Annotated in this window: 49 protein-coding genes; 25 read left to right on the top strand and 24 right to left on the bottom strand. The window is 70.5% G+C overall.

Features of this window, described 5'->3' with window-relative positions:
- Nucleotides 1–192: 192 nt before the first annotated feature.
- The 6 genes from cyc2 (at nt 193) to FE633_RS37900 (ending at nt 8,157) form a co-directional block, all read left to right on the top strand.
- Nucleotides 193–2,409, top strand: coding sequence for a germacradienol/geosmin synthase Cyc2 (gene cyc2, locus FE633_RS37925; RefSeq protein ID WP_138049715.1), 2,217 nt, complete (start codon nt 193–195; stop codon nt 2,407–2,409).
- A 144-nt stretch (nt 2,410–2,553) separates the two neighbouring features.
- On the top strand, nt 2,554–4,449 hold the full coding sequence (phsA, locus tag FE633_RS37920; RefSeq protein WP_171060290.1) for an O-aminophenol oxidase PhsA: 1,896 nt from the start codon (nt 2,554–2,556) through the stop codon (nt 4,447–4,449).
- 203 nt (nt 4,450–4,652) lie between these two features.
- The gene (locus FE633_RS37915; protein WP_138049710.1) at nt 4,653–5,252 is read left to right on the top strand and encodes a PDZ domain-containing protein; all 600 of its coding nucleotides are present in this window, start codon (nt 4,653–4,655) and stop codon (nt 5,250–5,252) included.
- Nucleotides 5,253–5,312: 60 nt separating this feature from the next.
- A complete protein-coding gene (locus FE633_RS37910; protein WP_138049709.1) occupies nt 5,313–5,936 on the top strand; it encodes a LysE family translocator in 624 nt (207 codons plus the stop codon).
- Between the two features lie 127 nt (nt 5,937–6,063).
- On the top strand, nt 6,064–7,194 hold the full coding sequence (locus FE633_RS37905; RefSeq protein ID WP_138049708.1) for an aminopeptidase P family protein: 1,131 nt from the start codon (nt 6,064–6,066) through the stop codon (nt 7,192–7,194).
- A gap of 45 nt (nt 7,195–7,239) precedes the next feature.
- Nucleotides 7,240–8,157 carry an aminoglycoside phosphotransferase family protein gene (locus FE633_RS37900; RefSeq protein WP_138049707.1) on the top strand — a complete coding sequence of 306 codons (918 nt, stop codon included), beginning with the start codon at nt 7,240–7,242 and terminating at the stop codon, nt 8,155–8,157.
- Nucleotides 8,158–8,165: 8 nt separating this feature from the next.
- Here FE633_RS37900 and treZ read toward each other — a convergent pair whose 3' ends face one another.
- Entirely contained in the window at nt 8,166–9,911 is a 1,746-nt protein-coding gene (gene treZ / locus FE633_RS37895; protein ID WP_138049706.1) for a malto-oligosyltrehalose trehalohydrolase, read from the bottom strand.
- Between the two features lie 188 nt (nt 9,912–10,099).
- Between treZ and FE633_RS37890 the strand changes: the two genes are divergently transcribed.
- The 3 genes from FE633_RS37890 to FE633_RS37880 all read left to right on the top strand — a co-directional run bounded on the left by FE633_RS37890 (nt 10,100) and on the right by FE633_RS37880 (nt 12,651).
- Nucleotides 10,100–10,651, top strand: a complete 552-nt coding sequence (locus FE633_RS37890) for a DUF1707 and FHA domain-containing protein (protein WP_138049705.1) — start codon at nt 10,100–10,102, stop codon at nt 10,649–10,651.
- A gap of 194 nt (nt 10,652–10,845) precedes the next feature.
- Nucleotides 10,846–12,174 carry a M14 family zinc carboxypeptidase gene (locus FE633_RS37885; RefSeq protein WP_246114014.1) on the top strand — a complete coding sequence of 443 codons (1,329 nt, stop codon included), beginning with the start codon at nt 10,846–10,848 and terminating at the stop codon, nt 12,172–12,174.
- Between the two features lie 42 nt (nt 12,175–12,216).
- The gene (locus FE633_RS37880) at nt 12,217–12,651 is read left to right on the top strand and encodes an SSI family serine proteinase inhibitor (protein WP_138049704.1); all 435 of its coding nucleotides are present in this window, start codon (nt 12,217–12,219) and stop codon (nt 12,649–12,651) included.
- Between the two features lie 41 nt (nt 12,652–12,692).
- Here the strand turns inward: FE633_RS37880 and FE633_RS37875 are convergent, their stop codons facing one another.
- The 3 genes from FE633_RS37875 to glgX form a co-directional block, all read right to left on the bottom strand.
- The gene (locus FE633_RS37875; RefSeq protein ID WP_138049703.1) at nt 12,693–13,937 is read right to left on the bottom strand and encodes a M14 family zinc carboxypeptidase; all 1,245 of its coding nucleotides are present in this window, start codon (nt 13,935–13,937) and stop codon (nt 12,693–12,695) included.
- Between the two features lie 111 nt (nt 13,938–14,048).
- The gene (gene treY / locus FE633_RS37870) at nt 14,049–16,457 is read right to left on the bottom strand and encodes a malto-oligosyltrehalose synthase (protein WP_138049702.1); all 2,409 of its coding nucleotides are present in this window, start codon (nt 16,455–16,457) and stop codon (nt 14,049–14,051) included.
- Between the two features lie 180 nt (nt 16,458–16,637).
- A complete protein-coding gene (gene glgX / locus FE633_RS37865) occupies nt 16,638–18,755 on the bottom strand; it encodes a glycogen debranching protein GlgX (RefSeq protein ID WP_138049701.1) in 2,118 nt (705 codons plus the stop codon).
- A 178-nt stretch (nt 18,756–18,933) separates the two neighbouring features.
- On the opposite strand from glgX, the gene FE633_RS37860 reads away from it, so the two are divergent.
- The 4 genes from FE633_RS37860 (at nt 18,934) to FE633_RS37845 (ending at nt 23,345) form a co-directional block, all read left to right on the top strand.
- A complete protein-coding gene (locus FE633_RS37860; protein ID WP_138049700.1) occupies nt 18,934–19,767 on the top strand; it encodes a Tat pathway signal sequence domain protein in 834 nt (277 codons plus the stop codon).
- 63 nt (nt 19,768–19,830) lie between these two features.
- On the top strand, nt 19,831–21,162 hold the full coding sequence (locus FE633_RS37855) for a copper amine oxidase (protein WP_138049699.1): 1,332 nt from the start codon (nt 19,831–19,833) through the stop codon (nt 21,160–21,162).
- A gap of 102 nt (nt 21,163–21,264) precedes the next feature.
- Entirely contained in the window at nt 21,265–22,497 is a 1,233-nt protein-coding gene (locus FE633_RS37850) for an SAV2148 family HEPN domain-containing protein (protein ID WP_138049698.1), read from the top strand.
- Nucleotides 22,498–22,622: 125 nt separating this feature from the next.
- Nucleotides 22,623–23,345, top strand: a complete 723-nt coding sequence (locus tag FE633_RS37845) for a 3'-5' exonuclease (protein WP_138049697.1) — start codon at nt 22,623–22,625, stop codon at nt 23,343–23,345.
- A 25-nt stretch (nt 23,346–23,370) separates the two neighbouring features.
- Here FE633_RS37845 and FE633_RS37840 read toward each other — a convergent pair whose 3' ends face one another.
- Together FE633_RS37840 and FE633_RS37835 are read right to left on the bottom strand one after the other, a co-directional pair.
- On the bottom strand, nt 23,371–23,892 hold the full coding sequence (locus FE633_RS37840) for a YbaK/EbsC family protein (RefSeq protein WP_138049696.1): 522 nt from the start codon (nt 23,890–23,892) through the stop codon (nt 23,371–23,373).
- Nucleotides 23,841–24,851 (bottom strand): DMT family transporter, encoded by a 1,011-nt coding sequence (locus tag FE633_RS37835; RefSeq protein ID WP_138049695.1) that lies wholly within the window; start codon nt 24,849–24,851, stop codon nt 23,841–23,843. The genes FE633_RS37840 and FE633_RS37835 overlap by 52 nt, the downstream gene beginning before the upstream one ends.
- A gap of 93 nt (nt 24,852–24,944) precedes the next feature.
- On the opposite strand from FE633_RS37835, the gene FE633_RS37830 reads away from it, so the two are divergent.
- Complete coding sequence (locus FE633_RS37830; protein ID WP_138049694.1) at nt 24,945–25,847, top strand: LysR family transcriptional regulator; 903 nt, start codon at nt 24,945–24,947, stop codon at nt 25,845–25,847.
- A 14-nt stretch (nt 25,848–25,861) separates the two neighbouring features.
- On the opposite strand, the gene FE633_RS37825 is transcribed toward FE633_RS37830, so the two are convergent.
- On the bottom strand, nt 25,862–26,716 hold the full coding sequence (locus FE633_RS37825; RefSeq protein WP_138049693.1) for a phosphotransferase enzyme family protein: 855 nt from the start codon (nt 26,714–26,716) through the stop codon (nt 25,862–25,864).
- 291 nt (nt 26,717–27,007) lie between these two features.
- Here FE633_RS37825 and FE633_RS37820 point away from each other — a divergent pair, with 291 nt between their 5' ends.
- The 6 genes from FE633_RS37820 (at nt 27,008) to FE633_RS37795 (ending at nt 33,423) form a co-directional block, all read left to right on the top strand.
- Nucleotides 27,008–27,943, top strand: coding sequence for a carbohydrate ABC transporter permease (locus tag FE633_RS37820; RefSeq protein WP_138049692.1), 936 nt, complete (start codon nt 27,008–27,010; stop codon nt 27,941–27,943).
- Complete coding sequence (locus FE633_RS37815; RefSeq protein WP_138049691.1) at nt 27,940–28,773, top strand: carbohydrate ABC transporter permease; 834 nt, start codon at nt 27,940–27,942, stop codon at nt 28,771–28,773. Before FE633_RS37820 ends, FE633_RS37815 begins: the two co-directional genes overlap by 4 nt.
- Nucleotides 28,773–30,059 carry an ABC transporter substrate-binding protein gene (locus FE633_RS37810; RefSeq protein WP_138049690.1) on the top strand — a complete coding sequence of 429 codons (1,287 nt, stop codon included), beginning with the start codon at nt 28,773–28,775 and terminating at the stop codon, nt 30,057–30,059. The genes FE633_RS37815 and FE633_RS37810 overlap by 1 nt, the downstream gene beginning before the upstream one ends.
- 49 nt (nt 30,060–30,108) lie before the next feature.
- A complete protein-coding gene (gene mgt, locus FE633_RS37805) occupies nt 30,109–31,326 on the top strand; it encodes a macrolide-inactivating glycosyltransferase (RefSeq protein WP_246114013.1) in 1,218 nt (405 codons plus the stop codon).
- Nucleotides 31,323–32,165: a phosphotransferase gene (locus FE633_RS37800; RefSeq protein WP_246114012.1), complete on the top strand. Its 843-nt coding sequence runs from the start codon at nt 31,323–31,325 to the stop codon at nt 32,163–32,165. The genes mgt and FE633_RS37800 overlap by 4 nt, the downstream gene beginning before the upstream one ends.
- 277 nt (nt 32,166–32,442) lie before the next feature.
- Complete coding sequence (locus FE633_RS37795) at nt 32,443–33,423, top strand: CDP-alcohol phosphatidyltransferase family protein (RefSeq protein WP_138049688.1); 981 nt, start codon at nt 32,443–32,445, stop codon at nt 33,421–33,423.
- Nucleotides 33,424–33,506: 83 nt separating this feature from the next.
- Here the strand turns inward: FE633_RS37795 and FE633_RS37790 are convergent, their stop codons facing one another.
- On the bottom strand, nt 33,507–35,816 hold the full coding sequence (locus FE633_RS37790; RefSeq protein ID WP_138049687.1) for an MMPL family transporter: 2,310 nt from the start codon (nt 35,814–35,816) through the stop codon (nt 33,507–33,509).
- 402 nt (nt 35,817–36,218) lie between these two features.
- Between FE633_RS37790 and FE633_RS37785 the strand changes: the two genes are divergently transcribed.
- Entirely contained in the window at nt 36,219–37,427 is a 1,209-nt protein-coding gene (locus FE633_RS37785) for a S8 family peptidase (RefSeq protein WP_138049686.1), read from the top strand.
- 65 nt (nt 37,428–37,492) lie between these two features.
- A complete protein-coding gene (locus FE633_RS37780; protein WP_138049685.1) occupies nt 37,493–38,038 on the top strand; it encodes a DUF1697 domain-containing protein in 546 nt (181 codons plus the stop codon).
- Between the two features lie 48 nt (nt 38,039–38,086).
- Here the strand turns inward: FE633_RS37780 and FE633_RS37775 are convergent, their stop codons facing one another.
- Nucleotides 38,087–38,917 (bottom strand): aldo/keto reductase, encoded by an 831-nt coding sequence (locus tag FE633_RS37775; RefSeq protein ID WP_138049684.1) that lies wholly within the window; start codon nt 38,915–38,917, stop codon nt 38,087–38,089.
- A 37-nt stretch (nt 38,918–38,954) separates the two neighbouring features.
- Here FE633_RS37775 and FE633_RS37770 point away from each other — a divergent pair, with 37 nt between their 5' ends.
- Nucleotides 38,955–39,998 carry a ketopantoate reductase family protein gene (locus FE633_RS37770; RefSeq protein WP_138049683.1) on the top strand — a complete coding sequence of 348 codons (1,044 nt, stop codon included), beginning with the start codon at nt 38,955–38,957 and terminating at the stop codon, nt 39,996–39,998.
- Nucleotides 39,999–40,023: 25 nt separating this feature from the next.
- Nucleotides 40,024–40,626 carry a TIGR03086 family metal-binding protein gene (locus FE633_RS37765; protein ID WP_138049682.1) on the top strand — a complete coding sequence of 201 codons (603 nt, stop codon included), beginning with the start codon at nt 40,024–40,026 and terminating at the stop codon, nt 40,624–40,626.
- 27 nt (nt 40,627–40,653) lie between these two features.
- Here the strand turns inward: FE633_RS37765 and FE633_RS37760 are convergent, their stop codons facing one another.
- From FE633_RS37760 to FE633_RS37690, 15 genes are all read right to left on the bottom strand, one after another.
- A complete protein-coding gene (locus FE633_RS37760; protein ID WP_138049681.1) occupies nt 40,654–41,400 on the bottom strand; it encodes a sirohydrochlorin chelatase in 747 nt (248 codons plus the stop codon).
- Between the two features lie 6 nt (nt 41,401–41,406).
- Nucleotides 41,407–42,321 carry an ABC transporter permease gene (locus tag FE633_RS37755; protein ID WP_138049680.1) on the bottom strand — a complete coding sequence of 305 codons (915 nt, stop codon included), beginning with the start codon at nt 42,319–42,321 and terminating at the stop codon, nt 41,407–41,409.
- Nucleotides 42,308–43,096 carry an ABC transporter ATP-binding protein gene (locus FE633_RS37750; RefSeq protein ID WP_138049679.1) on the bottom strand — a complete coding sequence of 263 codons (789 nt, stop codon included), beginning with the start codon at nt 43,094–43,096 and terminating at the stop codon, nt 42,308–42,310. Before FE633_RS37750 ends, FE633_RS37755 begins: the two co-directional genes overlap by 14 nt.
- Nucleotides 43,097–43,132: 36 nt before the next feature.
- Nucleotides 43,133–44,245 carry an aliphatic sulfonate ABC transporter substrate-binding protein gene (locus tag FE633_RS37745; protein WP_425473283.1) on the bottom strand — a complete coding sequence of 371 codons (1,113 nt, stop codon included), beginning with the start codon at nt 44,243–44,245 and terminating at the stop codon, nt 43,133–43,135.
- Between the two features lie 225 nt (nt 44,246–44,470).
- Nucleotides 44,471–45,826: a sulfate adenylyltransferase subunit 1 gene (locus FE633_RS37735; protein WP_138049677.1), complete on the bottom strand. Its 1,356-nt coding sequence runs from the start codon at nt 45,824–45,826 to the stop codon at nt 44,471–44,473.
- Nucleotides 45,827–45,828: 2 nt separating this feature from the next.
- Complete coding sequence (gene cysD, locus FE633_RS37730; RefSeq protein WP_138049676.1) at nt 45,829–46,764, bottom strand: sulfate adenylyltransferase subunit CysD; 936 nt, start codon at nt 46,762–46,764, stop codon at nt 45,829–45,831.
- The gene (gene cysC / locus FE633_RS37725) at nt 46,761–47,327 is read right to left on the bottom strand and encodes an adenylyl-sulfate kinase (RefSeq protein ID WP_138049675.1); all 567 of its coding nucleotides are present in this window, start codon (nt 47,325–47,327) and stop codon (nt 46,761–46,763) included. Before cysC ends, cysD begins: the two co-directional genes overlap by 4 nt.
- Nucleotides 47,328–47,329: 2 nt before the next feature.
- On the bottom strand, nt 47,330–48,064 hold the full coding sequence (locus FE633_RS37720) for a phosphoadenylyl-sulfate reductase (protein ID WP_138049674.1): 735 nt from the start codon (nt 48,062–48,064) through the stop codon (nt 47,330–47,332).
- On the bottom strand, nt 48,061–48,240 hold the full coding sequence (locus FE633_RS37715; RefSeq protein ID WP_138049673.1) for a hypothetical protein: 180 nt from the start codon (nt 48,238–48,240) through the stop codon (nt 48,061–48,063). Before FE633_RS37715 ends, FE633_RS37720 begins: the two co-directional genes overlap by 4 nt.
- A complete protein-coding gene (locus tag FE633_RS37710) occupies nt 48,237–49,931 on the bottom strand; it encodes a nitrite/sulfite reductase (RefSeq protein ID WP_138049672.1) in 1,695 nt (564 codons plus the stop codon). Before FE633_RS37710 ends, FE633_RS37715 begins: the two co-directional genes overlap by 4 nt.
- A 138-nt stretch (nt 49,932–50,069) precedes the next feature.
- Nucleotides 50,070–50,153, bottom strand: coding sequence for a putative leader peptide (locus FE633_RS49605; RefSeq protein WP_310739661.1), 84 nt, complete (start codon nt 50,151–50,153; stop codon nt 50,070–50,072).
- A 137-nt stretch (nt 50,154–50,290) separates the two neighbouring features.
- On the bottom strand, nt 50,291–50,863 hold the full coding sequence (locus tag FE633_RS37705; protein WP_138049671.1) for a GNAT family N-acetyltransferase: 573 nt from the start codon (nt 50,861–50,863) through the stop codon (nt 50,291–50,293).
- Nucleotides 50,864–50,975: 112 nt separating this feature from the next.
- Nucleotides 50,976–52,355 (bottom strand): hypothetical protein, encoded by a 1,380-nt coding sequence (locus tag FE633_RS37700; RefSeq protein ID WP_138049670.1) that lies wholly within the window; start codon nt 52,353–52,355, stop codon nt 50,976–50,978.
- Between the two features lie 220 nt (nt 52,356–52,575).
- Complete coding sequence (locus FE633_RS37695; RefSeq protein ID WP_138049669.1) at nt 52,576–53,880, bottom strand: GAF domain-containing protein; 1,305 nt, start codon at nt 53,878–53,880, stop codon at nt 52,576–52,578.
- Between the two features lie 247 nt (nt 53,881–54,127).
- The gene (locus FE633_RS37690; RefSeq protein ID WP_138049668.1) at nt 54,128–55,786 is read right to left on the bottom strand and encodes an acyl-CoA dehydrogenase family protein; all 1,659 of its coding nucleotides are present in this window, start codon (nt 55,784–55,786) and stop codon (nt 54,128–54,130) included.
- Nucleotides 55,787–55,872: 86 nt separating this feature from the next.
- Between FE633_RS37690 and FE633_RS37685 the strand changes: the two genes are divergently transcribed.
- The coding region (locus FE633_RS37685; protein WP_138049667.1) for a YihY/virulence factor BrkB family protein at nt 55,873–56,870 on the top strand (998 nt) is incomplete at its 3' end.

Here is a 56,870-nt window from a genome sequence, read left to right as displayed (position 1 = left end):
GGGGCTGCGCCCCCAGACCCCCGGGAAAATCAGCCCCTCCGGCGTTTGAGGAGCGGGGTCTGGGGCGGAGCCCCAGGGATGGGACGGGTAGGGGCGGCGGGGGCGAAACAACCCCAGGTTCACGCGATGGAGCGATCATGGGCCGCCGAATGGGTGTCGGCCGGAGGCCACGGGTAGGGCCCGGCCATGGCCATGACGCAGCCGTTCGAACTGCCGCACTTCTACATGCCGTACCCCGCGCGGCTGAACCCGCATCTCGACGAGGCACGCGCCCACTCCGTCGAGTGGGCGCGGGGGATGGGGATGCTGGAGGGCTCCGGCATCTGGGAGCGGGCCGACCTCGACGCGCACGACTACGGGCTGTTGTGCGCGTACACGCACCCCGAGTGCGACGGTCCCACCCTCTCGCTCATCACCGACTGGTATGTGTGGGTGTTCTTCTTCGACGACCACTTCCTGGAGACCTTCAAGCGCAGCCAGGACCGTGAGGGCGGCAAGGCCCACCTGGACCGCCTGCCGCTCTTCATGCCGCTCGACCTCTCCGCTCCCGTCCCGAAGCCGGAGAACCCCGTCGAGGCGGGGCTCGCCGATCTGTGGGCGCGCACGGTTCCCTCGATGTCCCAGACGTGGCGCAAGCGGTTCGCCGAATCCACCGAGCATCTGCTCAACGAGTCGATGTGGGAGCTGTCCAACATCAACGAGGGGCGGATCGCGAACCCCGTCGAGTACATCGAGATGCGCCGCAAGGTGGGCGGCGCCCCCTGGTCCGCGGGACTCATCGAGTACGCCACCGCCGAGGTCCCCGAGTCCGTGGCGCACTCCCGGCCGCTGCGCGTGCTGATGGAGACCTTCTCCGACGCCGTGCACCTGCGCAACGACCTCTTCTCGTACCAGAGGGAGGTCGAGGACGAGGGTGAGCTCAGCAACGGAGTGCTCGTTCTGGAGACCTTCTTCGGCTGTACGACACAGCAGGCCGCGGACACCGTCAACGACGTCCTCACCTCGCGGCTGCACCAGTTCGAGCACACGGCGCTCACCGAAGTGCCCGCGCTGGCGCCGGCGAAGGGCCTCACACCGGACGAGGTCGCGTCGATCGCCGCGTACGCCCGGGGTTTGCAGGACTGGCAGTCGGGCGGCCACGAGTGGCACATGAGGTCGAGTCGCTACATGAACAGAAACGCCCGCGCGTCATCGCCGTCGAGCGGGCTCAGCGGACTCAGTGGACTCAGCGGGCTCACCGGGCTCACCGGGCTCAACCGGCCCGGCTCCTCCGCCGCCGACGTCGGTGCGCTCCTCGCCGCCGCCGGCGCGGAGCGCCTGCGCGCGTACACCCACGTGCCCTTCCAGAAGGTGGGGCCCTCCCGGATCCCCGACATCCGCATGCCGTTCCAGGTCCGGCTGAACGCAGGGCTGGACGGGGCCCGTCAGCGCATCACCCCGTGGGCCCACCGCATGGGCATCCTGGCGGAGGGCGTCTGGGACGAGGACAAGCTCGCCGCCTACGACCTCCCGTTGTGTTCGGCGGGCCTCGATCCGGACGGCACCCCACAGGCCCTGGACCTCAGCGCCCAGTGGCTCGCCTGGGGGACGTACGGCGACGACTACTACCCCTTGGTCTTCGGGCATCGCCGTGATCTGGCCGCGGCGAAGCTGTGCACCGAGCGGCTCTCCGCCTGCATGCCCGTCGACGGCGAGGAGATCCCGCTCCCGGCCAACGCCATGGAGCGTGCCCTTGCCGACCTGTGGGAGCGCACGACGGCGGCGATGACGCCGGACGCGCGCCGCACCCTGCGGGCCGCGGTGGAGGTGATGACCGAGAGCTGGCTGTGGGAGCTGTCCAACCAGGCGCAGCACCGCATCCCCGACCCGGTCGACTACCTGGAGATGCGCCGTGCCACTTTCGGCTCCGACCTCACCATGAGCCTGTGCCGCCTGGGTCACGGCCCGAACGTGCCGCCCGAGGTCTACCGCAGCGGCCCCGTCCGGTCCTTGGAGAACGCCGCGGCCGACTTCGCGGTGCTCGTCAACGACGTCTTCTCGTACCAGAAGGAGATCGAGTACGAGGGCGAGATCCACAACGCCATCCTCGTCGTGCAGAACTTCTTCGGCTGCGACTATCCGACCGGGCTCGGCGTCATCCACGACCTGATGACCCAGCGCATGCGGCAGTTCGAGCATGTCGCCGCCCATGAATTCCCTGTCCTGTACGAGGATTTCAAACTCTCGGACGACGCCCGCGAAATCATGCGCGGCTATGTGGCCGAATTGCAGAACTGGATGGCCGGAATCCTGCACTGGCACCGTGAATGCCGTCGCTACGGAGCCGCCGACCTGGCCCGACGCACCCACGGCTTCGTACCGGGACAGCTTCCCGGGCTCTCCGTCGCCAGGAGTTGGGCGAGTTGCTGATTCACGGTTCAAAAGGACCTTCACGTTCCATATCCGGTTTCCAAAACTTCTCGTCCGGAACGGGATATTCAGGGAACTTCGGTGAGGTGCCGGGAGTCCTCTGATGTAAGGGAACAGATCACGGAACACGGGGGTGTTCGAACCTTGACCGACATCATTGAGAGGATCGCGGAGGAGTTCACGACCGAGGGGGCCGAGCCCAAGGCGCCGGGCGAACTGGAGCTGTACGTCAGCCCGTTGACGGTGCCGCCGGTGCTGCGGCCCGACTCCGGTGACGTACTCCAGGAGACCGAGATCGCGCTGCGGCCGACCTGGGTGCGGCTGCACCCGCAGCTGCCGCCGACCCTGATGTGGGGTTACGGCGGATCAGTGCCGGGCCCGACCATCGAGGTCCGCCGGGGGCAGCGGGTCCGGATCGCGTGGACGAACCGCATTCCCAAGGAGAGCGAGTACCCGGTCACGGCCGTCGAGGTGCCGAGGCGGCCGCAGGGCACGCCGCCCGCCACCACCGACCCGGGCCGCGAGGGCGTGGAGCCCAACAAGGACGTCGCCGCGCTGCCCGCCTGGTCGGTGACCCATCTGCACGGCGCGCAGACGGGCGGCGGCAACGACGGCTGGGCGGACAACGCCGTGGGGTTCGGCGACGCCCAGCTCTCCGAGTACCCGAACGACCACCAGGCGGTGCAGTGGTGGTACCACGACCACGCCATGAACATCACCCGCTGGAACGTGTACGCGGGGCTGTACGGCACGTACCTCGTCCGTGACGACGAGGAGGACGCGCTTCATCTCCCTTCCGGGGAGCGGGAGATCCCGCTGCTGCTCGCCGACCGGAACCTGGACACGGACGAGGACGGCCGGCTCAACGGACGCCTGCTGCACAAGACCGTGATCGTCCAGGACAAGAACCCGGAGACCGGCAAGCCGGTCTCGATCCCGTTCCAGGGCCCGTACACCACGGTCAACGGCCGTATCTGGCCCTACGCGGACGTGGACGACGCCTGGTACCGCTTCCGCCTGGTCAACGCGTCGAACGCGCGCATCTTCGACCTCGTCCTGGTCGACGAGGACAACAACCCGGTGCCGGGTGTGTTGCACCAGATCGGCAGTGACGGCGGGCTGCTGCCACGCCCCGTGCCGATCGACTTCGACGAGTCGATGCCCACGCTGACCGCGGCCCCGGCCGAGCGGTTCGATCTGCTCGTCGACTTCCGGGGGCTGGCCGGGAAGAAGCTGCGCCTCGTCAACAAGGGGCGTGGTCAGGCGCCCGGCGTGCCCGACCCGGTGAACGACGTGCGGTATCCGGCCGTCATGGAGTTCCGGGTGCGCCAGTGCGGTGCCAACGACGGCTTCGAGCTGCCCGAGGTGCTCTCCGGATCCTTCCGCAGGCTGACGCACGACATGGAGCACGGCCACCGGCTGATCGTGCTCACCCCGCCGTCCACCAAGGGCGGCGGCGGGCATCCGGAGATCTGGGAGATGGCCGAGGCAGAGGACCCGGGCGACATCCAGGTCCCCACGGAGGGCGTCATCCAGCTGACCGGAGAGGACGGTAAGACCAAGACGTACCGGCGTACGGCCAGGACGTTCAACGACGGGCTCGGCTTCACCATCGCCGAGGGCAGCCACGAGCAGTGGAGCTTCCTCAACCTGTCCCCGATCGTCCACCCGATGCACATCCACCTCGCCGACTTCCAACTGCTGGGCCGCGACGCGTACGACGTGTCGGGCTTCGACCCCGCGATCGGCGGCACGCGCGCGCCGATCGCGTTCGACCCCGACACCGAGCTGCCGCTCGCGCCCAACGAGCGTGGCCACAAGGACGTGTTCCGGGTGCCCGGCGGCGAGATACTGCGCGTCATGGGCAGGTTCGACGGGGCGTACGGGCGGTTCATGTACCACTGCCATCTGCTGGAGCACGAGGACATGGGCATGATGCGGCCCTTCGTCGTCATGCCGGAGGAAGCCCTGAAATTCGACCACGGGGGGTCGCACGGCGGCCACGGCGGCCACGGTGGCCACGGCGGCCAAACCGGCTGAGTCCCGGCTTCCGGCCGCCGCGCCTCCACCGCGGTCCACCGCGGCTCGCTCCCGCACCCGCACGAGGGGGTGCGGGAGCGAGCCGCGTTCCATTCGAGCGGGAAAGCGGTGGGCATACCGCTCGAACAGGTATGAACCGCATCACTCTTCCGTGAATCGTCGTCCGCCGGTGCGCAGGGTAGGGCTCTGGCCGGAGGCGATCCATGGAACAGACTGCGTTGCGTCCCAAGCCGATGCCGGGGCAGGAACCCGGCGGTGGCGACCGCAAGCCCGCTGCGGGCCGTCGCCCGCACGCCGCCCGGCGGCGCGGGAGACGACTGATGACCCTGCTCTTCGGCCTGTTCGCCGGGACGGTTCTCGTGCTCTCGGGAGTCGGTCTCGGCGCCGTGGGTGCCACGGTGGTCGGAACGGGCAAACTGGCCGATCTCCAGCAGCGGGCGGGGGTTCCCGGCGGCGTACCCCGGCATACCGCGGTGTCACCGGAGCCCAGCCGCTCCAAGCCGGCCACCGGCGCCGGAATCTCCGCTCCGGCCCAGCGCCGGCCGACCCTGGGCGTGGAGGCCGTCGACGCCACCGGCCCGGGCGCACTCCTGGTGGGCGTCCATGTCCCCGGGCCGGGGCACTCCGCGGGCCTGGTCCGCGGCGACGTTCTGCTCACCTGGGCCGGGACCCGCATCGACTCGGCCGCCGACCTGGCGAAAGTGGTAGCCGCCGCACGCCCCGGCGTGGCGGTCACCCTCACGGTGCGACACATGAGCGGCAGCCACCAGCGACTGTCGGCGACACCCGGCGTCATCACATGACGACCGTCCGCATCGGGAAAAGGAATGGCCGTGCTCCCTCCGCCGGGGCACGATGGGCCCATGCTGAGCACCCTTCTCGCCTTCCTCGGCGCCTGCACGCTGATCGCGGCCTCTCCGGGACCGAGCACGGTCCTGATCATCAAGGAGTCGCTGCGCAGCAAACGCTCCGGGTTCCTGACGGTGCTGGGCAACGAGACCGGTGTCTTCGTCTGGGGAGTCGTCGCGGCCTTCGGCCTGAGCGCGCTGCTGGCCGCTTCGGAGATCGCGTACGACGTGATGCGCATCGCCGGCGCCGTCGTGCTCGTCGTCTTCGGTGTGCAGACGCTGTGGCGGGCCCGGCACGCCAAGGACGCGGCGGACGGCACCGGACGGGAAGCCGACGAGAAGAGCGGCTGGGCCTCCTACCGGGGCGGGCTGCTGCTGAATCTCGCCAATCCCAAGGCGGCGATCTTCGCGATGTCCTTCCTCCCGCAGTTCGTGCCCGAGGGGGCGCCGCATCTGCCCACCATGGTGGGGCTCGCCGCGCTCTGGGCGGTCCACGAAGTCGGCTACTACGGCATGTACGTCTGGTTCGTCGGCCGCATGAAGTCGGTATTGTCCCGGGCCGGGCTGCGGCGCAGGCTGGAACAGGTCTCCGGAGGCGTGCTGCTGCTCCTGGGCGCACGCCTCGCGATGGAGAGCTGATGCCCGCCCCGGGCGCGTCCCCGCGAGCACCCGGCGCCTTCCGGAAAGTAGCGTTGACCGGCTCGCGCCGCCCCCGCTGTCCGGGCAGGATGCTGACCGTAGCCCTTTCTGACCTACGGAGGCCCGGATGACCGCCACGCCCGTGCCCTTCACCGCCGGCGACTACAGGGCCCGGATGCGGCGCGCCGCGCGGGCGGCCGCCGACGCGGGGCTCGCCGGGGTACTGGTCGCGCCGGGGCCGGACCTGATATGGCTCACCGGCTACGCGCCGCCCGCGGACACCGAGCGGCTCACGCTGCTGGTGCTCGCCGCCGGACAGGACCCGGACCCCGTGCTCGTCGTGCCCGCCCTGGAGGCCCCGGACGCCGCGAAGGCCACGGGCGCGCCCGCGCTGACGCTGCGCGAATGGACCGACGGCACGGACCCGTACGCGACGACGGGCCCGCTCCTCGACGCCTCGGGCCGCTTCGCGGTGAGCGACAACACCTGGGCCCTGCACCTGCTGGGCCTGCAGAGGGAACTGCCCGGCACCTCGTACGTGTCGCTCACCGAGGGTCTGCCGATGCTGCGTGCCGTCAAGGACGCCGCCGAACTGGAGCGACTGGCGGCTGCCGGCGCGGCCGCGGACGCGGCGTACGAGGAGATCCTGAACGTTCCCTTCGCGGGCCGTCGCGAGACGGACGTCGCCCGCGATCTCGCCGGACTGCTACGGCGGTTCGACCACTCCCAGGTGGACTTCACGGTCGTCGGCTCGGGCCCCAACGGCGCCAATCCGCACCACGAGGCGGGCGAGCGCGTCATCGAGCACGGCGACATGGTCGTCCTCGACTTCGGCGGCCTGAAGCACGGCTACGGCTCCGACACCTCCCGCACCGTGCACGTCGGCGAGCCGAGCGTCACCGCGCAGCGCGTGCACGACATCGTCCGCGAGGCCCAGGACGCGGCGTTCCGCGCGGTGCGGCCCGGCATCGCCTGCCAGGACATCGACCGGGTGGCCCGGGCATACATCACCGAGGCCGGGTACGGCGACGAGTTCATCCACCGCACGGGACACGGCATCGGTGTCACCACCCACGAACCGCCCTACATGGTCGAGGGCGAGAAACAGCCCCTCGTGCCCGGGATGTGTTTCTCCATAGAGCCCGGCATCTATCTGCGGGGCCGCTTCGGAGTACGCATCGAGGACATCGTGACGGTCACGGAGGACGGCGGACGCCGCCTCAACAACACCTCCCGAGAGATGGCCGTCGTCCACTGACCGCCCTTCCACGAGACCGAGAACCCCGAACGGCAACGGCGCGACATGACCCAGGCAGCGACACCCACCGCGGACACCGTGCGACACCTCGTCCGCTCCCTCCTCCCGGACGGCGGAAGATCCGACATCCGGCCCGCCGGTGAGGGCGGTGAGCACTTCACCTGGTTCGTCGGCACACGCCATGTGCTGCGGCTCGCCCGGGACCGCGACGCGTCCGTACGCCGGCGGCGCGAGCTGCGCCTGCGGGACGTGGTGCGCCCCCACCTCGGGGTCGCCGTCCCGGTGAGCATCGCGCACGGCGAGTGGGCGAGCGGCCGGACCTACACGCTCGACACCCTGATCCCCGGCGAATCCGGCGAGCGGCACGACGTCTCCGCCGTGGGCGAGGCCGACCTGGCCGGGCTGCTCACCGGACTGCGCGAGGTGCCCGTACGCCAGGCCGAGGCGCTCGGTGTGCCCCGCGCCGCGCCCCGGTCCCTGGAGGCGCTGCGGACCACCGCCGCGCGCGCTGCCGAACAGCTCGAAGCGGCCGACGAGTTCGACCCCGACCGGCTCCACCAGCTCACCGCACCCGCCGCCGTCCAACTGGCCGCGCAGCCCCAGGGCGCCGTTCTCGTCCACCACGACCTCAAGGGCGAGCACCTCGTGGTGAGCGCCGACGGCAGGGTACGCGGAGTCCTCGACTGGACCGACGCGGTGGTCGGCGACCCCGCCGAGGACATCGCCGGCCTCGCCCTCGCCGTCGGCGCCCCCGCGGCCGTCCGCGCGGCGACCCTCGCCGGGTACGGGGCCCGCCCCTGCCTGCGCGGCCTGTGGCTGGCCCGCTGCGACGCCCTGATCCGACTCGCCGACCGCCTTGAGGGCCGCGACACAGGCCCCCTGCCGCTGTTGCACGCCCAGCTGGACCGCTCCTGGGAGCCGATCCTGCTGGAACGGGTCACGGAGCTGCGGGAAGACCACTGATCACGTGATCACGGCTGCGTCAGCACCACACACGACTCGCCCGGCAGGCTCAGCAGACCGTCCGTCCCCGGCACGTCGACGGGCTCCCACGCGGCCAGCACGCGTGCGCGGCCGGTGCCGAGAGGGATCGACGCGGGCGCCTTGCCGAGGTTCACGGCGACCTTGACGTCGCCCCGCCGGAACGCGAGCCAGCGGGCCTCCTCGTCGTAGGCGACCTTGACGTCCGCGAGATCGGGGTCGGAGAGGTCGGCCTGGGTGTGCCGGAGGGCGATGAGCTCGCGGTACCAGGCGAGCACGCGCGCGTGCGGCCCGCTCTCCGGCTCGGACCAGTCGAGGCAGGAGCGGTCGCGGGTCGCCGGGTCCTGCGGATCCGGGACGTCCTCCTCGGCCCACCCGTGCGCCGCGAACTCCCGCCGCCTGCCCCGGCGTACGGCCTCGGCCAGCTCGGGATCCGTGTGGTCGGTGAAGAACTGCCAGGGCGTGCCCGCCGCCCACTCCTCGCCCATGAACAGCATCGGCGTGAACGGACCGGTGAGCGTCAGCGCGGCCGCGCAGGCCAGCAGACCGGGGGAGAGGGCGGCCGAGAGCCGGTCGCCCTGGGCGCGGTTGCCGACCTGGTCGTGGGTCTGCCCGTAGCCGAGGAGGCGGTGCGCGGACACCCGCGTACGGTCCAGGGGGCGGCCATGGCGGCGGCCCCGGAAGCTGGAGTACGTGCCGTCGTGGAAGAAACCGCCCGTCAGCGTTTTCGCCAGGGCCGCGAGCGGGGCCCGGGCGAAGTCCTCGTAGTAGCCCTGCGCCTCACCGGTCAGGGCGGTGTGCAGCGCGTGGTGGAAGTCGTCGTTCCACTGCGCGTGCAGCCCGAGCCCGTTCTCCTTGCGGGACGTGATCAGCCGTGGGTCGCACAGGTCCGACTCGGCGACGAGGAAGAGCGGCCGGCCCAGATCCTCGGAGAGCGCGTCCACGGAGGCCGACAGCTCCTCCAGGAAGTGGCACGCGCGCGTGTCGCGCAGCGCGTGCACCGCGTCCAGGCGCAGCCCGTCGAGGTGGTAGTCGCGCAGCCACGCCAGCGCACTGCCCCGGAGGTACGCGCGCACCTCGTCCGAGCCGGGCGCGTCCAGGTTGACGGCCGAGCCCCAGGGCGTGTGGTGCGCGTCCGTCAAGTAGGGCCCGAACGCGGGCAGATGGTTGCCGGACGGGCCGAAATGGTTGTGCACGACATCCAGGACGACACCGAGCCCCAGCTCATGCGCCCGGTCGACGAAGCGCTTCAGGGCCTCGGGACCGCCGTACGGCTCGTGCACCGCCCACAGCGAGACCCCCTCGTACCCCCAGCCGTGCCGCCCGGGGAACGGGCACAGCGGCATCAACTCGACGTGCGTGACGCCCAGTTCCGCGAGATGTCCGAGCCGCTCGGCGGCCGCGTCCAGGGTGCCCTCGCGCGTGTACGTCCCCACGTGCAGCTCGTACAGGACCGCGCCCGGCAGTCCGCGGCCGGCCCACTCGGCGCGCCACGCGTAGCGGTCCTGGTCGACCACCGCGCTCAGCCCGTCGGGACCGTCGGGCTGCCGTCGCGAGCGCGGGTCGGGCAGCACCGGGCCGTCGTCCACCGCGAATCCGTAGCGCGTCCCGTCCCCGGCCTCTGCCTCACCCGTCCACCACCCGGCGCGGTCCGGATCGCGCTCCAGCGCACGCGTGGTGCCCGCGCAGTGAAGCGTCATGCGGTCGGCCTGTGGTGCCCACACCTCGAACTGCACGAACGGTTCTCCCTCGTCTGCTCACGGTGGTCTCGCCGGTCCCATGGTGCGTCAAACACGATCAATTGGCCCTTGAATCCCCCCGATCGAAGGACTGAACCCGGGTCCTGTTCGACCGACCGCCCCAGAGGTGTCACAAGTTCCTTGTTTTCTGGACACTTCCGCCCCGCTGCCCGACAATTTCCAGCGTGACGTCGTCCTTCGAGTTCCAGACCTACCCGGCGCGGCTGTCGGACGCCGAGCGTGACCGGGCGTTGCGGGTGCTCCGAGAGGGCGTCGCTCTGGGCAGGCTCTCGCACGACACGTTCGTCCTGCGGATGGAGCTCGCGCTCGCCGCCCGCACGCCCGACGAACTCGCCGCGCTCACCGCCGACCTGCGCACCGAGAGCCGCTGGTCGCGGCTGTTGTTCGGCGCCGTGGAGGCGGCCTCCGGCTTCACCGTACGGCTGCGCAGGGCCTGGCAGGCCGAGCGGCTTCCCAAGCTGCTGCTGCCGCGCCCCGACAGCCCGTACCCGCTGCGGATCGGCCGCGACCCGGCCAGCGGACTGAGGCTCAGCCACGAGACGGTGTCCCGCGTGCACGCCGAACTCACCCGCCAGGGCGGCCTGTGGGTGCTGCGCGACCTCGGCTCGACCAACGGCACATCCGTGAACGGCCGGCGCGTGATCGGCGCCGCCGTCGTCCAGGACGGCGATCAGGTCAGCTTCGGGCGGATGGCCTTCCGGCTCGCCGTGGACTGACGGGCCCCGGAACCACCGCCTCCGGCGGGCGACCCCCGCGAACGGGGGCTTCGCAATCCCGCAAGGGTGTTGACGTACCCCCCAAGCCGTGACTCACTGTGCTTACATCATGCACACCAAGTGAACCGACGCCACACTCAGACGCCACACTCAGCGGAGGTAAGACCCTGCCGCCACTCCTCCGCTACCCGTCCGTGGACGAACTGGGCATCCGGGCGGCCGCGCTCGTCGAGCGCCGCCCACGGGACACCCGGCTGCGCCGGGTGGGCACGTCACGAGCCGGGCTTCCCCTGTGGCTGCTGTCCGTCGGACACGGCAGCCGTCAGGTCCTCGTCGTGGCCGGCCCGCACGCCAACGAGCCCGTGGGCGGCGCCACCGCCCTCCGCCTCGCCGAACGGGCGCTCGCCGACCCCCGGCTGTGCGACGGCGCCGACGCGACCTGGAACCTGCTCCTGTGCCTCGACCCGGACGGCGCGCGCCGCAACGAGGGCTGGCTGTCGGGCCCGTACACCCTCGGGCACTACTTCCGGAACTTCTTCAGACCCGGCTTCCTGGAGCAACCCGAATGGCTGCCCGACGGCGCGGCCGGGGCCACCCTGCCGGAGACCCGCGCCCTGCTCGACCTCCAGGACGAACTGCGGCCCTTCTTCCAGTGCTCCCTGCACGGCGTCGACGTGGGCGGCGGGTTCGTCGAGCTCACCCGCGAACTGCCCGGCCTCGCGCCGCGCCTCGCCCACACCGCGGCCCGCCTGGGCATCCCGCTCGAACTCGGTCCGTACGACACGCTGTACTGGCCCACCCTAGGCCCCGCCGTCTACCGGATCCCGCCCCCGCGGCACGCGGACCTGGCCGCCGCCATAACGGAGGCGGCGGTCGAGTCCACCTGGTTCCACCCGCACCGGTACGGCACGGTGACCGCGATCGTCGAGGCCCCCATGTGGGGCGTACAGGCCGTGGGAGACGCGTCACCGCCCGCGGACGCCGACGGGGTGCTCCGGGCCGTGAGCCGCACGCTGCGCCGCGACACACGGCTTCTGGAGGGGCTGCTGCTCCGGATCCGCCCGGGGCTCGGCACGACTGGGGACACGGCACGTCTCCTCGCGCCGGTCGACGACTATTTACTGGTCTGCCCCGGCCTCGCCGACTCCTGGGACCCCGACACGGACACCGACGACGGCGCACATCCGCTGCCGCCGCTCGACACGGCCCGTCTGACGGCACTGCGCATCTCCGCCCGGCGGATAGCGCTGCGCACCGCCGGCCTGCTGCACCGGCTGGTGACGGCCGCCGGGCGCGACCCTTCCGGCGCCCTGCCGGACCTCGACCGGCTCATCGACGCGTGGTGCGCGGACTACCACGACGGGCACCAGGCGCGCTGGATCCCGGTTGCGCGGCAGGTCGAGTACCAGGCGCGGGTGGTGCTCCACGCGTTCGAACTGGCAGGCAGGCGCGCACCCGTGGAACGCTCCGGCGCGCGCCGCGTCGGTACGCCAACGGCGCGAGCCGAAGCGCCGTTCGAGTGAGTCGGACTGCGCCCCGGGACCCCAGGTGCCGATGCATGAGCCATGACGAAAACGATGACGGCGGTACGGGCCTGCCTGCTGACCGCCTGCGCTCTCCTCGCCGTGGGGCCGGTCCCGGCCGCCCAGGCGGCGGCACCCCAGAAGCCGGTCCGGGACGGCTGGCTCTATGTCACGGTCACCCAGGGCGAAACCCGCGCCGGCGAAACGCGCGGCACGCTGCTGCTCTGCGATCCGCCCAAGGGACGCACCCAGACGGCACGGGCCTACACGGTACGGGCCTGTCAGGAACTCCGGGCCGTGGACGGTGACATCTCCCGGATCCAGCCCAGGAGCGGCCACTGCCCGATGGTCTACGCGCCGGTGACCGCGTCCGCGCGCGGTACGTGGCACGGCCGCCGGATCGGATACACGAAGACCTTCTCCAACGCCTGTGCGATGAAGGCGGAGACGGGCTCGGTGTTCGCGCTGGCGGACTGAGCCGTCGCTGAGGCGTGAGGCACACGCGTGTGCCTCACGCCTCAGCGCTCGCGCGCGTGTCGTGCCGCCGCCACCACCGTGCGGCTCTGGTGCTCCACCTGGTGCTCCAGTGGCACCCAGCGGGCGCGGAAGCGTTCGGCGAAGGCCTCGCTCCAGGACGCGACAAGGTGTTCCAGGTGCGGTGCCGCCCGGTCGTCGGCCTCATGGAGGACCCGCAGAAGCATCGCGGCGGCCCGAAGGGGTAACCGGCGGCCGAACGCGTCCACACTGCCGACGTACGCCATCGTCGTGTCCGCGGGCGGCGTCCGGGCCCAGTCGCCGGCCAGCCCCGGCACCAGCTCCAGGGCCCACTTCGCGGCACGCAGCAGCGGCCCGTCGGGCCCGGGGAGGCGGGGCAGTGCCTCGGTGAGAACCCCCTCCACCTGCTGCGCGTCCCGCAGGAGCCGTCGCGACAGGCGCCGCATCGCCGCGGCCGGCGCGGGATGCGGCGCAGGGTCGTCCACCAGGTCACTGGCCCACATCGGCACCTCGACGACCGCCGTCAGACCGCCGTACCGGTGGGCGTGGTACCAGGTGCTGTGCCGGGCGTCGTCCGGCATGCTCGGGTACGCCACGTCCGAGCCGGACGCGGGCATCACGTGCACCCCGGGGCCCGAGGCCGGCCAGCCCGCCGCGTCGGTGGCACCCGTCTCGACCGGGATGTGCAGCTCGGCCGCGGATTTGGCGAAGGGTTCCGCCAGCCCCGGGATGTCCTTCGTCAACTGCACCCAGCTGCCGCCCAGATCGGTGCCGTGGAGAGTCACCTGGAGATAGGGGCGGAGCTCGTCGATGACCCGGGTGAGGGCACGCGTCTCGGGCGGCAGGCGGTCGGGCGGCAGCACGGAGGGCGACCACTCCGGCTGCTCCGGGCCCGCCGGGCGGAAGAAACCGAGGTGGTAGTCGAGCAGGGTGCGCGGCGCCGGCGTTTCATGGAGGCTGGCCCCGTCCGGGTCCGCGCAGAGCAGGAAGTGCCAGGACGTGCCGGCCCGCAACCGGCGGTCGCGCAGGGCCCGCTCGGCCAGCGACAGCAGGGTGGAACCGCCGGTGGGTTCATTGGCGTGGGCGCCCGCGACGATCAGTACGGAGCGCTCGGCGTGGCCCATGGACAGCAGGTGCAGGGGCCGCCCCGCGCGAGAGACGCCGACCTGTCTGAGGGAGCACAGGCCGGGCCGGTGAGCGGCCAGAGCCCTGGCGGACGAGACGAGTTCGGTCACAGTGGGGTAGCGCAGCTCCGGCAGGAGACTCACCCCCGTATTGGTCAGCCTGGCGTCGCACTGCGCAGTAGTCCACGGACCGGATGAAGTGTCAAGAAGGTGTCCGCCGGCGTGAAGGCGCGTTCATGGTGGCGCAGTGCGCGTTCACGCCCGCAAGCCGGCTCCGTGGCCGTCGCCCACCCGCTCCAGGAGCACCACCGGCAACCGCTCGAAAAGCTCCTCCACGCGCGTGTGCCCCGTGAATTCCCGCCCCGGAGACAGCAGGTCGGCCCACCGCCCGGCCGGCAACGGCAGCAGGGTGTCGCGCCAGCCGCCCGCGTCCCGAAGACGCAGCGACAGCCGCGTGACGGCCGTGATCACCTCTCCGGAGCGTACGAACGCCACGCAGTGCGCGGCAGCCGGGCCCTCCGCGTTGAGTGGTGCGTACGTCGCCGATTCGCCGAAGACGGCAGGGCGCTCCCGGCGCAGTCGCAGCGCGGTCGAGGTGAGCGTGGCCTTCTCGGCGGACAGGCCGTCCTGGTCCTGGGGCGGGAAGTGGGCCGGGCGCCGGTTGTCCGGGTCCACGAGGGCCCGGTACTCGGCCTCCGTGCCCTGGTAGACGTCCGGCACACCCGGCATCGTCAGATGGACGAGGGCCGCCCCGAGGACGTTCGCCCGCACGTACGGCTCCAGGGAGCGCCTGAACTCGGCCGCGCGCCGTCCGGGAGCCCCGCACGGCCCCGCCGTCAGGAACGCGGCCACAGCGGCCTCGTAGGCGGGGTCCTGTTCGGTCCACGCCGTGACCAGACCGGCCTCCCGGACATGCTTCAACAAGGCACCCTGGAGCCGCTCTTCGGCCGCGGGCCCGAGGCCGACCGCCGTCTGCCAAGCGGCCCACGCCACCTGCGGATCCGGCGCTGCCTCCCCGGCGGCCGCCGTCAGCCCGGTCACCTCGGTCAGCAGGTCGGCCCAGCGCGGGGGGCACTGGGTGAGCACGGAGATCGCCGCCCGTACATCGGAGCTGCGCTTCGTGTCGTGCGTGGACAGCACCGTGCCGGTGCCGGGCCAGTCGCGCTGCACGCGCGCGCAGTACGCGTGGAACACCTCTGTGGACACGGCCGGCGCACCCGGCTCGCCGCCCACCTCCGTCGCCGACAGGAGCGGTGCGTACCGGTAGAACGCCGTGTCCTCCACGGACTTGGCCCGCAGTGCCGACGCGGTCTGTGCGAACCGGGCCCGGAACCCCTCCTGAGCGGGCCCGTCACCGAGCAGGCCGAGCACCAAGTCCCGTACGACGTCCACCGCATGGGACTCCTCGGGCACCGTGAAGGCCTGCCGGGCCTCGTCCGCGGCCGCCTCGGTGACGACCGACGCGGCGTCCGAGGAGGCGTACGGCCGGTAGACCTCCAGGCGCACGAGCAGTTCCCGCAACGCGGTGCGCAGCGCCCAGGGGGCGTGGTCACGCAGCTCCGGGCCCGGGGCGGTGCGGCACAGCCGGTCGGCCTCGCGGGTGAGACGGTCGACCTCGGTGGCCAGCTCGTGATGGACCACCTTGTACGCGGCCCGCCGCACCGTCGCCTCCCAGACGCCGCCACGGTCGGCCTGGGGCGCCGCGAACCGCCGGTACTGGCCGAGGAGCTCCCCCGCGCCCGCGGGGTCCGTGAAGAGGCCGTCGATGTGCCGCAGCGCGTCATAGCCGGTGGTGCCCGCGACCGGCCACGCGGCGGGCAGCGGTTCGCCCTCCGCGAGGATCTTCTCGACCACGGTCCAGCGTCCGCCCGTCGCCTCGTGGAGACGCCGCAGGTAGGTGTCGGGGTCCGCGAGGCCGTCGGGGTGGTCGATCCGCAGACCGTCGACCACCCCGTCGTGCAGCAGCTGGAGGATCTTCGCGTGGGTGGCCTCGAACACCTCCGGGTCCTCGACCCGAACCCCGATCAGCTCCGAAATGCTGAAGAAACGGCGGTAGTTGAGCTCGGTACGGGCCAGGCGCCACCAGCCCAGGCGGTACCACTGCGCGTCCAGGAGCTGGGGCAGCGGCAGTTTCTCCGTGCCGTCGCGCAACGGGAACACGTGATCGTAATAACGCAGCACGTCGCCGTCGACCTCCAGGTGGTGGAGCTCCGTGCCGAGCCGCCCCCCGAGCACCGGCAGCAGCACCTGGCCGTCCTGGGCCTGCCAGTCGATGTCGAACCAGTGCGCGTACGCCGAGCCGGGCCCCTCGCACAGCACGTCCCACAACGGGCGATTGTGACGCGGGGCCATCGCCATGTGGTTCGGCACGATGTCCACCACGAGCCCGAGGCCGTGCTCCCGCGCGGTGCGCGCGAGGGAGCGCAGGCCCTCCTCGCCGCCGAGTTCGTCCCGCACGCGCGCGTGGTCCACCACGTCGTACCCGTGCGCCGACCCCGGCACGGCCTCCAGCACCGGCGACAGATGCAGGTGGGAGACGCCGAGCGAGGCCAGATACGGCACGGCCGCCGCGGCGGCCGCGAACGGGAACTCCGGCTGCAACTGGAGCCGGTACGTGGCGGTCGGAGCGGCGGGCAGCACCGGGTCGGGACGCTCAGGTGTCATGGGAACCTACGTACCCGCCCCGCCGCGTTTCGTGTCATCGACACGCGAGCGGCCGCCGCGTACCGCGGGAAAACGCGCCGCACGCGCGCGTGGCACTCGAGAACGAGCCACGACGAGCCGCACGCGCGCGTGGCGCTCGAAAACGAGCCCCACGCGCGCGTGGGCCACACAGCAGAGCCGTCAGGCCGGCCGCTGCAACACCACCATGCTCCGGTCCACCAGCGTCAGCCGGTCGCCCGCCGGGACCTTCGCGCCCGTCCCGGAGGGCACTCCCTCCGGCCGGGACGTGTCGACGACCACCTGCCACTGCCGGCCGTGGTTGACCGGCACCACGAACTCCGTGGTCTTCGCAGAGGCGTTGAACATCAGCAGGAACGAGTCGTCGCTGATGCGCTCGCCGCGCGGACCCGGCTCGGAGATCGCGTTGCCGTTGAGGAAGACGGACAGCGCCCGCGCCTGCGTGGAGTTCCAGTCGTGCTGGGTCATCTCCTCGCCCGCCGGGGTGAACCAGGCGATGTCGGAGAGCTCGTCGTGAGTCCCCTGCACGGGCCGCCCGTGGAAGAACCGGCGCCTGCGGAACACCGGGTGGTCACGGCGCAGCCACACCATCGCGCGCGTGAACTCGAGCAGTTCGCCGCCGCCCTCGGGGTTCTCGGGCCATGGCACCCAGGCCAGCTCCCCGTCCTGGCAGTACGCGTTGTTGTTGCCGCCCTGCGTGCGCGCGAACTCGTCGCCGTGGCTGAGCATCGGCACGCCCTGGGAGAGCATCAGCGTGGCGATGAAGTTGCGCATCTGGCGCGCCCGCAGCTCGAGGATCTCGGGATCGTCGGTCTCGCCCTCGGCCCCGCAGTTCCACGACCGGTTGTGGCTCTCGCCGTCGCGGTTGTCCTCGCCGTTCGCCTCGTTGTGCTTGTCGTTGTACGACACGAGGTCGTGCATGGTGAACCCGTCGTGGCAGGTCACGAAGTTGATCGAGGCGAGCGGCCGCCGGCCGTCGTCCTGGTAGAGGTCGGACGAGCCGGTGAGCCGGGACGCGAACTCGGCCAGTGTCTGCGGCTCGCCCCGCCACATGTCCCGCACGGTGTCGCGGTACTTGCCGTTCCACTCGGTCCACAGCGGCGGGAAGTTGCCCACCTGGTAGCCGCCCTCGCCGACGTCCCACGGCTCGGCGATCAGCTTCACCTGGGAGACCACCGGGTCCTGCTGCACCAGGTCGAAGAACGACGACAGCCGGTCCACCTCGTGGAACTGCCGGGCCAGCGTGGCCGCGAGGTCGAAGCGGAACCCGTCGACGTGCATTTCGGTGACCCAGTAGCGCAGCGAGTCCATGATCAGCTGGAGCACGTGCGGGGAGCGCATCAGGAGTGAGTTGCCTGTCCCCGTGGTGTCCATGTAGTAGCGGGGATCGTCCGTCAGCCGGTAGTACGAGGCGTTGTCGAGGCCCCTGAACGACAGCGTCGGCCCGAGGTGGTTGCCCTCCGCGGTGTGGTTGTAGACCACGTCCAGGATGACCTCGATGCCGGCCTCGTGCAGTGCCCGCACGGCCGACTTGAACTCCAGGACCTGCTGCCCGCGGTCGCCCCAGGAGGCGTACGCGTTGTGCGGGGCGAAGAAACCGATCGTGTTGTAGCCCCAGTAGTTGTTCAGGCCCATGTCCACCAGACGGTGGTCGTTGACGAACTGGTGCACCGGCATCAGTTCCAGAGCCGTGACACCCAACTCGGTCAGGTGTTCGATGATCGCCGGATGGGCCAGCGCCGCGTAGGTGCCGCGCAGCTCGTCCGGCAGCGCCGGGTGGCGCATCGTCAGGCCCTTCACATGGGCCTCGTAGAGCACCGTGTGGTGGTACTCGGTGCGCGGGGGCCGGTCGTCGCCCCAGTCGAAGTACGGATTGACCACCACCGAGGTCATCGTGCGGGGCGCCGAGTCCAGGTCGTTGCGCCTGTTCGGCGAACCGAAGTGATAGCCGTACACCTCCTCCCCCCAGTCGATGGCGCCGCTGATGGCGCGCGCGTACGGATCGAGCAGCAGCTTCGCGGAGTTGCAGCGCTGCCCGCGCTCGGGTGCGTACGGGCCGTGCACACGGAAGCCGTACCGCTGGCCCGGCATGATGCCGGGCAGGTACGCGTGCCGCACGAACGCGTCCGTCTCCCGTAGCTCTATCGCCGTCTCCGAACCGTCGTCATGGAGCAGACACAGCTCGATTCGGTCGGCGGCCTCCGAGAAGACCGCGAAGTTGGTGCCGGCGCCGTCGTACGTGGCACCGAGTGGGTACGCCTGTCCAGGCCAGACCTGCATGGATATGACTCTTCCAGTTGTGCGACGCCGCTTGGGGCGACTCCGGCCCGAGTCTCCCCGAAAGTGATGGAACCACCTATGACTTACGCCCCTCTTACCGAACGACCAGTGCATACGCGATATGCCAAAGCATCGCGACTCAAAGCACTCCAAGAGATACGGGGGGAGTGGGGGGAAAGTGTTGAAGACAGTGCACCGCCATCTGGGCAAGGTGGTGGCGGGTGCCGCCATCGCGGTCGCCGGAACCGCCGTGATGGTCGGTATCACCCTGCCGGGCTCGGCGGGCGCGGACGACTCGGGCGGCACGGGGGCCGGCCAGAGCGCCCAAGCGGGCCAGAGGCAGGAGCAGGGACAGGGGCAGGACCAGGGGCAGGGAGGAGCCGCCGCGCAGCCGGGCGTCGTCGAGCAGGCCCCGGCGGCGGGCGACACGGGCAAGGGGCGCGACCCGCTGACCGACGACGAGACGGAGCGTGTCGAGAAGCTCGCGCTGGACCGGCGGCTGCTGCGGAGCGGCGAGGACGTCGAGGGGGACAAGGGTCCGCAGCGGATCACCGTCGACCTCGCCGATCCCGAGACGGGCGAACTGGACGACCCGAACGCGCCGCGCCGCGCCGAGGTGTCGTTCTACGACTACAAGGACGACGCGCTCGTCACCAAGACCGTCAACCTCGACACCGGCAAGGTCGAGCAGACGGACACCCAGCACGGAGTACAGCCACCGCTCAGCCGCGACGAGACCGTCGAGGCCGCGCGGCTCCTGATCGCCGACCGGCTCGGCGCCGGCCTGAAGGCGGACTACAAGGACGCCACCGGCAAGGAACTGACCACTCCCGATCAGCTGATGCTCAACAGCATGGTCTTCCGGTCGAGTCCGGGCACACCGGCCGCGCTCGCCGACTGCGGAGAGCACCGGTGCCTCCGCCTGTTCGTGAAGGTCAAGAACGGGCCCTGGATCGACAGCCGTGACCTGGTGATCGACCTCAGCGCCCGCAAGGTCGTCAAGGCCGCCTGAGCCGCGTGAGCGGCATCCCTGAACTTTTCATCTGACGCTCCTCGGTAAGGAAGTCATTTCTTCATGCGCGTGAACAGAATCAGCCGTGCCCACGGCCGGACGGCGGTAGGCCTCTCGGTGGCGGCGCTGGCCGTCGGCGCGACCATGACCGCGGGACCCGCCGTCGCCCAGCCCACAGCGGCTCCCAAGGCCGCCCCCGCGGCGGCCGCCGACTGCAGCGCGGCGTACAAGATCGAGCAGAAACTCGACACCGGCACCACATGGACGATGTGCTGGCACTACGAGAGCGAGGCCGGGCTCGTCCTGGAGAACGTCTCGTACCAGCCCAAGGGCGAAGACCGCCCGATACGTGTCCTGACCAGTGCGAAGCTCGCCCAGATCCATGTCCCCTACGACGACGGCTCGGTCGAGTACGACGACCTCACCGGCGCCGGCTTCGGGCAGGGCCTGATGAACATGGCCCCCGGTGAGTGCCCCGGCGGCACCATCAAGACCGTCAAGGTCCCCGACTCCTGGGACCCGGAGCACCCGAACGTCAAGGGCCTGTGCACCACGACCCGCTCCCGCGGCCACGCCTACCGCATGCAGGGCGACAGCCCGAGCAAGGTCTGGCAGCAGCAGGGCAAGGATCTGCTCGTCTACACCGTCAACCAGGTCGGCTGGTACGAGTACATCACCGAGTGGCGCTTCCAGGACGACGGCACCGTCAACATGAACGTCGGCGCCACCGGCAGCCTCTCACCCGGGGACTACGACGCGGGTGACGGCCACGGCTGGCCGATCGGCAAGGGCGCGAGGTCGTACGCCACCAGCCACAGCCACAACGTCTTCTGGCGGCTCAACTTCGGCCTCGACGGCAGCTCCAAGAACAAGGTCGAGCAGTACGACTCCGTGGTCAGCCCGCCCGCCGCGGGCGGCGAGGCCCCGCGCAACAAGACCACGCGCAAGTCGATCACCAAGGAGCTCGCCGGCAACGCCAAGAACATGCGCTGGTGGCGGGTCGTCAGCACGGTGGGCAAGAACAAGGACGAGCACGCCCGTTCGTACGAGATCGTCCCGGGCGCCTCGTCCAAGTACCCGGGCCGCAGCTACACCAAGCACGACATCTACTTCACCCAGTACAAGAAGTGCGAACAGTTCGCCAGCAACAACCTGCGCAACTGCGGTACCGGAGTCGGCAAGTCCGTCGACAAGTGGGTCAACGGGCAGGCCCTCACCCACCCCGTGGCCTGGGTGAACGTCGGCTTCCACCACATCGCCCGGGACGAGGACCAGCAGCCCATGCCGGTCCACTGGCAGGGCTTCTCCATCGCCCCGCGTGACGTCACCGCTATGAATCCGCTCACTCCGCCGGCACTCGCCGATCAGAACGGGCAAGCCCAAGGCGGTAGTTGAGAAACGACCTGTCCATCCGGCTGCACCGCCCGCCGCTCCCGGAGTACCCTTCCTTGATCGTTGGCTGGGGGAGTGCTCGGGGGAGCGGAAGGCGGTGCGCGGGTGGGCTCGGGAGGGCGGGAGCTGCCCCCTGGTGACAGCGGTCACGAGGGGAGCTCCACGGATGTCCCGCCCGGCGCGGTGTCTCTGGCGCGGCCGATGGAAATCGGAGCGGAACTGGACTGGGGCGCCGAGGCCTGGCGCGAGGTCCGCACGCGTGCTCAGCGCGCGGGGCGGGCCTACATCTGGCTGAACCTGGTCGAGCAGCGGCTGCGCGCGGTCGTGGCCGCTGTTCTGCGCCCCATCTACGAACCGATGCACGGCGAGGACGACTGGGTGGTCGCCGCCGCCGGACCGGCCGGCCAGGAGTGGGTGCAGCGCGCCGTCGCGGTGCGCGAGGTCAGCCGCCGCAAGGGCTATCTGCTCGACCCCGCCGACGACAACGTCCTCAGCTTCCTCACGCTGCCGCAGCTGCGCGAGCTGATGGTGCAGCACTGGCCGTGTTTCGAGCCCTACTTCGACGAGCGCCGGGACGTCGAGCTCGCCCTCGACGAGCTGGAAGTCACCCGGAACGTCGTCTCCCGCAACCGTGCCCTGTCCGAAGCGGTCCTGTCCCAGGCCGAGCGTGCCTCCGAAAAGCTCCTGGCGATACTCGGCGCGGGCAGCGATGTGCCATCCGCGCGGCGGCTGCCCGTCGACGCCGTCGAGAGCCTGGTCGGCGACCGGTACGCGGACGTGGTGGGCGTGCACTCCGACCGGGTGCGGCTGCTGCGGCAGTTCCCCGCCGAGGACCTCTTCGGCGGCGCCCGCCGCCTCGACGCCATCGGGATAGGCCTGAACCTGCTGGTGCAGAACTTCTCCGGGCGGCGACTGGTGCGGCTGGCCGAGTCCGGCTGCCGCGTGCGGCTGCTGTTCCTGAATCCGGCCTCCAGCGCGGTGAAGCGACGTGAGCGCGAACTCGGCATCAAACGGGGCGAGTTGAGCCGCTCCGTCGAGATGAACATCCTGCACATGCGGCGGGTGAGGTCCCGGCTGCGGGATCCCGGAGCCTTCGAGATCCAGGTCTACGACGAAACGCCCCGCTTCACCGCGTACCTCGTCGACGGGGACGGCTCGGACGGCATAGCGGTCGTGCAGTCGTATCTGCGCCGGACGCGCGGGATGGAGGCACCCGTGCTGGTGCTGCGCGGGGGCGGACGCGTGGTCAAGGCGGACGACAGCGGCGAAGAGGGTCTATTCGGGACGTACCGCGAGGAGTTCGAGCTGGCCTGGGCGGACTCGCGGCCGGTGTCCTGAGGGTTCCTGACGGTTCCTGGCGTCGGCGCTCCGGGCGGGAAAGCGGAATGCGGTCCTCTGTTTGTCAGTGGTGCATGGGATCGTGGAGATCACTGGGGGAACGCACCACGAAGAAGGGGACCGGCATGGGCTGGCACGGGGAGCTGATGATCGGCTTCGACCTGGAGACGACCGGGACCGATCCGCGTGAGGCGCGCATCGTGACGGGCGCGGTGATCGAGGTCAGGGACGGGGAGCCGGTCGGGCGCCGCGAGTGGCTTGCCGATCCGGGAGTCGAGATCCCGGCCGACGCGGTGGCGGTGCACGGGATCACCAACGAACGGGCCGCCGCCGAGGGCCGGCCGGCCGACCAGGTGGCTGAAGCGATCGCCTCGGTGCTCGTCTCGTACTGGCAGACGGGAGTGCCGGTCGTCGCGTACAACGCGGCCTTCGACCTGACCCTGCTCTCCGCGGAGCTGCGGCGGTACGGTCTGCCGTCGCTGCGCGACCGCCTCGGCGGCATGGAACCGGCGCCGGTCATCGACCCGTACACGATCGACCGCTCGGTGGACCGCTACCGTCGCGGCAAGCGCAACCTCGAAGCGGTCTGCGGGGAGTACGGGGTCGCGCTCGACGCCGCCCACGACGCCGCCGCGGACGCCCTGGCCGCGGCCCGGCTCGCCCGCGCGATAGCCGGCCGCCACCCCAAGGTCGCGGCCCTCGGCCCGGCCGAGCTGCACCGCCGCCAGATCGAGTGGTACGCGCAGTGGGCGGCCGACTTCCAGAGCTTCCTGCGCCGCAAGGGGGACGAAACCGCGGTCGTGGACGGGACATGGCCGCTGCGGGACCTGGCGGGCGAGCGGGTCTGAGGGCGCGGCCGCGAAGGCCGGTCCGTCACGCCGCCGCGGCCGGACTCGCGATCCGTGCAACCCGTGGCTCGGCGAGCCGGGCGTAGTCCTGGCCGGAGATGACCAGGGAGCGGTCCAGGCGGGCGGCGTTGAAGTACAGGCGCGGCCGGGTGACCACGTCCGGGTCGGCTACGAGTTCGAGCTCGGGATCGAAGCTGAACGGGAGGACGGTGCCGGGGACGGCACGGGCCATTCGTTCGGCGGTGGCCGAGTCGCTGAATCCGGCGTACCGGGCGGTGTAGAGCGCGCGGATGGCGTCGAGATCCACGCGGCGGTCTCCGGGCACAACCGCGAGGACGTGGCGCGTGGTCTTCCGGTCCACCTTCACCCTCAGGACGAGGCACTTCGCGGCCTCGGACTCCGGGTGACCGCGCAGCGCGCTGACGGCCCCGGTGCTGCCTTCGGGTTCGTGGTCGATGAGTTCGTAGGCGATGGAGGAGGTGTCGAGCAGGGTGATCAGACGGTCGTAGGTGTCGTAGTCGTGGGTGGTGGTGCCGTGGTCGGGCATGCGGTGTCCTCTTCGGTGTCGTGCGGATGCGTGGTGTCCGGAAGCTCGGTGTCCGGGAGCTCGGTGTTCGTGAAGTCCGTGGTGCGGTGAGCGCGTTCGACGGCCTGGCCCCAGTACGTTCCCGCGACCATCAGGGCCGCGCCGAGACCGGTGAGCGGGGTGAAGTGTTCGCCGGCGAGGCCGATGCCCGCCGCCGCGGCCCAGATCGGCTCCGTGCCCAGCAGGAGGCTCGCCCGGCTCGCCGAGGTGCGCTGGACGGCCCAGGTCTGGGCGAGGAAGGCGAACACGCTGCAGAACAGGGCGAGATGGAGCAGCTGGGCCCAGCCCGCCGCGCCGATGTGGGCGAGGGCGGGAAGATCGCCGGACGCCGGTACGAGGAACAGGACGGTGCCGACGAGGGTCTGCAGGGTGGTCAGTCGCAGCGGGCGTATCGCGCGGTGCGCGGTGAGCCGGCCGACGAGCGCGACATGAGCCGCCCGGATCAGCGCGGCGGCGAGCATCAGCAGGTCGCCGAGGCGGGGCGCGTGGAAGCCGTTGCCCGACATGAGGAGGCCGACGGCCAGCAGACACACACCGGCCGCCGCATAGAAGGACGGCGGAAGGCCGCCGCCGCGGTGACCCGTGCGGTCGAGGAGCGGAGTGATCACGATGGTGAGGCTGATGATCAGTCCGGCGTTCGCGGCGCTCGTGTGGGCGACGCCGTACGTCTCCACGACCAGCACGGCCGCCTGTGTGACTCCCAGGGGCAGGCCGGCCCGGATCTCCTCTCGAGTCCATCCGCCGGACGTCCGGTCGGCGGCGACCAGACCGAGACAGGCGAGCCCGGACAGCGCGTACCGGGCGAACAGCACCACCAGGACGGGCAGCACCGCGGTCGCCGTCTGGGCGGCGAGGTAGCTGGAACCCCAGACGAGGGCCACGAGGAGAAGTACCGCATCGGTACGGCGGGCGTCAGGCACGCGCCCACCCTGCACTCCCGGCGTCCCTGAAGCCCAGAGCCAACTTCTTAACTGATCCTTCAGTTTCCCTACAGTGATCTCTAGGCTGGGTTCATGGACGAACGGCAGCTGAGGATCCTGCGTGAGCTGGGCGAACTGGGCAGCGTCACGGCGGTCGCCGAGGCGCTGCTGGTGACGCCCTCGGCGATCTCCCAGCAGCTGCGCCTGCTGCAACGCGCGATGCCCGTGCCGCTGACCGAGCGTCAGGGGCGACGGCTGGTGCTCACCGATGCCGGGCAGGCTCTGGCCGGCGCGGCGATCGAGGTGGAGACCGCGCTGGAGCGTGCGCGGCACACCGTCGCGGAGTTCGTCGACCGGCCGGACGGCGAGGTGTCGGTGGCGGCCTTCCACAGCGCGGGTTCGGCGTTCTTCCCCCTGCTGCTACGCGGGCTCGCCGCACCGGGCGGGCCGAAGCTCACCCTCGCCGACGAGGACGTGACACAGGACGAATTCCCGCCGCTGACCCGGGAGTACGACCTTGTGCTCGCCCACCGCCTCGATCACACCCCGGGATGGCCGCGCACCGTGACGGCCACGACGCTGCTGCGGGAGCCGCTCGACGTGGCCATGCCCACCGACCACCCGCTGGCCGTCAAGCAGCGGCTCACCCCGCGTGACGTGGCCGACCAGCCCTGGATCACGGTGCACGACGGCTTCCCGGTCCTGGCCACCATCGACGCCATCGCCACGGCCGCGGGCCGTCGGCTCCATCTCGCCCACCGCATCAACGAGTTCGCGGTGGTGGCCGAGGCCGTCGCCGCCGGCGGAGGCCTCGCCCTGATACCCCGCTGGACCATGCGTCCGCATCCCGCGCTGGTCCTCAAGCCGCTCAGCGGCGTACAGGCCCGGCGGCACATCGACGCGCTCCACCGTCCCGAGCGCATCGCGCGGAAGGCCGTACGCACGGTGCTCGCCGAGCTGCGTCGTGCGGCCGGGACGATCCGCGGCCAGGACTGACCGGCCGAGCGGTCTCAGAACGGATACCAGCGAACCGTCTCGTCCCCGTCCCGCAGTGACGCCACCCGCCGCTCGAACTCCGCCAGCGCCTTCGGGTTGCTCGGCGCGTGCTGGGCGACCCAGGCGCAGCTGGCCGTCTCGCGCGCCCCGCGCAGTACGCCGCAGCCGTCCCACTCGCGCACGTCCCAGCCGTAGGTGTCCGTGAAGGAGTCGTACGCCTCGGCCGGCAGCCCGTAACGGTCCCGGGACAGGGCCATGACCACCAGGTCGTGCTCGCGCAGATCGGCGGAGAAGGTCTCCAGGTCGACCAGCACGGGACCGTCCGGGCCGACATGGACATTGCGGGGCAGCGCGTCGCCGTGGATCGGGCCCGGCGGCAGCCGCGGCGTGAGCGCGGCGGCCGCCGTGGCGAAGCCGTCGCGGCGCTCCCGCAGATACGCGGCGTCCGCCGGGTCGATGGCGTCGCCCGCGAGACGCAGCCAGCGCTCGACGCCGCCCAGCAGCTCGCGGCGCGGCAGGTCGAAGGCGGGGGAGGGCAGGGCATGTACGACCCGCAGCAATTCGGCCAGATCGCGCGGCTCGGCGGGCCGCACGGGTTCGGGCAGCCGGTGCCACAGGGTCACCGGGTGGCCGGCCACGAGCCGTGGGCCGGGCTCGGCGGCCCGCACCGCGCGGACGCCCGCCTCGGCGAGCCAGACGGCGATGGCCAGCTCCCGCCGCGCCCGGTCGAGGAGTTCGGCGTCGCGCCCCACCTTGACGACCAGGTCACCGGCGGCGAACACGGCGTTCTCGCCCAGCGCGAGCAACTGAGCGCCGGACCGGCCGAGACCTGCCTCGGCGAGTACGTCCCGTGCCCGTGCCTCGTCCATCAGTCGCCTCCTGTGCCTCTCATGTCCGCCGACGCACGTCGCCCCGCGTGATCACGCCACGATCACGCCACGATCGCGCCACCTTCACGCCCCCGAGTTGTCCCCGTACGGCGTCGAGATCGCGCCACACCACACCGCCCAGTGTCGCATTCGCACTGGTGAGGGGCCTCGCCGGGGCGTGCGCGCGGCCTTGACGCGCCGTCAGTCCATCAGCACGATGACCGGGGCCGCCAGGGCGGCCCAGGGGGCTGCTGCCTCCTACCGCAGAGCCGCCCGAAGGAGCCGATCGACGTGACCTTGGCGACCGCGACGAAGCGGTCAACGAAGCGCGCGCCACACAGCGGTGGGACGGGACGTGCCGTGGACCACGGCGCCTGGTTCCTGGTGCTGCCCGCACTGATACCGATCCTGATCCTGAGTGTCGGACCGCTCCTGTACGGGATCGCGCTGGCGTTCACCGACTCCCAGTCGGGCCGGACCGAACCCACCCAGTGGATCGGGACCCTCAACTTCCAGGATCTGCTGCACGACACGCTGTTCTGGGACTCGTTCCGGATCGGACTGCTGTGGGCGGTCGGGGTCACCGTGCCGCAGTTCCTGCTCGCGCTCGGCCTGTCCCTGCTGCTGAACCAGAACCTCCGCTTCCGCTGGCTGGCGCGAGCCCTCGCGATCATTCCGTGGGCCATGCCCGAGGTCGTCGTCGGCATCATGTGGCGGCTCGTCTACAACGCGGACGCCGGCATCCTCAACGAGACGATCCGCGACCTGGGCCTCGGCGACGGCCGCGACTGGCTGAGTGGCCTGGCCACCGCCCTGCCCGCGGTGATCGTGGTCGGTGTCTGGGCGGGTATGCCCCAGACGACGGTCGCCCTGCTCGCCGGGCTGCAGAACACGCCCCGCGAACTCCATGAGGCGGCCGCGATGGACGGCGCGGGGGCCTGGCGGCGCTTCCGCACGGTCACCTGGCCCGCCCTCAAACCGGTCGCGCTCGCCATCACCGCGCTCAATTTCATCTGGAACTTCAATTCCTTCGCCCTGGTGTACGTGCTGACCAACGGCGGGCCGGGCGGCCGCACCCGGCTGCCGATGCTGTTCGCCTACGAAGAGGCCTTCCGCTACGGGCAGTTCGGGTACGCGGCGGCGATGGGATGCGTGATGGTCGCGGTGATCTCGGTGGTGCTCGCCGTCTTCCTCGTGGGCCGCCTGAGGGGAGGTGAGGACGCGTGAAGACCGGCAAAGGCGCCCGCGCGGGCCAGTACCTCGCCCTCCTCGCGTATCTCGTCTTCCTCGCCTTCCCCTTCCTCTGGCTGCTGTCCACCGCCTTCAAACCGCCGCGCGAGCTGTCGAGCCTGCACCCCACCTGGATCCCCAAGGACCCGACGTTCGCCAACTTCCGGCAGGCCTTCGACGAGCAGCCGCTGCTGGACGCCGCGCTCAACTCCCTGGTCGCGGCGGTCGGAGCGGCCGTGATCGCCGTACTGATCGCGACCCCGATGGCGTACGTCATGGCCCGGCATCGCACGCGGCTCGCGAAGGCCGCGACCGGCTGGGTGGTGGTCAGTCAGGCGTTCCCGTTCGTGCTGCTGATCATCCCGTTGTTCCTGGTCCTGAAGAACCTGCGGCTGATCAACTCCGTACCGGGTCTGATCATGGTGTATGTGGTGTGGGCGCTGCCGTTCGCGCTGTGGATGCTCGTCGGATACGTACGGGCCGTGCCGGCCGAGCTGGAGGAGGCGGCGGCGGTGGACGGCGCGGGGAAGGCGCGCACCCTGGTGTCGATCATCGCTCCGCTGCTCGCGCCGGGCATCGTGGCCACGGGGCTGTTCGCGTTCATCAGCGCGTGGAACGAGTTCTTCTTCGCGCTGGTGCTGCTCAAGACCCCGGAGAAACAGACCCTGCCGGTCGTCCTCACACACTTCCTCGGCGCGGAGGGCGCCGTGGAGCTGGGCCCGCTGGCGGCAGCCGCGTTCCTCGCGACACTGCCGTCGCTGGTCATCTTCGCGATCATCCAGAAGCGGATCACGGGCGGCATGCTCGCCGGGGCGGTGAAGAGCTGATGCGGACGAGACTGCTGGTGGTCCTGACGGCGGTGCTGGGCCTGGTGATCAGTGGCTGCTCGGGCGGCGACAGCGAGTCGGAAGGCGGCCGTATCACCCTCCGCTTCCAGTCTCTCGCCTGGCAGAAGGAGTCCGTCGACGCCAACAAGGAGCTCGTGAAGGAGTGGAACGCCACCCACCCCGGCGTCAAGGTCGAGTATGTACAGGGGAGTTGGGACAGTGTGCACGACCAGCTGCTCACCTCCTTCGAGGGCGGTGAGGCGCCGGACATCATCCATGACGCCGCGGACGACCTCGCGGACTTCGCGTACGGCGGGTATCTCGCCGATCTGACCGATCTGCTGCCCGAGCGGCTCAAGTCCGACATCCCGCGGCGCAGTTGGGAGACGGCGACCTTCGGGGACGGGATCTACGGGGTGCCCTTCCTGCAGGAGCCGCGCGTCCTGATCGCCAACGCCGAGTGGCTCAGGGAGTCCGGCGTACGCGTCCCTACGCCCGAGAAGCCATGGAGCTGGGGCGAGTTCCGGCGCATCACCGAAGAGCTGAGCGGGGACGGCAAGTACGGCGTGGCCTGGCCGCTCAAGGAACCCGTCTCGGCCACGCTCAATCTGTCGCTGTCGGCCGGCGGGCAGATGTTCCACCGGGACGCCGACGGCAAGGTGAGGATCGGCTTCGGCACGGACGACGAGGTGGTGCCGAAGACCATCCACGATCAGGTGAACACCGATGGCAGCGCGCCGGGTTCGACGCTCGGCAGCGGTGGCTCCGACACGCTGCCCGGCTTCTTCGGCGGCAGGTACGCGATGGTCCCCCTCGGGTTCTCGTACCGGCAGCAGATCGTGCAGCAGGCGCCCAAGGGATTCGACTGGCAGGTGCTGCCCGCGCCGGCGGGCGCCGACGGACTCGCTCAGGGCGTGAGTCCGCAGACGCTGTCCCTCGCACAGGACAGCCCCCACAAGGAGGAGGCCGCCGAGTTCATCGACTTCCTGCTCCGGCCGGAGAACATGGTCCGGCTCGCCCTCGGCGACTGGATGCTGCCCACCGGCACCGAGGCCCTCAAGGACCCCGCCCTGCACACGGACGAGTACGACTGGGCGACAGGCACCGCACTCGCCCGCGATCTGCGCTCGGCCCCCGCCCAGTCCGTACGGGGCTACCCGGAGTGGAAGGACAAGATCGCCACGCCCGCCTTCCAGGAGTACTACAGCGGGGCGATCGACCTGGATGAGCTGCGCCAACGCCTGGTGGAGGACGGGAACTTGGTGCTCGCGCGCTATCAGAGATGAGGCCAAAAATGGATTGCACGAGACGTATCGTCTTGCCTATGGTCGGGGCATGATCACCCCACCCCCCGCCCACATCGCCATGTTCTCCATCGCCGCCCACGGGCACGTGAACCCGAACCTGGAAGTGATCCGGGAACTCGTCGCCCGCGGACACCGCGTGACCTATGCGATCCCGCCCGCCTTGGCCGAGAAGGTCGCCGAGACGGGCGCCGAGCTCAAGCTCTGGAACTCGACACTGCCGTCCCCGGACGACGACCCCGAGGCATGGGGAAGCACTCTCCTGGACAACGTGGAGCCCTTCCTCGACGACGCGATCCAGGCGCTCCCACAGCTCATCGAGGCGTACGAGGGCGACGAGCCGGACCTCGTCCTGCACGACATCTCCTCCTATCCGGCCCGCGTCCTCGCCCACCGCTGGGGCGTCAAGGCGATCTCCCTCTCGCCGAACCTCGTCGCCTGGGAGGGCTACATCGAGGAGGTCCTCGATCCGATGTGGGAGGAGCCGAAGAAGACCGAGCGCGGCAGGGCGTACTACGCCCGCTTCCAGGCCTGGCTGGAGGAGAACGGGATCACGCAGCACCCCGACGTGTTCGCCGGCCGCCCCTCGCGGTCCCTCGCTCTGATCCCGAAGGTCCTGCAGCCGAACGCCGACCGGGTCGACGAGACCGTGCACACCTTCGTCGGCGCCTGTCAGGGCGACCGTGCGGCACAGGGCGACTGGACGCGGCCCGCCGGGGCCGAGAAGGTCCTCCTCGTCTCGCTCGGCTCGGCCTTCACCAAGCTGCCGGCCTTCTACCGCGAGTGCGTCAAGGCCTTCGGTGATCTGCCGGGCTGGCACATGGTGCTCCAGATCGGCAAACACGTGGACCCGGCCGAGCTCGGCGCGATCCCCGGGAACGTGGAAGTGCGGGACTGGGTACCGCAGTTGGCGATCCTGAAGCAGGCCGACGCCTTCATCACGCACGCGGGCGCGGGCGGCAGCCAGGAGGGGCTGGCGACCGCTACGCCGATGGTCTGCGTGCCCCAGGCCGTCGACCAGTTCGGAAACGCCGACATGCTCCAGGCGCTCGGCGTCGCCCGCCACGTACCGACGGAGGAGGCGACCGCGGAGACCCTGCGCGAGGCCGTCCTCGCGCTGACCGACGACCCGGAGGTGGCACGGCGGCTGAAGGAGATCCAGGAACAGATGGCGACCGAGGGCGGCACGCGGCGCGCGGCGGACCTGATCGAGGCGGAACTCGAACAGCGAGTGCGCCTGACGACATGACGGCTGACGGTGCGGCGGAGGACATGCGGGCCGACGGTGCGGCGGAGGAGGGCCGGGCGCTGGCCGGCGGCATGGTGAACGCGGGCGCGGTCTTCCGCAGGGGTGCGCTGGTGGACCGCCCGGCGCCCCGCACCGCGCGCGCCCTCCATGCCCATCTCCTCGCGCTGAAGGAGCACGGCTTCGACGCGGCCCCCACACCGGTCCGCCTCACCGCGGACGGCCGCGAGCAGCTGACCTTCATCCCCGGCGACGTCGCCCTCCCGCCGTTTCCGCGCTGGGCGATGACTCAGGGCGCACTGCGGTCGGTGGGAGTCCTGCTGCGGCGCCTGCACAGGGCCGGCGAGGCCATCGAGGTCGACACCGGCGTCGAGTGGCCCCGGGACCTGGCCGACCCGGAGGGAGGAACGATGCTGTGCCACAACGACGTGTGCCCGGACAACGTCGTCTTCCGTGACGGCCGTGCCGCTGCCCTGATCGATTTCGACCTGGCGGCCCCGGGCCGCCCCCTGTGGGATGTCGCCATGACCGCCCGCTACTGGGTACCCATGCTCGATCCCGTATCCGCGGCCGCTCTCTACCCGGCCGGGCAGGCCGCCCCCGCACGGCTGCGGATCCTCGCCGACAGCTACGGTCTCTCCCCGCGGGAACGCGCCGAACTGCCCGGCGTCATCGAACAGGCCACCGACACCTGCCGCGCCTTCGTCGCCGACCGTGTGGCCGACGGCGACCCCGTCTACATTCAGGCCCTGGCCGAGCGCGGTGGGTGGCAACGCTGGGATCGCATGCACAGCTGGCTGATCGCCCACCGAGAGATGTTCACGGCCGCCCTGCTGGACTGACCGGCTCAGGCGGTGAAGCGCGGTGCGAAGAGCGATGCTCGGAATTCCCGCCCGTCACGGTTGCACGCCAACGGTGAAGCCATGGCGCACGTTGGATAACGGAAAGGTCATTCGGTAACGCTCGGATAACGCGGCGGGTGCCCGGCCGAGCCATGGACCGGGTTACCGAGTGGGACGGTTACCCCCCTGAGAAGGTTGTACCGGTCACTTCTTGTTCCTTGTGCGAACGGCTTCCTAGCGTGAGGTGAACTCAAGTCGAACTCTGGGAAGTTGAGCTATGCGCCGAGACATACCGCCCCTCGCCGAAGTGCGCCGCATCACCGAGAAGAAGCGCGACGCGTGGTGGACCGTACTGCTCGTCGACCCGGTCGCCACACCGCTGGTGCGCATCACCGCGATGCGGACGAAGATCACGCCGAACCAGATCACCTGGGGAGCGTTCCTGCTGGGGCTGGCCTCGGCGGCGTTCTTCGCGCTCGGCGACTGGCGCTGGCTGATCGCCGGCGCGATCGTCTACCACCTGAGCTTCATCCTCGACTGCATGGACGGGAAGGTGGCCAGACTCACCGGACAGGGGTCCGTGTTCGGGGCCTGGCTGGACTTCGTCTTCGACCGCGTCCGCGTGATGGTGTGCGGAATCGCGCTCATGGCCGGGCAGTACCAGCGCACCGACGACACGGTCTACATATGGCTTGCCCTGGCAGTCGTCGGCCTCGACACGCTGCGCTACATCAACTCCCTGGAGATCTTCAAGATCCGCTACTCCATGCGCAAGCAGATCAAGGCGCGTGTGCGGGAGGCGCGGCGCGCGCAGAATTCCAGCGAACTCGCCTTCATGGAAGACCTGCTGCGCAACAACCCCGAGGCCGATGTCGAACAGGATCTCCGCAAGGCGGCGAGCGTGAGTTCCGAAGGCGCGACGGAGACTTCACCACAGGAGACGGAGGACTCGCGGAAACAGCCCCGAGTCATCGACCTTCACCAGGAGTTCCGGCACCGCTTCCCGGTCTATCTGCGCGCACGTTCCTTCCTGCTCCGCCACCGTATTCGTACCCACCTGGTGAGCGGCATCGAATTCCAGATGGGTGTGTTCATCGTCGGCCCGCTTCTCGACGCGGTGATCGAGGCGACCATCGTCTCCGGCGGCCTTCTCCTGGTCTTCGAACTCGCCATCATCTACAAGCTGTTGCTCTCCACCCGCGACTTCACCCGCACGATCGACTCCTTCGAGCGTGAAGCGGTGACCGAGGCGGCCTGAGCACCCACGTACGCGATGTGGCCGGGGCGGCATGCGCCCCGGCCACATCGTCAACCAGGTTCCACCAGATCAAAGCGGAGAGGTCAGACCCCGACCTTCTCGCCCTCGACCGCCGGTGGCTGAGGCGGGGAGGACACCGCGCCCGCGCCCCCGGGCGACTCGTCGTGGGTGAGGTCCGGCAGGCGGTGCAGCCACTTCGGGAAGTACCAGTTGCGCTCGCCGAGGAGGGCCATGACCGCCGGGAGCAGCACGCCCCGGATGATCGTCGCGTCGATGAGGACCGCGGCCGCGAGGCCCACGCCCATCTGCTTCATGGACTGCATGGACAGTGTTCCGAAGATCGCGAAGACGGCGACCATGATGACGGCGGCGCTGGTGATGACACCGGCCGTCGTGACCACACCGTGCTGGATGGCGTCCCGCGTCGTCAGCCCCCGCTGCCGCGCCTCACGGATCCGCGAGACCACGAACACGTGGTAGTCCATCGAGAGGCCGAAGAGGATCACGAAGAGGAACAGCGGCAGCCAGGTGATGATGGCGCCCACGCCCTCCGCGCCCACCAGCGACGCGCCCCAGCCGTGCTGGAAGACGCCGACCAGGATGCCGTAAGCCGCCCCCACCGAGAGGAGGTTGAGCACGATCGAGGTGATCGCGATCGTCAGCGAGCGGAACGACAGCAGCATGAGCAGGAAGGCGAAGACCACGACGAATGCGAAGACCGGGGCCACCGCGCTGACGAGCTGGTCGTTGAAGTCCTTCGAGCCCGCGACCTGTCCGGTCACCGGCGCCTCGACCCCGTCGACCTTGCCGAGCGTCGCCGGACGGACCTCGTCGCGGATGGTCTCCAGGCTCTTCTCGGCCTTGTCCAGGTCCGAGCCGCCCACCAGTGGTACGTACACGAAGGCGAGGTTGCGCGAGTCGTGCACCTTGATCTCGACCGGACCGCGCGAGGCACCCGAACTGACCGCCCGCTCACGGAAGTCGGCGAGCGCGGACTTCACCTCGGCGGAATTGATGTCGTCGGCCTTGACGACCACCTCGGCCGGCTCGGAACCGCCGGGGAAGGCCTCGTTGACCCGCTCGTACGTCGCCACGATCGGCAGCGAGTCGCCGAACTCCTGGTCCAGCGTGAGGTTCTGGGTCTTCATACCGAGCGCGGGGGCCGCGATCGCCAGCAGCGCGCCCGCCGCGACCACCAGCGAGATCGCCGGCTTGGCCAGGACCACCCGCAGCACGCTCGTCCAGAACCGGCTCTCATTGGTCACCGAATGACCGGTCCCCGAATGACCGTTGCCCGTACGGCCGTTGCCCTTGCGCCGCTTGTCCGGGTGCAGGAACGGAATCCGGCCCTTCTCGACCCGCTCACCGAGCAGCGAGAGCAGCGCGGGCAGCACCGTCACCGAGCCGACCATGGCGACCGCCACGACCATCAGTGAGGCCAGACCCATCGCCTTGAACGTGGCGAGACCGGTGAACAGCATGCCCGCCATCGCCACGCACACCGTGACACCGGAGACGATGATGGCGCGGCCGCTGGTCGCCGCGGCGATCCGCAGTGCGGTCTCGCCGTCCCTGCCCGCCATGCGCTCCTCGCGCTCACGCCGCAGATAGAACAGGCAGTAGTCGACGCCGACCGCAAGACCGACCAGCAGCATCACGGAGCTCGATGCGTCGTCCATCGGCTGCAGATGGCTGACGAGCCCCATCAGACCCATCGTCGCCACGATCGCGGTGATCGCGAGCGCCACCGGCACCAGTGCCGCCACCAACGCGCCGAAAGCCACCAGCAGAATGCCGAGCGCCACGGGCACGGCGGAGTACTCCGCCTGCTGGAAGTCGTCACCGAAGGCGTCGTCGAACGTCTTCAGCATGCTGGCGCTGCCGATCTCCTCGATCCGCACCGAGTCGTGATCCTTCTGCACGCCGTCGACGGCCTTCAGGACGGGCTCGACCCGCTCGCCCGCCGTCTCCGCCTCGCCGCGCATGTCGAACTGCACGAGCGCGCTGCGGCCGTCCTTCGAGATCGTGTCCGTGTCGTACGGCGAGGTCACGTCGGTCACCTTGCCGGTGCCCTCGACCGCCTTCATCACGGCGTCGACGGCGGCACGGAACTCGGAGTCCGTCGCCTTGACCCCCGCGCCCTTGGCCTGGACGAGCACGGTCTCCCCGGCCGGCTCGTCGATCCCGGCGTCCTCGATGATGCGCGCGGCCTGGCTCGTCTCGCCGCTGAGCTGATCGCTGTCCTTGAGCTCGGCCGTGCCCGCCGCCGAGCCGAGCCCCATCGCCAGGACGACGAACAGCACCCAGATGCCGACGGCCGCCCAGCGATGCCGGACGCTCCAGCCGCCGGCCCGGGCAGCTATGCCCCGTACCCGCGTATCTCCGTTCCCCATGACGGGCTTGCCCCCTTGATTTCGGTGACGGCCCCCTGCCGTCCCTCATGGCTTCGAAGGTATGGGCCGGATAAAGCCATCTCCTCGTGCTGCCCGGTGAACTGACGGACCGCTCAGTCCTCCCCTCGGTGCTCACGACATCAGCACTAGGGAGGATGTGGGCCCCTTACACGTAAAGGGACTTCTCGGGGTCATGCAGGTCACGGTGACGCGCGTCCGATGTGTCGCCCCTGAACCCCTTTGTTATTGCGAACGCTTGTCGATTGAGTCACAGGTGTACGTAGGTGTTGATCTGCGCGCGTCAATCCGTCAGGGTTTCTTGCCAACCGCCGGGTAACTTCTTCGCTCGGCGGTCAGACCCCCCACAAACCCCCCACATACACCACGAGGAGACCCCTCTTCATGGCAATTCGCATGCGTACCCGCAGGATGAGGCTGACCGCGGCCATCGCCACCACCGCCACCGCGGTGGGCGTGACCGTCATCGCCGGCACCACCGCCGGGGCGGCAGCCCCCGCCGAGGGCAAGGTCTACGGCCTCGACGCCAAGGGCGCCGTCTCCGGCAGCTACATCGTGCTGCTCGACCAGAAGAGCACCAAGGTCGGCAAGAAGGATCTCGCCCAGGAGTACGGCGGTTCGCTGAAGCGCACCTATTCCTCGGCCGTGAACGGCTTCTCCGCCTCCGGGCTCTCCGAGACCGAGGCCAAGCGGCTGGCCGCCGACCCGGCCGTCGACAAGGTGGTCCAGAACAAGAAGTTCCACATCGACGCCACCCAGTCCAACCCGCCGTCGTGGGGCCTGGACCGCATCGACCAGACCGACACCAAGGGCGACGGGAAGTACACCTACCCCGACGGCGCCGGCGAGGGCGTCACCGCGTACGTCATCGACACCGGAGTGCGCGTCAGTCACAGCGACTTCGGCGGTCGCGCCTCGGACGGCTTCGACGCCGTCGACAACGACGACACCGCGCAGGACGGCAACGGCCACGGCACGCACGTCGCGGGCACCATCGCGGGCGAGGCGCACGGCGTCGCGAAGAAGGCGAAGGTCGTCGGCGTCCGCGTCCTCGACGACTCCGGCTCCGGCACCACCGAGCAGGTCGTCGCGGGCATCGACTGGGTCACCAAGAACCACTCCGGCCCGTCCGTCGCCAACATGAGCCTAGGCGGCGGTGCGGACGAAGCCCTCGACGCGGCCGTGCAGAAGGCCATCGCCTCCGGTGTCACCTTCGCCGTCGCGGCCGGCAACGAGTCCGCCGACGCGGGGCAGGGCTCCCCGGCCCGGGTCCCCGAGGCCATCACGGTCGCCTCCTCCACCAAGGACGACAAGCAGTCGGACTTCTCCAACTTCGGTTCCGTGGTGGACATCTACGCCCCCGGCTCGGACATCACCTCCGACTGGAACACCGGCGACGACGCCACCAACACGATCTCCGGTACGTCGATGGCGACGCCGCACGTCGTGGGTGCCGCCGCCGTCTACCTCGCCGGCCACCCCAACTCCACCCCGGCGCAGGTCGCCCAGGCGCTCACCGACGGCGCGACCGCGGACAAGATCTCCAACGCGTCCCCGGGTACCCCGAACAAGCTCCTGAAGATCGTCGAGTAATCTCTACGAGCCGCGGCCGTCGTGCCCACCCCCACGGGGTACGACGGCCGCCTTATGGTGTGCGGGTGACGACGTACGCGGCGCTTCTGCGCGGGATCAATGTGGGCGGCAGCAAGAAGGTGCCGATGGCCGAACTGCGCACGCTTCTGGAAGGCCTCGGCCACACCGGCGTACGCACCTATCTGCAGAGCGGCAACGCCACCTTCACCAGCGACCACGGTGACGAGGAGTCACTCGCGGCGGAGCTGTCGGGGGCCCTCGAGAAGCGCTTCGGCTTCCGGGTCGACGTTCTGGTGCGGGACCACGCGTACCTCCAGGCCGTGCTCGACGCCTGTCCCTTCCCGGCCGCCGAGCTGGAGGCCAAGCAGCTGCACGTCACCTATTTCTCGGCCCCGGTCGGCCCCGAACGCTTCGCGTCCGTCGACCAAGCCGCCTTCCTCCCGGAGGAGTTCCGCCTCGGCGACCGCTGCCTCTACCTCTACGCCCCCGAAGGCCTCGGCCGCTCCAAGCTGGCCGAGATCCTGTCGAGGCCCAGGCTGGTGAAGGACATCATCGCCACCAGCCGCAACTGGAACACCGTCGTCAAGCTCACCGAGATGACCGCCGGCTGACCACGTCCAGCGCCGACCGCGGCCGGAGCGGCGAGCCGCCCGGGACCGTCAGCCCAGGCGAGCCAGGTCCGCCGCCGTGAGGCGGATCGCGCCCGCGTCCAGGTTCTCCTCCAGGTGCGCGAGCGAGCCCGTGCCCGGGGTCGGGCAGAGGACGGGGGAGCGGTGCAGCAGCCAGGACAGGGCGATCTGCCCCGGCGTCGCTCCCTGCGCGGCGGCGATGTCCGAGCACACCGGGTCGGCCGTCAACGAGCCGTTGCCCAGGGGGAACCACGGCAGGAAGGCGATCCCCCGCGCCTCGCACAGCTTCAGCAGTGGCTCGGAGGCTCGGTCGAGGAGGTTGTAGCGGTTCTGCACCGAGGCGATCTCCGTCAACTCCAGGGCCGCTTCGAGCTGTTCTGCCGTCACGGTGTCGAGCCCGATGTGCCGGATCTTGCCCTCACGGCGCAACTCGTCGAGCGCTCCCAGCTGTTCGGCCAGGGGCACCTCGGGGTCCAGCCGGTGCAGTTGGTACACATCGATCCGCTCCACCCGCAACCGCCGCAGGCTCGCCTCGCACATCGCCCGCAGCTGCTCGGGCCGCCCGGCGATGTGCCAGGCGCTGTCACTGGTGCGTACGACCCCGCCTTTGGTGGCGATCACCAGGTCCGCCGGATACGGGTGCAGGGCCTCGGCGACCAGCTCCTCGGCGATCGACGGGCCGTAGTTGTCGGCGGTGTCGATCAGTGTGACCCCGCGCTCCACCGCCCTGCGCAGCACGGCCACCGCGTCCCGCGCGTCGCCGCGCGGCCCCCAGTAACCGGGGCCTGTGAGCTGCGCGGTGCCATATCCCAGGCGGCGTACGGAGAGATCGGAGCCGAGCGTGAGACTTTCCGGAATCATCCCTGGAGGCTACACATATCTGTGCGAGGCTCAGGGCATGCGCTACATCATCATCGGAGCAGGAGCGGTCGGCGGTGTCATCGGCGGCCGGCTCGCGGAGGCGGGGCACGAGGTGGTGCTCGTGGCGCGCGGCGCGCACTACGAGGCGCTGCGTGACGGCGGGCTGAGGGTGGCGACCCCGGACGGGACGCGCACCCACCGGCTGCCCACGGTCCGCGGGCCCGAGCCGCTGGGTGAACTGCGGGCGGACGACGTGCTGTTGCTCGCGGTCAAGACACAGGACAGTGAGGCGGCCCTGGACGCCTGGGGCCCGCGCCCCGTGGTGGGCGGGGGCACCGCCGCGGAGCGGCTGCCGCTGGTCTGCGCCCAGAATGGCGTGGACGGCGAACGTCTCGCGCTGCGCCGCTTCCGGAACGTGTACGGCATGTGCGTATGGCTGCCCGCCACGTTCGTCGAGCCCGGTTCGGTGTCGGCCGGTGGCACCCCGCTCAGCGGCATCCTCCACCTGGGCCGCTATCCCTCCGGCACGGACGAGACGGCCGCCCGCATCGGGGCCGGTCTGGAGAAGACGGACCGCTTCGAGGCACCGGTCGTGCCCGACGTGATGCGCTGGAAGTACGCCAAACTGCTGGCCAACGTGGCCAATGCGATCGAGGCCGTCACCGGCCCGCTGGCCGGCGAGGACGGCCGGGCCGACGAGGAAGGCCTGGCCCTCTTCCGGCGCGCCCGCGCCGAGGGCGAGGCGGTGCTGGCGGCCGCCCAGATCCCCTACGTGGGGGAGGACGAGCAGAAGGAAGCACGCGGCGACAAGATCCGGTTGGAGCCCTTGGCCGGCTCCGCACGCGGCGGCGGCTCCTCCTGGCAGTCCCTTGCCCGTGGCACAGGCACCATCGAGGCCGACTACCTCAACGGCGAGATCGCGTTGCTCGGCCGGCTGCACGGTGTACCGACCCCGGTGAATGACACCCTCCAGCGACTCGCCAACACCTTCGCGCGCGAACGGAGGGCCGTCGGCTCGATGCCGGTGTCCGAACTGACGCGGCTGGTCGACGAGGCTGTCGCGTTTGTTCAAGAGGTCTGAGCGGGCTCTTTCTAGCGTGGTGTCCATGAATCGCGACGACGTGTATCCCTGCATGACCGAGTGCGCGGCCGAGGCCGCCCGCATCGCGCGCGGTGTCGCGCCCCGACAGCTGGACGCTCCCACCTCCTGCGGGGAGTGGGACGTCCGCGCCCTCGCCAACCACTGGATCCTCTACACCTCCCACGGCCTGGAGCACCGCGCCCGGCGCATTCCACTCCCCGAGGAGCTGACCCGCCAGGACTTCACCGCCGACCCCGCCTGGGCCGACGCCTATGCCGGCCAACTCGACCGGGCCGTGGCCGCCTGGGCGGACCCGCAGGTCTGGGAGGGCGACATCGACCTGGGCTTCATGACGATGCCCGCCGTGGAGATCGCCTCCCTGATCGTCAAGGAACTCGCCGTCCACGGCTGGGACATGGCGACGGCCACCGGCCAGGAACTACGTGTCTCCGACGCCACCGCCCGGCTGGTCCTCGACGTGGTCGAAGCCCACGCAGAGGTCTACCGCCAGTACGACGGCTTCGTCGCCCCCGTCACGCTGCCCGACGACGCCCCCGCCTTCGAGCGAGCCCTGGCGTTGAGCGGGCGTGACCCGCGCCGGGCCGAAGCGAGCGCAGCGGGGCACTGAACGCTGAGCAGTTGGCGTCGGTGCGGGTCAGGCGCCCACAGACGTCAGCGCGGGCAGCCGGCCGGCGCGGGCCGTGTCGTAGCGGTTCAGCAGCACCCGCGCCACCTCGGGCGCCGGTCCCAGGACGTCCGCCAGGACGTCCGCTTCGGCGGCCCCGTGGGCGATCCGGTCCGGCAGGAAGCCGGGCGCGAGCACGTACGGAGCGACGGCCACCCGCTCGCAGCCGAGGGCGCGCAGCTCCCGTACCGCGTCCTCCGTGCGGGGGAGTGATGCGGAGGCGAACGCAGGCCGCACGGCGCACCAACCGGTGTGCCGCCACTCCCGCGCGATTTCTGCGATCACTGCGATCGCCTCCGGGTCCGTGGACCCCGCCGAGGCCAGCACGACCCCGGTCGAGGACTTGTCGGCCGGGCTCAGCCCGGCCTCGTACAACCGCCGTTCCAGCGCGGCGGTCAGCAGCGGCGACGGGCCGAGCACCTCGGCCTGCCGGATCCGCAGCCGGGGCGGCGCCTCGCGCAGCACCGCCGGGATGTCAGCCTTCGCATGGAAGGCCCGCGTCATCAGCAAAGGAAGCGCCACGACATCCCGTACGCCCTCCGCCGCCAGGGAATTCAACACCCCTGAGACGGAAGGGACGTTGAAGTCCAGGAAGCCGGTCTCCACGCGTACGCCCGGTCGCAGGGCCCGTACGCGGCGCACCAGGGCGTGCACCGTCGCGGCATGACGCGGGTCGCGGCTGCCGTGGGCGATGACGAGAAGTACCGGACTGTGCATGGGAGTTCAGCTCTTCACGAGGAGACCGCGGTTGCGCAGGACCCACCGCTCCAGCGGGCTGAAGATCAGCAGGTCGATGGCGATGCCGACGATCAGGATGAGGAGGATGGCGAGGAACACCATGGGCATGCTGTTCGCCGTACGGCCGTTCTCCAGCAGCTGGCCGAGCCCGACGCCCAGGTCCGGCGAGGACGCGATGATCTCCGCGGCCATCAGCGAACGCCACGAGAACGCCCATCCCTGCTTCAGGCCCGCGAGGTAGCCGGGGAGAGCGGCGGGCACCACGATGTGCCAGGTGCCGCGCATCCCCGTCGCGCCCAGAGTGCGGCCCGCCCGCAGGAAGAGCGGCGGCACCTGGTCGACACCGGAGACGAGCCCGTTGGCGATCGACGGGACCGCGCCGAGCAGGATCACCGCGTACATCATCGAGTCGTTCAGCCCGAGCCAGAGGACCGCCGGCGGCACCCACGCCACCGACGGCAGCGACTGCAGCCCGGACAGGATCGGTCCGATCGCCGCACGCACGAACTTCACCCGCGCGACCAGCAGACCCAGGGGCGTACCGATCGCCAGGGCCATGAGGAAGCCCAGCAGGCCGCGGGAGACGCTGGTCCAGATGTATTCGAGGAGCGTGCCCTGGAGCCAGGCCTCCTGGACCTCGTCCCAGACCGCTGACGGCGCGGGCAGCTTGTAGCTGTCGGTGACCTTCGCCCACACCAGGACCTGCCAGACCACCAGCACCAGCAGGACGGCGACGGCCGGCGGCAGGATCTTCTCGACGAGGGTCTTCCGCAGCGGCGTACGCGCGGTCTGGACGGTCTCCAGTGCGTCGAGGCCCGCTTCGAGTCCGGCGAGATCATTGCCGTCCTTGACGTTCCCGTCCTTGACGTTCCCGTCGACCGTGGTCTCAGTGCTGGCCATGACGGCGGATCTCCCCACGCAGTTGTTCGGTGATCTCGACGGACAGCTCCGCCACGGCGGCGTCCTCGATACGGCGAGGCTGCGGGATGTCCACCGTCCACTCCCGCGCGATACGCCCCGGGCGCGAGGACAGCAGCACCACGCGCTCGGCGAGCCGCACCGCCTCGCGCACGTTGTGCGTCACGAACAACACCGACAGGTTCGTCTCGCGCCAGATGCGGGTCAGCTCGTCGTGCAGCACATCCCGCGTGATGGCGTCGAGCGCCGCGAACGGCTCGTCCATCAGCAGCAGCTTGCTGTCCTGCGCGAGCGCGCGGGCCAGCGCGACCCGCTGCCGCATACCGCCGGACAGCTCGTGCACGCGCTTCCCGTACGCGCCCTTCAGCCGTACGAGCTCCAGGAGCTCCTCGGCCTTGTCCCGGCGCTCCGACTTCGGCACGCCCCGCAGTTTCAGGGCGAGTTCGACGTTCTTGCCCGCGGTCAGCCACGGGAAAAGGGCATGCTCCTGGAACATCAGGGCCGGGCGGCCGTCGGTGCTGATGCCGCCCGCGGACGGCTTGTCCAGCCCGGCGACCAGATTCAGCAGCGTCGACTTACCACAGCCCGAGGCCCCCAGGAGGGTGACGAACTCGCCCGGCGCGACATCGAGGGTGATGTCGTCGAGGACGAGCTGCTGCCCGGCGGGTCCGGGGAAGGACTTCGAGACGTGCTCGATCCGCGCGGCGTACTCCACCGACGTACTGGTGTCGGCGGCCTTGGCGAGGGCTGTTGCCATGGTCGTCACCTCCTGGGAACTCATTGATGTCCGGGCTTACTTGACGCCGAGACCGGCGTCGTCGACCGGGCTCTCGCCCTCGGCCTTGAGGACCTTGTTGAGCGGCGCGAGGTCGTAGATGCCGTCAAGCTTCGGCTTCTCCAGCAGACCTGCCTTCACCGCGTGCTCCGCCTCGGTGTTGAGGGTGGCGGCCAGTGGGTCGTTGGTGAACTGGATCGACTTCCACGCCGGGTCGAGGACGTCGGCCGGCAGGGCCTTGCCGGACAGCGCCTTGAGCTTGGTGTTGGCGGCGGCCTTTGCCTCGTCCGGGTGGGCGCTGATCCACGCGTTGGTCTTCACCGAGCCGCGCAGCACGGCCTCGACGACGTCCGGGTGCTCCTTGAGGAACTTCTGCGACACGATGATGTTCGTGATCACGAACTTCTTGTCGGGCCACAGGTCGGCCTCGTCGAGGAGGACCTTGCCGCCCTCGGCGACCAGCTTGGACGCGGTCGGCTCCGGCACCCAGGCACCGTCGACGGAGCCCGACTTGTAGGCGTCCGGAGTGATCTTGTTGTCGGTGCGGACCACGGACACATCGCCCTTGCCGCTCTGCGGATCGACCTTCCAGCCCTGCTCCGCGATCCAGTTGAGGAACGCCACGTCCTGCGTGTTGCCCAGCTGAGGGGTCGCGATCTTCTTGCCCTTGACGTCCTTCAGGGACGTGATCTTCTTCGGGTTGACCACGAGCTTCACACCGCCGGACGCGGAGCCACCGATGATCCTCAGGCCCTTGCCATTGGTCGTGCTGTAGCCGTTGATGGCGGGCGAGGGACCTATCCACCCGATGTCGATCGAACCCGAGTTGAGCGCCTCGATCTCCGCGGGACCCGCGTTGAACTGGGAGTACGAGGCCTTCGTGCCTCCGAGCTCCTTCTGGAACAGCCCCTCCTGGTCGCCCACGAGTGCGGTGGCGTGCGTCAGGTTCGGGAAGTAACCGATGCGGACGGAGGCGAGACCGTCGATCTTCTTGCCCACGGCGGCGACCTTCGACGTGTCGTCGTCCTTGGACTGGGAGCCGTAGCCGCAGGCGGTGGCGGCGAGCGCGAGAAGGGGCAGCGCGGCCATGGCGGCGAGGCCGCGGCGCAGCGTACTTCGGGTGGCAGACACGGGAGGAGTTCCTCTCGTCGGCCCGGCGGTCACGGCTCTCAGGTCGTGGCCGGGAGGTCGGCAGGTCTTCGTTTTCGCAGGCGGTGGGGGGTGAGGGCGCGCAGGCGGTGCGCGTACGTCATCACGCACATCGCGCCACTCCGCCCTGCCCGCTGCCGAGGGCGCCGCTGCCGACGCGGCCGCCCTCCTTCGCGAACGTGGAGTAGAAGTCGGAGGAGTTCATGATCAGAAGTCCCACCCGTCGTCGTCCGCCTCGGCCTTGACCGGCTCCGGCGAGGCGAAGGACTCGCCGACCATGCCCGCGGTGAGCGTGGTGCCGTCGGAGGGGTCGATCAGGATGAACGAGCCGGTGCGCCGGGAGTCGGCGTACGAGTCGACCGGCAGCGGCTCGGCGGTGCGGATCTTGACGCGGCCGATGTCGTTGGCGTCCAGGTGGCCCGGGTGCGGGTGCAGGGACAGGTCGTCGAGGGTCAGCCGGGACGGGATGTCCTTGACGATCGCCTTGACCGTGCGGGTGCCGTGCTTGAGCAGCACGCGGTGACCGATGGTCAGCGCCGCGTCGGCGACGTGGCAGACGGTCGCCTCGATGTCCTGCGTGGTCGCGGGCGCGTCCTTGCGCGGCACGATCAGATCGCCGCGCGAGATGTCGATGTCGTCCTCCAGCAGGATGGTCACCGACTGCGTCGTCCAGGCCACGTCGACCGGCTCGCCCAGCAGATCGATCCCGGAGATCTTCGACGTACGGCCGGAGGGCAGCACGGAGATCTCTTCGCCGACACGGAACGCACCGGCCGCGATCTGACCCGCGTACCCCCGGTAGTCGGGGTGCTCGGCGGTCTGCGGACGGATCACGTACTGCACGGGCAGGCGCGCGTGGCAGGTCGTGAGGTCGTGGCTGACCGGGACCGTCTCCAGGTGCTCCAGGAACGTCGGGCCGCCGTACCAGTTCATGTTCGCGGAAGGCTCCACCACGTTGTCACCGGCGAGCGCCGAGATCGGGATCGCGGTGATCTCGGGAACGCCCAGCTCGGACGCGTACGCCGTGAACTCCTCGGCGATCGCGGCGAACACGGACTCCTGGTAGTCGACGAGGTCCATCTTGTTGACCGCAAGGACCACGTGCGGAACCCGCAGCAGCGCGGCGATCGCGGCGTGCCGGCGGGTCTGCTCGACGACGCCGTTGCGGGCGTCCACGAGGATCACCGTCAGCTCGGCCGTGGAGGCACCCGTCACCATGTTGCGGGTGTACTGCACGTGGCCGGGTGTGTCGGCGAGGATGAACCGGCGCCGGGCCGTGGCGAAGTAGCGGTACGCCACGTCGATCGTGATGCCCTGCTCACGCTCGGCGCGCAGACCGTCGGTGAGCAGCGCCAGGTCGGGCGCCTCCTGGCCACGGCTGCGCGAGGCGTGCTCCACGGCCTCCAGCTGGTCGGCGAGGACCGACTTGGAGTCGTGCAGCAGACGGCCGACGAGCGTGGACTTGCCGTCGTCGACGGATCCCGCGGTCGCGAAGCGCAACAGAGTCGTCGCGGACAGCTGCTCGACCGACAGCGGCTCGGTGGTTTCTGTGGTGCTGGTCATGGCTAGAAGTACCCCTCGCGCTTGCGGTCTTCCATCGCGGCCTCGGAGAGCTTGTCGTCGGCGCGCGTGGCGCCCCGCTCGGTGAGCCGGGATGCGGCGATCTCGGCGATCACCGCGTCCAGCGTCGTGGCGTCGGAGTCCACGGCGCCCGTGCAGGACATGTCGCCGACGGTCCGGTAGCGGACGAGGCGCTTCTCGACGGTCTCGTCGTCCTTGGGCCCGCCCCAGTCGCCGGCGGTCAGCCACATGCCGGCCCGCTGGAAGACCTCGCGCTGGTGGGCGAAGTAGATCTGCGGCAGTTCGATGTTCTCGCGGGCGATGTACTGCCACACGTCCAGCTCGGTCCAGTTGGACAGCGGGAAGACGCGGACGTGTTCGCCGGGTGCGTGGCGGCCGTTGTAGAGGTTCCACAGCTCGGGCCGCTGACGGCGCGGGTCCCACTGGGAGAACTCGTCGCGCAGGGAGAACACGCGCTCCTTGGCCCGCGCCTTCTCCTCGTCGCGCCGCCCGCCGCCGAAGACGGCGTCGAACCGCTCGGTCCGGATCTTCTCGGTGAGCGGCACGGTCTGCAGCGGGTTGCGGGTGCCGTCGGGGCGTTCCTTGAGCAGGCCGCGGTCGATGAAGTCCTGGACGGAGGCGACGTGCAGGCGCAGTTGGTGCCGGGCAACGGTGCGGTCGCGGTACTCGATGACCTCGGGGAAGTTGTGCCCGGTGTCGACGTGCAGCAGGGAGAAGGGGATCGCGGCGGGGGCGAAGGCCTTCAGCGCGAGGTGCAGCATGACGATGGAGTCCTTGCCGCCGGAGAAGAGGATCACCGGCCGCTCGAACTCACCCGCCACCTCGCGGAAGATGTGCACGCCCTCGGACTCCAGAGCATCCAGGTGGCTCAGCGCGTACGGGCTGTCGGTCCCCTCGGAGACAGTGGCGACGGTCGTCATGCGAGACCCCTCTCGGTCAGCAGCGCGTGCAGCGCGGCCGCGGACTGCTGCACGGTCTGGGTGTGCGACTCGATGCGCAGATCGGGCGACTCGGGCTCCTCGTACGGGTCGTCGACCCCGGTGAGCCCGGAGATCTCGCCCGCCGCCTGCTTGGCGTACAGCCCCTTCACATCACGCTCGGAGCACACCTCGACCGGCGTCGCGACATGCACCTCGATGTACGGCGCCCCGCTGGCCTGGTGGCGCTTGCGCACCGCCTCACGGCTGTCCGTGTACGGCGCGATCACCGGCACCAGCGCCTTGACACCGTTGCGGGCCAGGATGTCGGCGAGGAAGCCGATGCGCTGCACGTTCGTGTGCCGGTCCTCGCGGCTGAAACCGAGGTCCGCCGTCAGGAACGTACGGATCTCGTCGCCGTCGAGCACCTCGACACGGTGGCCCTCCTCGCGAAGCCGGCCGGCCAGTTCGTTCGCGATGGTGGTCTTGCCGGCGCTCGGCAGACCCGTGAGCCAGATGGTGGCTCCGGTCACTTGGTTCTCCTGGTTCGTCGAAAGCGCAGTCATGATCAGCCGTGCAGCCCGCACTCGGTCTTGGAGCGGCCCGCCCAGCGACCGGCGCGCGCGTCCTCGCCCTCCAGCACCCGGCGGGTGCAGGGGGCGCAGCCCACGGAGGGGTAACCGTCCATGAGCAGCGGGTTGGTGAGCACACCGTGCTCGGCGACGTACGCGTCGACGTCGTCCTGCGTCCAGCGGGCGATCGGGGAGATCTTGACCTTGCGGCGCTTCTCGTCCCAGCCGACGACCGGGGTGTTCGCCCGGGTCGGGGACTCGTCGCGGCGCAGGCCCGTGGCCCAGGCGGTGTACTGCGTGAGCCCCTCCTCGAGGGGCTTGACCTTCCGCAGCGCGCAGCACAGGTCGGGGTTGCGGTCGTGCAGCTTCGGCCCGTACTCGGCGTCCTGCTCGGCCACGGTCTGGCGCGGGGTCAGCGTGATGACGTTGACGTCCATCACGGCCTCGACCGCGTCCCGGGTGCCGATGGTCTCGGGGAAGTGGTAGCCGGTGTCGAGGAACACGACGTCCACGCCGGGCATGGCGCGGGAGGCGAGGTGGGCGACCACCGCGTCCTCCATCGAGGAGGTCACGCAGAACTTCTTGCCGAACGTGTCGGCGGCCCACTGGAGGATCTCCAGGGCGGACGCGTCCTCAAGATCGCGCCCCGCCTGCTCGGCGAGCGCCTTCAGTGCCGCGTCCTGATCGTTCTCAGTCCCTGATTCGGCCTGGTCGGCCTGAACCGTGTTCATATCTCGTCCCCTCCACCCTCTGTGTGCTGAAGCCCCCGGGCGAGCAGCCCGAGGAACTTCAACTGGAAGGCTCGATTGCACGCTCCGCATTCCCACGCGCCGTGACCCTGCTCGCTGGGACGCAGGTCCTCGTCGCCGCAGTACGGGCAGTAGAAGGGCGCCGCGCGCTCACTCATGAGAGGGCTTCCTCGCTGGCGCGGGACGCCCAGGTGGCGAAACGCTCGCCCTCCTCGCGCTCCTCCTGGAACCGCTTGAGGACCCGCTCGACGTAGTCCGGCAGCTCCTCCGCGGTGACCTTCAGGCCACGGACCTTGCGGCCGAAACCGGCGTCGAGGCCGAGCGCGCCGCCGAGGTGCACCTGGTAGCCCTCGACCTGGTTGCCCTGGTCGTCCAGGACCAGCTGGCCCTTGAGACCGATGTCCGCGACCTGGATACGGGCGCAGGCGTTCGGGCAGCCGTTGATGTTGATGGTGATCGGCTCGTCGAAGTCCGGGATGCGGCGCTCGAGTTCGTCGATCAGCGAGGCACCGCGCACCTTGGTCTCGACGATCGCGAGCTTGCAGAACTCGATGCCGGTGCAGGCCATCGTGCCGCGCCGGAACGGGGAGGGCTTGGTGGTGAGGTCGAGCGCCTCAAGACCCTCGACGAGCGAGGCAACCTTGGACTCCTCCACATCGAGCACGATCATCTTCTGCTCGACGGTGGTGCGCAGCCGGCCCGAGCCGTGTGCTTCGGCCAGCTCGGCGATCTTCGTCAGCGTGGTGCCGTCCACCCGGCCCACGCGGGGCGCGAAACCGACGTAAAAGCGGCCGTCCTTCTGCCGGTGCACACCGACGTGGTCGCGCCAGCGGGCGACCGGCTCGGCGGGCGCCGGGCCGTCGATCAGCTTCCGCTTCAGGTACTCGTCCTCCAGCACCTGGCGGAACTTCTCGACGCCCCAGTCGGCGACCAGGAACTTCATTCGGGCCCGCGTACGAAGGCGCCGGTAGCCGTAGTCGCGGAAGATCGAGATGACGCCCTCGTAGACGTCCGTCACCTCGTCCAGCGGCACCCAGGTGCCCAGGCGCTGCCCGAGCTTCGGGTTGGTGGAGAGGCCGCCGCCGACCCAGAGGTCGAAGCCGGGGCCGTGCTCCGGGTGGTTCACGCCGACGAAGGAGACGTCGTTGATCTCGTGCGCGACGTCGAGCAGCGGTGAGCCGGAGATCGCCGACTTGAACTTCCGCGGCAGGTTGGAGAACTCCTTGTTGCCGATGATCCGGCGGTTGATCTCCTCGATGGCCGGGGTGCCGTCGATGATCTCGTCCTCGGCGATCCCGGCGACGGGGGAACCGAGGATCACACGCGGGGTGTCACCGCAGGCCTCGGTCGTCGAGAGGCCGACGGCCTCCAGCCGCTCCCAGATCTCCGGGACGTCCTCGATGCGGATCCAGTGGTACTGGACGTTCTGCCGGTCGGTGATGTCGGCGGTGCCGCGCGCGAACTCCTGCGAGATCTCACCGATCACCCGCAGTTGCTCGGTGGTGAGCCGGCCGCCGTCGATGCGGACCCGGAGCATGAAGTACTCGTCGTCCAGCTCCTCCGGCTCCAGGATCGCGGTCTTGCCGCCGTCGATTCCGGGCTTGCGCTGGGTGTAGAGGCCCCACCAGCGCATCCGGCCGCGCAGGTCGTTGGGGTCGATCGAGTCGAAGCCCCGCTTGGAGTAGATCGTCTCAATACGTGTCCGTACGTTGAGACCGTCGTCGTCCTTCTTGAACTGTTCGTTGCCGTTGAGCGGGGTGAAGTGACCCACGGCCCACTGGCCCTCGCCACGGTGACGGCTCACCTTGCGGCGGGGCGCGGCGACAGGCTTCTGTGGGGTGGCGGCCATGGTTCTACGTCCTTCGGGACAGGCGGGAGAGCGGCTCAGGACCTGCGCGTGCGGACGCATGCGAGCGCATGCGGGCATACGTGCGCGTCGTTGCGCAGGGCGAGACGAAGAGGGGGAGGTCGGCGGTGCTGGGGGTGATCAGCTCGCCGGACAGATGGCGCTGGACATGCGGCCGAGGTCGACGTGCCGCCGACTCACCAAGGCAATTCCAGTTCCAGGCATGACGGAAGCCTGGCACGGCGATCTGGACACAGTCCAGCTTTGTCCACAGTGCGGACATCCTTGTCCCGAGATGCGAGACAAGGGTGTCCTTGGTCACATGGCTGGAAACCGGCTGGTCTTTTCAGGGCCTCACCAGGTCAGACGGTCGTCCCCGCCCCCGGCCAGGGGCCCGGGGCGGGCACGTCGGGCTCCTCCTCCACCTTGGTGTCGAAGACCTTGAAGCCGCGCCGCAGGTAGTTGTCCATCGCGTGCTCCCCGTCCTTGCTGCAGGTGTGCAGCCAGACGCGCTTCGTCGGCGTCCGCCGCGGCCAGCGCTCGGCCAGGTCCCATGCGCGCGCGACCCCGAACGAGAGCAGGTGTCCGCCGATCCGCCGCCCCCGGAAGGCCGGAATCAGGCCGAAGTAGACGATCTCCACGACCCCGTCGTCCTGCGGGTCCAGATGTACGTATCCGGCGGGCGTCCCGCGGTCGTACGCGACCCAGGTCTCGACTCCCGGCCTGTCGAGGTCTTCCTGCCACTGCGCGTACGTCCAGCCGAGCCGGTCGGTCCAGCGGATGTCGCCGCCGACGGCGGCGTACAGGAAGCGGCTGAACTCGGGAGAGGGCACCTCGGAGCGGACGATCCGGATGTCGCCGGACGGTGCGGCCGCGGGCAACAGGTCGGCCGGCGAGGTCTGCTCCAGCGACCAAGTGGTGACAGCGATGCTCATGCGGCTCAGCGAACCATGAAGGCGAGCCGCGCTCCAAAGCGAGCCCGCCCCGGAACGGGCTCGGTCCGGAGCGGTACTTGCCGTGACCGGGCCGATGGCGCCCGGGATCCGCTCACTCCAGCGAGTCTTCGACCGAGGGCAGCGGGACCGCGTACAGCACCCGTTCGGGGCGGGTGGCGGACTGCCGCTCCGTCAGCGTCCACAGCTCGCCGGTCTCCTGCCAGTACGACATCGACTGGGTGTGCTGCCCCCAGCAGGCGTACGACTGGTTCGAACCGCACTTCGCGGCCTTGGCGACGCTCCCGTTCTGCCGCCAGAGCGTGCCGTGCCGGTCGCGGGTGCCCGGCGCGTGGTCGACGTACCAGTCCGCCTCGCTCGCGCCGCTCGACCGGTGCGAGAGCACGCCCTGCAGGCCGACGGCCTCGGTCTCGTACGCCTCGCCGGCGTCGACGCGTCCGGCGGAGTCGGCGGCCAGCAGGCCCGTACGGTCGCTCCCGGTGCTGTAGTCGTAGCGCCACACGCGGGCCGGTTCGTCGCCGTCCGAGCGGAACCATTCGTTCGCGACCAGGCTGTCCGGAGTCGACGTGCGGTCCAGGGAGACGGAGGCGAGGCACGGTATGCGGTCGTTCGTGGTGGCGTCGCAGCTGCCGCCGGTGAGGCTGTACGAGCCCATCGCCGGCATCACGTACCGGTAGCGGTGCGCCGACCAGCCGTCCTTCACCTTGCCGACCGTGTCGCTGATGACGTCGGCGCGCAGGATGCGGTTCATGTCGAAGACGAACAGGGCCTCGTTGCCGGCGGCGCCGTTCTCGGCCGTGACGATCAGCTTGTCCTGGTACCAGACCATGCCGCCGGCGCGGGAGCGGACGGCCTCGAAGTCCTTGCCGCCGTCCACCGGGGCGACCAGCAGGACCCAGCGGTACTTGAGGTCCTTCGGATCGGTCGCGTCGATGAAGGCGACCCGGGCGAGGCCCCTGTCCTCCTCCCGTGCGTCCGCGGCGCTGTCGTTGTGGGTCCAGCCGGACAGGATCACGCGGTGGGAGCCCCACCTGCCGTCCTGGTCCGCGTCCCCGGAGGTGGTGACGGACTGGGGCCGCCACTTCCGGGTCTTCGCGTCCGCGTCCTCCCAGCAGTAGGCGCGCGTGGCGGCCGGCTCGACGGGCAGGGCGGCCTTCTCGGTGGCGTCGCAGTCCGCCCTGTCGCGCATCGAGTGGTTGGCGTCACCGAGGACGCCGTCCACGCCGACGCTCCCGCCCATCCCGTTCTGCAAGGTGTCGAGGGTGCCCTCGTCGACCACGTTCTCGCGCAGCTGGAGCTTGTCCTTCTCGGACGAGGCGGTGATCGGGGTGAGCGCGCCCGGATTGACGCTGCTCGCCGCCTGCGACGTAGTGATGAGGCCCGCGGCGACGGTGAGGCCGAGGGCGGTGCCGGCCAGGGTCGCCCGCAGCGCGCGTCCCTTCTTGCGGCGGCGGTGCCTGCCTCGGTACGTCATAGGTCCTCCCTTCGTAGGCCAACTGCCCCTCATGATCAGTGCGTTGATCCGGAGGAACAGTGTGGGGGGCCACGGGATGGATGGTACGTCAGATGTCGCCGGGCCTGGGCGAATACCCCGGAATACGTGGTACGAGAGGGAGGACCGAGTTCGGCCGTACCGCCGTCGGAGCGCACCGCTCGCCCCGCGTGGGCCACGGGCTCACTCACGCAGCGCGCCCTCAACCCGCCGCGAGCCGCCCCGAGTTCGGGCCCGGGCCGCGTGACCTGAGCACCGCCGGTGCCGTGGAGTGGGGGAGGAGGTCGAGCGGGTCCTCCGGCAGGCTCACCCGGACCTCGGCGTCCTCGCGGAAACGGTACGGGCGGTGTTCCAGGAAAGCCCCCAGATACCGGCGCACACGCGACATCTCCGCGCGCACGGTCACCGTGCGGGCCGGATCGCCGAAGAGGTCCTCGGCCAGGCCCGAGGCGCTGCGGCCGGTGCGGTGCAGGGCCAGGAGGTAGAGCAACTCGGCGTGGCGCGGGCTCAGTTCGTGCGTCCAGTCTCCCGCGCCGCCCGACACGGTCACCGACCAGCGGCGCGCCTGTCCCACGTCCAGCACGATCCGCGTGGCGTTCCTCGCGGCCTCCTCGTCCGAGGCGCGCACCAGCCATCCGCCGGGCAGCGGCTCGACCGAGCACAGCCCCAGCGCGGGCAGCCACACCTGTTCACCCGCGATCGTCCTGGGCAGCGCGAGCCGGTCCACATGGGGTGTGCCGGTGACCGCGGCGGTCCAGCCGTCCTTGTCCACGGCCAGCGCGCGGCCGCCGACCCGGGAGAGGATCGGCGCGGCCACCGAACGCAGCCGGTCCAGCGCGACCAGATGCCGCTCCCGCAGCCGCGCCTCGGCGAGTTTGGCCACCGAGTCGACCCACGCGAGCGTCGCCGGGTGCGTCGTCTCCAGCGGCCCGCTGATGTCCACGACACCGATCAGCCGGCCGTCGCGCGGATCGGTGACGGGAGCACCCGTGCAGGTCCAGGTGGCGTAGCTGCGGACGAAGTGCTCGGACGCGAAGACCTGGACGGGGCGGCGGGCGACCGCCGACGTGCCGACACCGTTCGTGCCGACGACCTGCTCGCACAGGTCCCCGCCGATGCCGAAGCCGTGTCCGTCGGCCTTGCGCATGACGGGCCGGCTGCCCTCGCGCCACAGCACCCGGCCCTCCGCGTCCGCGACGATCATGATCTGCCCCGCGTCCGCGACCGACAGCAGGCCCGCGCGCAACACCGGCAGCACATGGCACAGCGGGGAGTCGCGCCGTCGCCGCTCGACCTCGTCACGGCTGAGCGGTCCGGCGTGGACGTCCTGGTCGGGGTCGACGCCGCCGCGGAGCACGCGCTTCCAGGACTCCCCGATGACCGGGCGCGGTGCGACCGGGGCTCGCTGCCCGGAGAGCGTCGCCGTCCGTACCTCGTTGAGCACCTGTGCCGCCCGCGGCGCGTCGACGGCGGCCAACCGCGTCACGTCCAACGGCGAGTGCGTCACTGGGACCTCCCGGAAGGGCTGAGCGGACGTGGTTCCCAGCCTCCGCCGGCCAAGGGTCCCAAGGCCGGAGCAGGCTTGCAACCCCCTGCAACCCTGGCCAAGTCCTCCATGGTGGCCGAAAATTGTCCCAACGCCGCCGCGTGCGGTGTGTGTGCTCCGCACGACGGGGCCGGAGAACGGGGGTGGTGCCGTGTCGGCGCAGCACCACCCCCGTGCCGGAGGCCGACCCGGGTTCGGCGGTGCCGCTTCAGGAAACGGGCCGCGCCCGTTCCACCACCGCTGCCAGGTCCAGGCTGTGCGGCAGCGTCCCGAACGCCGTTCCCCAGTCTCCGCCGAGGCGTGACGCGCAGAACGCGTCGGCGACCTCCGCGGGCGCGTACCGCACGAGCAGCGAGCCCTGCAGCACCAGCGCGATCCGCTCGACCAGGCGCCGGGCACGACCCTCGATGCCTTCCAGGTCGGCGAGTTCGGTGAGCAGGTTCTTGATCGCCCCGTCCAGCCGGTGGTCGGCGCCGCGCGCCCGGCCGACCTCCTCGAGATACGCGTTCAGGGCCTGCGGCTCGCGCTGGAGGGCCCGCAGCACATCGAGCGCCTGGACATTGCCCGCGCCCTCCCAGATGGAGTTGAGCGGCGACTCGCGCAGCAGCCGCGGCATGCCGGACTCCTCCACGTATCCGTTGCCGCCCAGGCACTCGGACGCCTCGACCACGACCGGAGTGCAGCGCTTGGTCACCCAGTACTTCGCGGCCGGCAGCGCGAGCCGCAGAAACGCCCGCTCCCGCTCACTCCCGTCGTCGTACGCGGCGGCCAGCCGCATGGACAGCGTCGTCGCGGCCTCGGACTCCAGCGCCAGATCGGCCAGTACGTTGCGCATCAGCGGCTTGTCGATCAGCTTGCCGCCGAAGGCCTCGCGGTACGTGCAGTGGTGCACGGCCTGCGCCACCGCCTGCCGCATGAGGGAGGCGGCGCCGAGCGCGCAGTCCAGCCGGGTCATCGCGACCATCTCGATGATGGTGCGCACCCCGCGCCCCTCGTCCCCGACCCGGCGCGCCCAGGTCCCGTCGAACTCGACCTCGCTCGACGCGTTCGACCTGTTGCCCAGTTTGTCCTTGAGCCGCTGGATCGCGAACGCGTTGCGCGTGCCGTCCTCCAGCACACGCGGGACGAGGAAGCACGTCAGGCTGTCCTCTCCCGCGACTCCCTCGGCGGGGGACGTCTGCGCCAGCACCAGGAAGCCGTCCGACATCGGCGCCGAGCAGAACCACTTGTGGCCCGTCAGCTCGTACGTCCCGTCCTCGGCGAGCGGCCGCGCCGACGTCGTGTTGGTCCGTACGTCGCTGCCGCCCTGCCTCTCTGTCATGCCCATGCCGAAGAGCACGCCCGCCTTCTGCGAGGCGGGCCGCAGACCCTGGTCGTAGACGGTGGACGTGAGCCGCGGCTCCCACTCGGCCGCGAGCGCCGGGTCCGTGCGCAGCGCGGGCACCGCCGCGTGCGTCATCGACAGCGGGCAGCCGTTGCCCGCCTCGACCTGCGTCCAGACCACGAACCCGGCCGCCCGCCGCACATGCCCGCCGGGCCGCCCCCAGGCCGCGGTCAGCCCCGCCGAGACGCCCTTGCCCAGCACGCGGTGCCAGGACGGATGGAACTCGACCTCGTCGATGCGGTTCCCGTAACGGTCGTGCGTACGCAACTTGGGCGGATTCTCGTTGGCCAGCCGCCCCCAGTCCTGGACCTGAGCGGAACCGGCGCTGCGCCCCAGGCCCGCCAGCTCGTCGCGCGCCTCGCCCAGCAGCTCGGGATCGAGATGCCGGTCGACCGCTTCCGCCAGCACCCGGTCTGCACTGAAGACGTCATATCCGGCCAGCGGCGGAGCCTGGTTGGTCACTTCATTGGTCCCGGTAGCCATACCAGGCAACCTACCCCCGAGTACCGCGGCGGTCACCTCCCGGACGGTCGGTGAAGACCGCACGTCGCGGCAGATACGGTTAGGGAGTGCAGCCAGCAAGCGAAACTCCAGAGGGCCCGTCCGGTCGGCTTCACCGGGCACGCGCTCTCTACCGGAATGTCTCCAAACGCAGGACCGCCTGGCTGCTGCTGAAGGACACCGTCAATTCCTGCATCGAGTACCGCATCCTGGGGCTCGCCGCGGAGGCCGCGTTCTTCACGCTGCTGTCCGTGCCGCCGCTGCTGCTGAGCATGCTCGGACTGCTCGGCTACGTGGACGACTGGACCGGCGCCGACACCATCGCCAGCGTGGAGACCAACCTGCTGGAGGCCTCGCGCACGATCCTCACGGACAAGGGCGTCACGGAGATCGCCCAGCCGATCCTCCACGACGTGATGAAGGGCGGCCGGCCCGACGTCATCTCCCTCGGCTTCCTGTTCGCGCTGTGGTCGGGCTCGCGCGCGGTGAACGTCTTCATCGACACGATCACCGTCATGTACGGCCTCGACGGCGTCCGCGGCATCGTCAGGACCCGGCTGATGGCGTTCCTGCTGTTCCTGGTGGCGCTGCTGATCGGCTCCATCGCGCTGCCGCTGATGGTCGCGGGCCCGGACGCGGTGGTGGGCCTCGTGTCGTGGTCGACGACCGTCGTGCAGGTCCTGTACTGGCCTGTCGTCATCCTGCTGTCCATCGTCTTCCTGACGACGCTCTACCACGTGTCCGTGCCGGTGCGTTCGCCGTGGATCGAGGACGTGCCCGGTGCCCTGGTGGCGCTCGGGATGTGGGTGCTGGGCAGCTTCCTGCTGCGGATCTATCTGACCACCACGATCGAGGGCCCGACGATCTACGGCTCCCTGGCCGCGCCCGTCGCCGTGCTCCTGTGGATCGGTGTCTCGGCCTTCGCGGTGCTCGTCGGGGCGGCCGTCAACGCGGCCATCGACCGCGTCTGGCCGGCCGCCGCCACGGCCGCCGCGCGCGCCGTCAACGAGCGGCTGCGCGAGGAGCAGGCCGCCGACCTCGTGGCCCGCGCGGCCGCCGCCCGGGC

The sequence above is a fragment of the Streptomyces montanus genome (assembly GCF_005786655.1).
Classification (GTDB): domain Bacteria; phylum Actinomycetota; class Actinomycetes; order Streptomycetales; family Streptomycetaceae; genus Streptomyces; species Streptomyces sporangiiformans.
This window is presented reverse-complemented; position numbering and strand designations above follow the sequence as displayed.

What these genes read in the sequence shown, in the direction of transcription:
- cyc2 (WP_138049715.1), top strand. Translation starts at nt 193, where the DNA reads ATGACGCAGCCGTTCGAACTGCCGCACTTCTACATGCCGTACCCCGCG.
- FE633_RS37915 (WP_138049710.1), top strand. Translation starts at nt 4,653, where the DNA reads ATGGAACAGACTGCGTTGCGTCCCAAGCCGATGCCGGGGCAGGAACCC.
- FE633_RS37910 (WP_138049709.1), top strand. Translation starts at nt 5,313, where the DNA reads ATGCTGAGCACCCTTCTCGCCTTCCTCGGCGCCTGCACGCTGATCGCG.
- FE633_RS37905 (WP_138049708.1), top strand. Translation starts at nt 6,064, where the DNA reads ATGACCGCCACGCCCGTGCCCTTCACCGCCGGCGACTACAGGGCCCGG.
- FE633_RS37900 (WP_138049707.1), top strand. Translation starts at nt 7,240, where the DNA reads ATGACCCAGGCAGCGACACCCACCGCGGACACCGTGCGACACCTCGTC.
- FE633_RS37880 (WP_138049704.1), top strand. Translation starts at nt 12,217, where the DNA reads ATGACGAAAACGATGACGGCGGTACGGGCCTGCCTGCTGACCGCCTGC.
- treY (WP_138049702.1), bottom strand. Translation starts at nt 16,457, where the DNA reads ATGACACCTGAGCGTCCCGACCCGGTGCTGCCCGCCGCTCCGACCGCC.
- glgX (WP_138049701.1), bottom strand. Translation starts at nt 18,755, where the DNA reads ATGCAGGTCTGGCCTGGACAGGCGTACCCACTCGGTGCCACGTACGAC.
- FE633_RS37855 (WP_138049699.1), top strand. Translation starts at nt 19,831, where the DNA reads ATGCGCGTGAACAGAATCAGCCGTGCCCACGGCCGGACGGCGGTAGGC.
- FE633_RS37845 (WP_138049697.1), top strand. Translation starts at nt 22,623, where the DNA reads ATGGGCTGGCACGGGGAGCTGATGATCGGCTTCGACCTGGAGACGACC.
- FE633_RS37840 (WP_138049696.1), bottom strand. Translation starts at nt 23,892, where the DNA reads ATGCCCGACCACGGCACCACCACCCACGACTACGACACCTACGACCGT.
- FE633_RS37830 (WP_138049694.1), top strand. Translation starts at nt 24,945, where the DNA reads ATGGACGAACGGCAGCTGAGGATCCTGCGTGAGCTGGGCGAACTGGGC.
- FE633_RS37825 (WP_138049693.1), bottom strand. Translation starts at nt 26,716, where the DNA reads ATGGACGAGGCACGGGCACGGGACGTACTCGCCGAGGCAGGTCTCGGC.
- FE633_RS37810 (WP_138049690.1), top strand. Translation starts at nt 28,773, where the DNA reads ATGCGGACGAGACTGCTGGTGGTCCTGACGGCGGTGCTGGGCCTGGTG.
- mgt (WP_246114013.1), top strand. Translation starts at nt 30,109, where the DNA reads ATGATCACCCCACCCCCCGCCCACATCGCCATGTTCTCCATCGCCGCC.
- FE633_RS37800 (WP_246114012.1), top strand. Translation starts at nt 31,323, where the DNA reads ATGACGGCTGACGGTGCGGCGGAGGACATGCGGGCCGACGGTGCGGCG.
- FE633_RS37795 (WP_138049688.1), top strand. Translation starts at nt 32,443, where the DNA reads ATGCGCCGAGACATACCGCCCCTCGCCGAAGTGCGCCGCATCACCGAG.
- FE633_RS37790 (WP_138049687.1), bottom strand. Translation starts at nt 35,816, where the DNA reads ATGGGGAACGGAGATACGCGGGTACGGGGCATAGCTGCCCGGGCCGGC.
- FE633_RS37785 (WP_138049686.1), top strand. Translation starts at nt 36,219, where the DNA reads ATGGCAATTCGCATGCGTACCCGCAGGATGAGGCTGACCGCGGCCATC.
- FE633_RS37775 (WP_138049684.1), bottom strand. Translation starts at nt 38,917, where the DNA reads ATGATTCCGGAAAGTCTCACGCTCGGCTCCGATCTCTCCGTACGCCGC.
- FE633_RS37770 (WP_138049683.1), top strand. Translation starts at nt 38,955, where the DNA reads ATGCGCTACATCATCATCGGAGCAGGAGCGGTCGGCGGTGTCATCGGC.
- FE633_RS37765 (WP_138049682.1), top strand. Translation starts at nt 40,024, where the DNA reads ATGAATCGCGACGACGTGTATCCCTGCATGACCGAGTGCGCGGCCGAG.
- FE633_RS37760 (WP_138049681.1), bottom strand. Translation starts at nt 41,400, where the DNA reads ATGCACAGTCCGGTACTTCTCGTCATCGCCCACGGCAGCCGCGACCCG.
- FE633_RS37755 (WP_138049680.1), bottom strand. Translation starts at nt 42,321, where the DNA reads ATGGCCAGCACTGAGACCACGGTCGACGGGAACGTCAAGGACGGGAAC.
- FE633_RS37750 (WP_138049679.1), bottom strand. Translation starts at nt 43,096, where the DNA reads ATGGCAACAGCCCTCGCCAAGGCCGCCGACACCAGTACGTCGGTGGAG.
- FE633_RS37735 (WP_138049677.1), bottom strand. Translation starts at nt 45,826, where the DNA reads ATGACCAGCACCACAGAAACCACCGAGCCGCTGTCGGTCGAGCAGCTG.
- cysD (WP_138049676.1), bottom strand. Translation starts at nt 46,764, where the DNA reads ATGACGACCGTCGCCACTGTCTCCGAGGGGACCGACAGCCCGTACGCG.
- cysC (WP_138049675.1), bottom strand. Translation starts at nt 47,327, where the DNA reads ATGACTGCGCTTTCGACGAACCAGGAGAACCAAGTGACCGGAGCCACC.
- FE633_RS37720 (WP_138049674.1), bottom strand. Translation starts at nt 48,064, where the DNA reads ATGAACACGGTTCAGGCCGACCAGGCCGAATCAGGGACTGAGAACGAT.
- FE633_RS37715 (WP_138049673.1), bottom strand. Translation starts at nt 48,240, where the DNA reads ATGAGTGAGCGCGCGGCGCCCTTCTACTGCCCGTACTGCGGCGACGAG.
- FE633_RS37710 (WP_138049672.1), bottom strand. Translation starts at nt 49,931, where the DNA reads ATGGCCGCCACCCCACAGAAGCCTGTCGCCGCGCCCCGCCGCAAGGTG.
- FE633_RS49605 (WP_310739661.1), bottom strand. Translation starts at nt 50,153, where the DNA reads ATGCCTGGAACTGGAATTGCCTTGGTGAGTCGGCGGCACGTCGACCTC.
- FE633_RS37705 (WP_138049671.1), bottom strand. Translation starts at nt 50,863, where the DNA reads ATGAGCATCGCTGTCACCACTTGGTCGCTGGAGCAGACCTCGCCGGCC.
- FE633_RS37700 (WP_138049670.1), bottom strand. Translation starts at nt 52,355, where the DNA reads ATGACGTACCGAGGCAGGCACCGCCGCCGCAAGAAGGGACGCGCGCTG.
- FE633_RS37690 (WP_138049668.1), bottom strand. Translation starts at nt 55,786, where the DNA reads ATGGCTACCGGGACCAATGAAGTGACCAACCAGGCTCCGCCGCTGGCC.